Here is a 56,328-nt window from a genome sequence, read left to right as displayed (position 1 = left end):
GCTCGGCCGGGTGATCGAGGAGATCGAGAGGTTCACTTTCGGCGACGAGGAGCTGGGCTTCCTGCGCTCGGGCGGGGTCATCGACGACGACCTGGCGCACTGGCTCGCCGGCTACCGCTTCACCGGCGACATCTGGGGCTATCCCGAGGGGGAGGTCTACTTCCCCGGCTCCCCCGTCCTCTCGGTCGAGGGCACCTTCGCCGAGGCATGCATCCTCGAGACGGTCCTGCTCAGCGTCTACAACCACGACTCCGCCATCGCGGCGGCCGCGTCGCGCATGACGGCGATGGCGGGCAGCCGCTCCTGCGCCGAGATGGGGTCACGCCGCACGCACGAGGACGCCGCCGTCGCCGCCGCCCGCGCCTCATACCTCGCCGGCTTCGGGTCCACCTCCAACCTCGAGGCGGGTCGCCGCTACGGCATCCCGACCATCGGCACCGCCGCCCACTCCTTCACTCTGCTGTTCGACTCCGAGGAGGAGGCGTTCGCAGCCCAGCTTGAGGCGCTGGGCAACGACACCACCCTGCTGGTCGACACCTACGACGTCGAGACGGCCATCCGCACCGCCGTCCGGCTGACCGACGGCCGGCTCGGCGCGATCCGGCTCGACTCCGGCGACCTCGCCATCACCGCACGTCAGGCGCGCGACCTGCTCGACGACCTCGGCGCGACGCGGACCCGGATCATGGTGACCTCGGACCTCGACGAGTGGCAGATCGCGATGCTGCAGGGCGCCCCCGTCGACGGCTACGGCGTGGGCACGTCGCTCGTGACCGGGTCCGGGCACCCGACCTGCGGCTTCGTCTACAAGCTGGTGGCCCGCGCCGCCTCCGACGAGCCGGGCGCCGAGATGGTGCCGGTCGGGAAGAAGTCCAAGGGCAAGAACACGCTGGGCGGCCGCAAGTTCGCGATGCGCCGGCGGGGCGCCGACGGCCGGGCTGAGGCGGAGATCATCGGGCTGGGCGCCGCTCCCGTCAACGACGGCGACGACCGCGACCTGCTCGTGCCCGTCTACCGCGGGGGCGACCTGGTCTACACCGCGACGCTGGACGACGCGCGGGTGCGGCACGCCGAGTCGCTGGCGGAGCTGCCGCTCGCGGCCCGCCGCATCTCCCGCGGCGAGCCGGCGATCGAGACGATCATCCTGGACGCGGCCGGGGCCGAGACCACCAACCCGTACCAGGCGGCGCCGGTGGTCACGAACCTCTGAGCGTCAGCGGCGCTCCCACCGCGACGCCGGCTGCTCGGGTAGCCCGTTCATCACGGCGGCGAGCCTCTGGGGCAGCCGGGCGGAGAACACGTCCTCCAGTTCGATGCGGCGCCCCTCGGCGTCGTGCAGCGGCACGCGCCAGTTGGGGTACTCGTCGACCGTGCCGGGCATGTTCTGGGCGCGCCGCTCCCCCACCGCGTCGGTGAGGTTGGCGAGCAACACCTTCGACGGCGTGAGCAGCAGGTAGCGGTGCAGCGCGAGCATCACCTCGGTGCTGTCGTCGACCCTGTCGGGCGCGAGCACACGTGAGTCGACGAGCTTGCCCAGCCAGGCGGCGCGCTCCCGCCCGGCGACGCGCAGCTCGTCGTCGAGCGGCTCCGTCAGCAGCCCCAGGTCGTCGCGGATGCGGACGTGCTCGCCGTCGAGGTAGCCGAGCGTCGGGGGAAGATCGTGTGTCGTGACCGAGGCCATGCAGTATTCGCGCCACCACTGCGCGTCGAGCGGCTCGCCCTGCTGCCCCGCCTCGAACCACAGCACGGAGGTGCCGAGGATGCCGCGGCGTGCGAGGTAGTCGCGGACCCACGGCTCGACGGTGCCGAGGTCCTCTCCGACGACCAGGGCCTGGGCGCGCTGGGCCTCCAGCGCGAGGATGCCGACCAGCGCCTCGTGGTTGTTGCGGACGTAGGTCCCCTGCGTCGGGCCGCCGCCGCGCGGCACCCACCACAGGCGGAACAGGCCGATGATGTGATCCACGCGCAGGCCGCCGACGCGGCGCAGCGCGGCGGAGACCATCGCCCGGAAGGGCGCGTAGGCCAGTTCGGCGAGCCGGTCGGGGCGCCACGGCGGCTGGCCCCAGTCCTGGCCCGCCTGGTTGTACTGGTCGGGAGGTGCGCCGACGCTCATGCTGTTCGCGAAGACGTCTGGCATCATCCAGGTCTCGGCGCCCTCGCGGTTGATGCCGACGGCGAGGTCGGTCACGATGCCGACGGGCATGCCGACCTCGGCGGCGACCGCCTGCGCGGCGGAGATCTGCGTCTGGGCGACCCACTGCAGCCACTCGAAGAAGTCGATCTCCTCGGCGTTGTCCTCTGCGAACTCGACCACGGCGGGCGAGCTCGGCCGCTGCAGCTCCTCGGGCCACTCGCGCCAGCGCTGGCCGTGCTGCTCGCACAGCGCACTCCAGGTCGCGAAGTTGCGCAGCCCGACGCCCTCGCGGCGGCGGAAGTCGTCGTAGGCGATGCGGCGGGCGGCGCGCATGCCCTCGGCGTGAATCAGGCGCAGCGCCTCCAGCTTCAGCGGCCAGATGCCGTTGCGCTCGACGATGCCGGACTCGCGGCCGAGCGCGGCCGCCCGCTTGCGCAGCGCCTTGACCTGCTGCCGGGCGCCGCGACCCAGCGTGGCGTACTCGTCGATGGCCTCGGGCCGGATGTAGATCGGGTTGATGAAGCGGCGGCTGGCCGGCAGGTACGGCGACGGCTCGAGCGGGGTCACCGTCTCTGCGGCGTGCAGCGGGTTGATCAGCACGTAGCCGGCGAACTGGCGGGTGCCGGACCAGCTGATGAGGTCCGCGAGGTCCGCCAGGTCGCCGATGCCCCACGAGGAGCGCGACGCCACGGAGTACAGCTGGGTGCCGTAGCCCCAGATGCGCTGGTCGCGCATCGCGGGAGGGAAGCCCACGAACCCGGGGGTCACGATGACGGAGGCCCGGTGGACGCCGGTGGCGGTCGTGGCGACGACGTGGTGGTAGCCGGTGGGCAGGTCGGAGCCGAGCCAGAACGTGGCCTCGCCGATCGCCTCGCCGTCGACGACGCGGTCACCGGTGTCGTTGTCGCTCTGCCATGCTGGCCGGGTCTCGCCGCTCTCCAGCACGACATGCACCTCGAGGCCGGACCCGGCCGGCACGTGCACGTCGACGTGGATGCCGTGGCCCTCCTCCGCGACGGTGCAGGGCGGCAGGACGCGGCGCCAGGAGTCGTCGACCACGCGCTGCCAGGCGTCGTCGGCCGCCTGCGGGGTGCTCGCGTCGATGTCGAAGGCCGCGAGCACCTCGACGAGCGTGCTCACGGGGATGTCGACGTGGCGACCCTTCCAGTCCCAGAACTCACGGGCGATCCCGAAGTGGTCGGCCAGGCGCTGCAGGCCGGGGCTCAGGTCAGTCATCTCGCGCTCAGCGGACCTTGAGGACCTGCGTCTTCGACGCCATGTCGGAGAGGGTCTGCTTGTTGCGGGACGCGAGTGCGCAGATGCCCGTGACGATGGTCAGGATCCCGATGCCGTAGATGAAGGCGCCGAGGAACCCGCGCAGGATGGCGGTGCCCCAGCTGAGCTTCCCCGCCTGGTCGTCGCCCAGCCGCACCGTGCGCAGCCCGAGGGCCGCCTGACCGAGCGTCGCGCCGAGCGTGCCGAGCATCGCCGTGCGGTAGATGCCGTAGATGACCAGCGTCAGCAGCGCCGAGTACAGGATCGCCAGCCAGAACTCGTTGTCCGGCATCGGCAGCGGGCCCGTCGCAGGGCCCTCGGAGTAGAGGACGAACTCACGGGCCCACCGGTCGGTGGCCCCCGAGAGCATGGAGTTCACCCCCACAGCGCTCGCGATGAAGCTCACCACGATGTTGATCAGGATGTTGTCGAGCACGAATCCGAGGAGGCGCCAGCCGAAGCCCGCGACGCGCGGCAGGGCCGCAACCGCGTACGGCGAGGGCTGCTGTGTCGCGTAGCCGTAGCCCTGATTCTGCTGGCCGAAACCCTGCGGCCCCCAGCCCTGCTGGCCGTAGGTCTGCTGGCCGTAACCCGGCTGAGGCGGGGCGGGCGGCTGCTCCTCGTACCGGTCACGCGTTGCCTGCGACCAGGCGACGCCGTCCCAGAAGCGTTCCGCATCCGTCCCGGCAGGGTCCGGATACCATCCCGCGGGGGGCTGCTGAGGCGCGTTAGTCATGCCTACAAGGATGCCAGACAAGGCTGCGGCTTCCCTGTCGGGTGATTTTTGGGGACAATTGGCGGCGACATGGAGATGATTGGGCGTTACCGGATCACTGGCCGCATCGGCTCGGGGTCCTTCGCGACCGTTTACCGGGGCCAGGACGACACTCTCGACGTGCCGGTCGCGGTGAAGGTGCTCGCCGACAACTGGGCCACGAACGACGACGTACGGGCCCGCTTCCTCGCCGAGGCCCGACTGCTGCGGCGCATCTCCGACGAGCGCATCGTCCGCGTCTACGACATCGGCACCACCGACCGCGGGCAGCCGTACTTCGTGATGGATCTGGCCAACGGAGGCAGCCTCGATCAGCTCCGTAAGAGGCTCGTCGCCCCAGGGCTCGCCCTCAGGCTGTGCGCGGAGGCCGCGCGCGCACTGGAGGTGATGCACCGCCACCAGCTCGTGCACCGCGACATCACCCCCGGCAACATCCTGCTCACCAACACGCCGGGCGGCGTGCGGGTGATGCTGGCCGACCTCGGCGTCGCGAAATCGCTGCTGGACGACTACCGCGACACGATGACGGCGGGCACCCCCGCGTACATGGCGCTGGAGCAGGCGAACTCGACGGGCCTCGACCAACGCTCCGACATCTACTCGCTGGCCTGCGTCACCTACGCCCTGCTCACCGGACACCCACCCTTCCCTGTCAAGACGCTGGCCGAGCTGCTGAACCGGAACCACGCCATCGGCCCGGCCCCCATCGCAGCCCAGATCGGGGCCCCCCAGCAGCTCGACCAGGTACTGGCCTCCGCACTGTCCGCCGACCCGAACCGCCGTCCGCAGACCGCGTTGCAGTTCGCGGATGCCCTCGACACCCTGGCCGCAGCCCTCCCCGGCGGGGACGCGTACCGGCCCCGCCCGCTGTCCGCACCGAGCACGCCGACGGTGCCGCTGCCGGCGGCTCCCGCACCCATCGACACCCTGCCAGCGGGCCCCCGACACCCCGGCAGCCTCATGCCGCGCTCCGAGACCCCGACGTCGATGCTAGACAGCTACCTCGGGAAGGGTCGCTACCGGCCGGCGAAGACCAGGGAGACGCACTCGCTGTGGTTCCACGTGTGGGTCACGGCGTCGGCGATCCTGCTGCTCGCGCTGACTCTCTGGCTCACCGTGTACGTGCTGACGCGCTAGCCGGCGCGCAGTTCGTTGGCGATGTGCCCGATGCGTCGGCTGGCGAGGACCGAGGCGACGCTCAGAACCAGCACGGCCCCGAGCGCCGTGGTGTAGGCCAGCTGCAGCGGGTCGGCCAGCAGCAGCGCGGTGTAGATCGCCCCCGCGACGGCCGTGACGACCGAGTTGCCCACCGACTCCGCGACCTGCAGCGACGACTGGTTGCGGCCCTGCTCGAAGCTGCCGGACAGCGTCATGGTCGCCACGGCCGTGCTCGGCATCGTCAGACCCATGCCGATGCCGCCGACGACCCAGCCCAGCAGCCCCGCGACCAGCGGGATCTGCAGGTTCCACGCGAACACAGTGAGCCAGCCGATGCCGAGCGCCGAGAGCACGGCTCCGGCCGTCACGAACCCGTCACGGCTCAGCGGTACCCAGCCCTGGGCCTGCAGCCAGGAGCCGACGAACCAGCCGAGCGAGCCGACGGTGAGTGCGAAGCCAACTTCGAGCGGCGAGAGGCCGCGCAGGTCCTGCAGCACGACGAGCAGGATCGTCTCGGCCGCGAAGAACGAGCCGGCCTGCAGGGCCCTGGTCAGCACGACCGACGGCAGGCCTGCCCCGAACCCGCGTGCCGCAGGTGCCAGGATCCGGGGCAGCCCCCAGGCGAGCAGCCCCGCGCCGACCACGGCCGTGACAACGGACCAGACCCCGAGCCCCTGCCCGGCGAGCAGGATCAGCGACGGCGCCAGCGCGACCGACGCCAGCGGGCCGACGGCCACCGGTGGGACCTCCTCCTCGTCCGGCACGAAGGACGCCTGCACCGCCCGCACGCCCGGCAGCGTGCAGAGCACTGACACCAGCACGAGCGGGATCATGGCGGCGAAGACCAGCCGCCAGCTGTGGTGCGTCAGCCAGGCGGCGAACGGCGGGCCGACGAAGGCCGGCAGCAGCCAGCAGAACGACACGAGCGCCATCGCCCGCGGACGCTGCTCGGCCGGGAACCCGTGCGCGACCACCACCGACAGCGTCAGGTTCAGCGCGCCGGCGCCGAGGCCCTGCACCAGGCGCGCGAGCAGGATGAGCCACACGTTCGGGGCCGTCATCCCCAGCACCAGGCCGACGAGGAACATGGCGAAGCCGACGTACATCGGCCACGCCGGTCCTCGGGTGTCGGCGACCCTGCCCGCCACGACGGTGGCGACCAGCATCCCCGTGACGATCGTCGTGAACGCCCACGGATAGAGCTGCGCGGCGCCGAAGTGGTTCATGATCGTCGGCAGCGCCGTGGCCAGTCCGATGGTCTGGAACGCGGCGGCCAGCACGGCAAGCATGATGCCGACGATCAGCGCTGTGCGTTGCTGCATGAGCCAGCCTCCCTTTCCCGCCGCGGTACCTTCACCGCGCGTACACTTCGGTGCTATGAGTGAACTGGCCCCCGGCTCCCAGACAGTCCTCGACGAGCGCACTGAGCTGTTCGAGGACGGCGATCAGGATCGCTTCTCGCACTATGTCCCGAAGGACAAGCTCGTTGCCGCCATGGTCAACGGGACCCCCGTCGTCGCACTCTGCGGCAAGGTCTGGGTGCCGACGAAGAACCCGGAGAAGTACCCGGTCTGCCCGGAATGCAAGGAGATCTGGCAGTCCCTGCACCCCGGGAAGTGACCGGGCGCCTCGTCAGTAGCGGTAGCTGTCCGGCTTGAACGGCCCTTCGACGCTGACGCCGAGGTAGGCCGCCTGCTTCTGCGTGAGCGTGGACAGCTCGACGCCCAGCGACCCGAGGTGCAGCCGGGCGACCTCCTCGTCCAGGTGCTTCGGCAGCACGTACACGCCGACGGGGTACTCGTCGGGCCGGACGAACAGCTCGATCTGGGCGAGCGTCTGGTTCGTGAACGAGTTGCTCATCACGAACGACGGGTGGCCCGTGGCGTTGCCGAGGTTGAGCAGGCGCCCCTCGGACAGCACAAGGATCGAGTGTCCGTCGTCGAAGCGCCACTCGTGCACCTGCGGCTTGATCTCGACGCGCGTCACGTCGGTGCGCGCCTCCAGCCCCGCCATGTCGATCTCGTTGTCGAAGTGGCCGATGTTGCCGACGATCGCCTGGTGCTTCATCTTCGCCATCTGCTCGTGGGAGATGACGTCGCAGCAGCCGGTGCAGGTGACGAAGATGTCGCCGAGGCCGATGACGGAGTCGAGGGTGGCGACCTGGTATCCGTCCATGGCGGCCTGCAGCGCGCAGATCGGGTCGACCTCGGTCACGATGACGCGCGCACCCTGGCCCCGCAGCGACTCCGCGCAGCCCTTGCCGACGTCGCCGTAGCCGCAGACGACGGCGACCTTGCCGCCGATCAGCACGTCGGTGGCGCGGTTGATGCCGTCGATCAGCGAGTGCCGGCAGCCGTACTTGTTGTCGAACTTCGACTTGGTGACGGAGTCGTTGACGTTGATCGCGGGGAACAGCAGGGAGCCGTCGCGCTCCATCTCGTAGAGACGATGCACGCCGGTGGTGGTCTCCTCGGTCACGCCCTGGATCGAGTCGGCGATGGCGACCCAGTCGATGCTGCCGAAGGTGTCGCGCAGCAGCGCCTTGATGACCGTCACCTCGTGCGAGTCGCCGTCCGCGTCGGCGGCCGGCTCCCCGGCCTTCTGCGCCGCGACTCCCCAGTGGACGAGCAGGGTCGCGTCGCCACCGTCGTCGAGGATCATGTTCGGCATGCGGCCGTCGGGCCACACCAGGATCTCGCGGGCGCACTCCCAGTACTCCTCGAGGGTCTCGCCCTTCCACGCGAACACGGGAATGCCGGCGGCGGCGATGGCCGCGGCGGCGTGGTCCTGGGTCGAGAAGATGTTGCAGGAGGCCCAGCGCACCTCGGCGCCCAGCGCGACGAGGGTCTCGATGAGCACGGCCGTCTGCACGGTCATGTGCAGGGAACCTGCGATCCTGGCCCCCCGCAGGGGCTGTTCGGCGGCGAAGCGCTCCCGCATCGCCATCAGGCCGGGCATCTCGTGCTCGGCGAGCGTGATCTCCTTGCGGCCGAACTCGGCCAGCTCAATGTCAGCTACGCGATAATCCACGGCGCCACTCTATCCGGGCGACGCGGGTCTGCTCAGCCGTCGAGCGACGCCAGGTGCGCGAGCGCCAGGTCGTAGCCGCCGATGCCGCAGCCGATGATGACCCCGGCTGCCCTGGCCGACAGCACGGAATGCGAGCGGAACTCCTCGCGGGCGTGCACGTTGGAGATGTGGACCTCGACGTAGCGGCCGACCAGGGCCGCCGCGTCGGCGACGGCATAGGAGTAGTGGGTCCAGGCCCCGGCGTTCAGGACCACATCGGCGCCGGCGTCGGCGGCCTCGTGCAGCCAGCCGATGAACTCGCCCTCGTGGTCGCTCTGGCGGACCTCGACGTCCAGACCGAGGCGCGCCCCCGTCTCGACGAGGTGGTCGGCCAACTGGGCGTGCGTCGTGGCTCCGTAGACCTCCGGCTGCCGGTTGCCCAGCCTGCCGAGGTTCGGGCCGTTGAGGACGAGGACGCGGCGCATGGTCAGCTGAGTCCGATCTCGAGGTAGGCGGCGCCGTACAGGCCGCGCTGCAGGAGGGTGACGTAGCGCTCGATGGCCGTGGCCTCGAGCTCCTCGGGCCCGGAGCTGATCCGGGTGACGCGCACGCCGACGGACTCGGCCTGGCGGATCAGGCCGGCCGCCGTGTCCCGGAGCTTGCCGGGCAGCAGGTCGTCGTCGAGCATCACCAGCGCGGGGCGCACGTCGGCGTCGTCGTCGGGGTCGGCGAACAGGTCACGCTCGGGGATGGCGCGGAGCAGGCCGCTGAGCTCCGACGCGTCGGCGGCCAGGGCCGGGCGGCCGCTGGCACGCCGGAAGGCCTCGGCGATGCGCCGCGACGCGCGGGCCGCGAGCACCGTGCCGCCCCAGACCAGGGGCAGCGAGTCGGCCAGTTCGAGGGCGAGCCCCTTGCCGGGGTTCTCGGACAGGTCGCTGGAGGGGCCGCACACCTCGGCGACCAGGTCGGCGGCCTCCGCCACCTGCTCCGGATGCACGACGGGGCCGAGCCCGAGCCCGCCGAGCTGCGCGAGCACCGCGACGGCTGCCGCCATCGGGTCGGAGTCGAGGGTCGGGATGAGGGAGGCGCCGGAGAAGCCGGCGATCGCGCCGGCCAGCGCCGAGTCCTCGGGCGCGGCGACGATGAGGGACGCGCCGCGGCGGGCGGCCTCGCCCGCGCACTGCAGGACCCACTCGGGCGAGTCGTGGCCGCCGAGGACGACGGCGAGGTCGAGGGGGCCGACCCAGGCGGGCAGGCCGGGGCCGGGCCATGCCATGAACGGGACGGGGCAGGCCGGCTCGAGGACCGCGCGGACGAGGCGGGCCTCCGTGCCGAGCACGAGGATGCCGCGCGGCCGGTCGGCGCGGTCGAGATGGCCGATGGGCCGGGTCTGCGCGGCGCGGCGGATGCGCGCGCCGGCGGTGGCGAGCCAGCGCAGCGTCTCGCTGTCGGTCAGCTCGGTGGACTCAAGTCGGGAATCGTCGAACATCGGTGACGTCTTCAGAGCGTGGAGCGGGCCTGGTCGATCAGGAGCACGGGGATCTGGTCACGCACGGGGTACGCGAGGCCGCACGCCTGGTTGGTGCAGATCAGCTCTTTCGCGTCGTAGTCGACTGCGAACTTCGCGTGGCAGGACGGGCATGCCGCGATCGCAAGAAATTCGGGCGAGAGCTTGAGGGCTTCGTCGGCCATGGAAATGCTCCTTGAGAGAACTGATTGATTGACTCTACCGTGTCCGGCCGAGGCCGGGCTCAGGCCCTGACCAGCGTGAGGACCTCGTCACGCAGCGCGCCCATGGTGGCGTCGTTGCGTGCCTCGACGTTCAGTCTGAGCAGCGGTTCGGTGTTGCTGGGGCGCAGGTTGAGCCACCAGCCCTCGGCCCGGTTGCGGACCGTCAGCCCGTCACCCCACTCGACATCGCCGCGGCCGTCGAAGGCCCCCGCGACCCGCTCCTGGCAGGCCTGAGCGTCGTCGACGGTGGAGTTCAGCTCCCCCGAGCGGGAGTAGCCGTCGTAGACCGAGGCCAGCGTCGACAGTGGCTGATCGCTCTCACGGACCAGCTCGAGGACGTGCAGCGCGGCGAGCATGCCGGTGTCGGCGGACCAGAAGTCGCGGAAGTAGTAGTGGGCGGAGTGCTCGCCGCCGAAGATCGCGCCGGTGTCCGCCATCATCGCCTTGACATAGGTGTGGCCGACGCGCGAGGTGACCACGCGGCCGCCCCGCGCCTCGACGGCTTCGGGGACGCACCACGACGTGATGGTGTTCGTGACGATGGTCGCGCCCGGCTCCTTAGCCAGTTCCGCGACGGCGATCATGGCCGTGACGACTGACGGGTCGACGACCTCGCCGCGCTCGTCGATGATGAAGCAGCGGTCGGCGTCGCCGTCGAAGACCAGCGCGAGGTCGGCGCCGTGGCGGCGCACGGCCGCCTGCGCGTCGACGAGGTTCGCGGGCTCCAGCGGGTTCGCGGGATGGTTCGGGAACGTCCCGTCGAGGTCGAGGTAGAGGCCGATGATGTCAAGGTTCCGGCCGGACAGCACGGACAGCGCGGTGTGGCCGGCCATGCCGTTGCCTGCGTCGATGACGACCTTGAGCTCGCGGAGGCCGCGCTGGGGAACGAGGTCGCCGAGCTTGTCGGCGTAGGCGTCGAGCGCGTCGATCGTGCGGTAGCCGCCGGTGACCTCGGCGCCGACCTCGACGGTGGCGGCGCGGTCGCGGAGCCGCTCCATGAAGTCGCCTGGCACCGGACGGGCGTCGGCGAGGCAGAACTTGATGCCGTTGTACTGGGCGGGGTTGTGGCTGGCGGTGAACTGCACGCCGGGCAGCGACAACCAGCCGGAGGCGAACCACAGCTCGTCGGTGGAGGCGAGGTCGATGTCGATGACGTCGGCTCCCGCGCGGCGGGCGCCGTCGATGAAGGCGAGCGAGAGCTCCCGCCCGAAGGCACGCATGTCGCGGCTCAGCACGAACTGCGTCGCGGCGGTGAGGTCGACGTATGCGGCGCCGAGGGCACGGGCACCGTCGAGGTCCCACTGCGGCGCATCGCCGGAGACGATGCCGCGGATGTCGTTTGCCTTGAAGATTTCAGCGTCGAGCACGCGCCCAGCCTATCGCCTGGCTCTGGGGGCCGCCCCCTGCACGAGGCGGAGATGGCCGCCGCGGCCGCCGGGCTCCGGCAGCGGGGGCAGCGGCTCCGCCGGGGGCGCGGGTTCGTCGGCCCGCAGGCCGATGGCGCGCACCGCGTCGGCGAGCGCCATCAGGTCGTCCGTGACCGGCTCGGGGGCCGCGGGGGCACCGTCGAGGGGGAGGCGGAGCACCTGCCACCCCTGAGGCACGCTCGTGCGCTCCGCGTGGCGGGGGCACAGGTCGTAGGCGCCCGGCTCCGGCGTCAGGGACAGAGGCCCGAGCACCGCGGTCGAGTCGGCATACACGAAGGTCATCGTGGCCACGGCGGGCGCGGCACACGCGGTTCGGGAGCAGGTACGCACCCAGGCAACCTAACGGACGCCGCACTAGAGTGGCGGCATGCCACGCAGACGAGATCGACATGGACGCGGTCTACGCGGCCCACTCGCCGCTCCGAATCCCTTCTCCGGACGGCCCGTGCCGCTGCGGCGCCCCTCCCGCGTGGACTTCTTCAACGACTGCGTCACCGCCGCGATGTCCGACATCGCCGCCGTCTCGCCCGACGCCCTGACCGGCATCGTCGTGGGTGTCGAGGAGGTGCCCCACCTCAACACCGCGTGGTCGGGCAACCGGGTGCCCCTGTCCGCGGCGCTGGAGCCGAGCCGCGGCCGACGCGCGCAGATCGTGATCTTCGAGCGGCCACTCGAGCACCGCGCCACGTCCCGCTCCGACCTGAGGCGGCTGGTCCACCAGACGATCGTCGAGCAGCTGAGCGCCCTGACCGGCCGCAGCATCGAGGAACTCGGCGGCGAGCCGGAGTGGGACGACTAGTCCTTTCGCCTCGGAGCCGCACCACCCCAGTCGCGTCCGCCACCACCCCGGCCCTGCTCCGAAAACCCCAGCCGCGCTCCGAAAATCGACCAGTGCCCGATTCTCCCCGGTCTACCTCCGAAAAGCGCCCAATGCCTGGCGCCCCAAGTCCAGCGTGGTCGCCCGCGCGGCGTCAGCGCAGGTTGGTGTCGTAGGACGCGTCGCGGCCGGGTTCGTCGGCGACGCCGACGGTCAGCAGCGGCGCGACGATCAGCCCGTTCGACGTGCCGGACGCGATCGCGCCGACGAGTTCGCCGTCGGCCGTCACGCGCACGCGGTCCATCTCCTCGGCGACGGGGACCGTCACGGTCATGCCGGCGCGCACGATGATCTTCGCGTCCTCGGCGCCCTCGACGTTCGCCGTGACGGTGTCCACGCCGGGGTTGCTGAGCTGGATCATCCAGCCAGGCCTGGCCGCGGAGGCCAGCGTGGCCGACGCCTCGGTCGACACCAGCGTCACGGTCGGGCCCGGCTGGTCGTCGAGCACGACCGCCGCCCCGACCTCTCCCGGGGACGTGATGCGCAGCGCCGTCGCCTCCGACCCGAGGTCGGAGCCGAGGCCCACGACGACGGTGGACAGTGCCGGGACCGTCACGTCTGCAGTGGACGCCGGCGAGTAGGTGCCTGACTCCCCCAGCGCCTGCACGGTGACGTCGACGCGGTCCACTCCCGGGTTGCTGAGCAGGAGCTTCTGGTTCTTCCCGTCGGCAGGGATGCCCGCGATGACCTGCTCCGCCGCGACGGTCGTCGCCGTCGCGTAGTGCTGCTCCGAGCTGCCCTCGACCGCCCTGGCGAGCACCGCGACGCGGCCGGGCGTCGAGGTGAAGGCCACAGCCACCGGGTCCGTGCCCGCGTCGGCGGCCAGCACCGACAGCGCGACGCGCCGCGTCACGCCGGGGGCGATGGCGATGCCCCGGGCTCCGACGGAGCTGATCTCGCCGTCGGGCCCGTACAGCGTCAGGTCGACGGCGGCCTCCGTCGCGTCGGTGTTCACCAGGACGAGTTCCGTGGCGGATGGGTCGGCCACGAACAGCATCCCCGAGCTGACGGGCGTCTCGCACGGCACCCAGGTGCGCGCGCCGGACGTGATGAGCACGCCGGCCGCCGCGTCGCCGTCGCTGCGCACGACCGTCGGGCCGTCGGTGTCCTGCGACACGAACCCGTCGCTGGCCTCGCCCTCGGTGCCGCCGACCTCGGCCGTGTGCAGGTCGGAGTCCGCGACGGCGAGCAGCCCTCCCGCGGGGACACAGGTCACACGGCTGGTCTGCGGCAGTTGCACGACGTGCGTCTCCGGCCTCTGCAGCGGGGAGATGAACGACAGGCCGACGACGACGGCGACGAGCGCCACGAGGGCGAGACCGGTGAGCAGGATGCGGCGGATCATGACTGTCCCCTTCGTGCCACGGTGGCGCCGCCGAGCGTTGGCGCCGCCAGGGTGGCGACGACCAGCAGCACGACGACGTGCAGCGCGAGCTGCCACCAGCGCGGAGTCGGTTCGATGCTGAGCGTCCCGCCGTCCGCGGGCACGCCGGTGAGCGTCACGACGTCCTCCCGGCTGACGTCGGTGGTGGTGGTGCCCCGCGCCAGGCGCTGTCCGTCGACCGACGCAGTCCAGGACACGTCCGGCGAGTCGGCGACGCGCAGCTCGCGTCCCTCGTCCCCCGGCGGGACCTGGCCGTCCGCGATGGGCTCCGAGTCGATCGTGACGCGGGAGACCAGCCCGCCGACCGTCCACACGGCCGAGGAGTCGTCGGCCGCGGCGGAGACGAGCGACTCCAGGTTGTCGAGGGCCGCGCGATGGTCCTGGTCGAAGCCGCGCACCCACAGGTGCGAGACGCCGAGCTCGCGGAACCTGTCCGCCAGGTCGCTCGGCGGGTTGGCCCCGGCGATGGCCTCCGCGAGGGCTGCGAACTGGTCGGCGAAGGACCCGGTGGGGTTGCGCTCAGCGCTCCCCCAGCGCGGCTGGCGGGCGTCGACGACGCTCCAGGAGACGGCGGACGCGTCGCTCAGGTCGACGAGCAGCGCACGGGAGTCACGGCTGGACGAGATGACGTCTCGGACGTAGCCGGGCAGGACGCTGGTCGTCGACTGCACGGGTCCCGCGAAGCCGACCACGGCCCACACTCCGACCGCCAGCAGCCCCGCCAGCGACATCGACAGCACACCGCGGGAGCGGATCCTCGTCTCCTCGCGGTCACACCAGATGGCCGGCGCGAGCAGGGCCGCGACGACCAGCAGCGCCCAGGGCGACAGCAGCGGGCGCGCAACGCCCCCGTCGACCTCGACGATGAGGCGCGACAGCAGCGTGCCGACCAGCAGCGGAGCGGCGACGCCGACGACGGCCCTCGTCCAGGCCGGCCTGCGCAGCGTCGAGATGGCGAGCAGAGCCACGACGCCAAGTGCGGCGAAGAAGACGATGTTGGCCCACAGCGGGAGGCCGGACGGCAGGATCCGCCCGACGACGAGCGCGTAGGAGGCCGGCGGGAAGTCCGGCCACGCCAGCGGGTCGACGCCGGTCAGGAGCCGACCGGGGTGGCGCACCAGCGTGGGCAGCCAGGGGATGAACACGAGCCAGGCGGGCACGACCATGATCGCGACGGAGACGATGCGCTCGCGATCGCGTACGGCCCACACGACGGCGACGACGGTGAGCAGCGGCAGCGCCACAGGCCAGACGACCGAGACGACGATCAGCCAGAACGCGGCGCTGGCGGGGGCGCGCAGGCCCTCCGCTCCGGTGTCCTCGTCGATCACGACCGCATGGACGGCCCGGGCGAGGATGGGGGCAGCGACGGCGAGCACCATGCCCGACACGTCACCGGCGGTGACCAGCCCGAGCAGGATGGTGGCGCCGGCCCAGGCCCCGCCGGCGGCGACCGCGACGGGCAGCGCCACCCGCAGGTGCCGCAGCAGGGCGAGCGCGGAGATGCCGGAGAGCAGCGGGACCAGGATCACGGCCAGGAAGGTGAACCAGCCCGGGCTGCCGAAGCCGCCGAGCGAGGAGAAGGCCGCGAAACCGAGCCAGGGTGCGGTGCCGGTCAGGTAGGCCTGCCAGGCCGCGGCCAGCGACGCGGGGGCCGCCAGCAGCCCGCCGCCGGAGATCGGTCCACCGCCGAGCAGGCTGCGCGCCGCGACGCCCGCCGCGACGAGCAGCACGACGACAAGCACGGCGACCGGCGAGACGTGTAGGCCGCGCCCGACGCTGGCCGTGAGCTCATCGTCGCTGGTCAGCTCGTCGAGGGAGGTGTCGGCCTCCGTCGTGTCGGTGAGGTCCTTGTAGCGCTCGGACACCGCGCTGCCGAACCTGTCGAACGCGTGTTGCACCGGCCAGAAGCGACTGGGGAGCAGCTCCTCAGGCGTCAGGTCCTCCTCCGGCAGCCGGGCTGCGAGGGAGGCGGTCTCCTCGGCCGTGTCTCGGTAGCGTCGGAACGCACCCAGCTCGGCGCGGGCGAAGCCGGGCGCCTTGGCGAGCAGGAAACCCGCCGAGCGCAGCAGGCTGGCGGCGCCCAGCCCGAACGTCGAAGCCCCGCGCGAGCCGGCGATGCGCAGCGCGGCCAGGCGGTCGTCGAGGTGCGGATGCCGTGACTCGTGACGCAGCCCGGTGTGTCCGGCGCGCAGGTGGTGCAGCGACCCGGCAGGCCAGGTCAGGACGCGGAAGCCGACGGCATTGGCACGCCAGCAGAAGTCCACGCCGTCCCGGTGCCGCGCAACCTCGGGGGCGATGCCGCCGAGCTCGCGCCACGTCTCGCCGCGGACCAGCAGCCCGGCAGTGGAGGCGCCCAGCACGTCGCGGGCATCGGTCTGCCCCTGGTCGATGTCGCCTTCCTCGACGAGCGGGACGCGCTCGCCGCCTCGCGTGATGGCCTGGCCGACCTCGGAGAGGGTCTCTCGGTAGTTGCGGCGCTTGGGCTGCAGCAGCTTCGGCACGACGACGTCGGCCTGCTTCGCCCCCTCGAGGAGGCGGGTCAGTGTGCCGCGGCGGGGTGCGGAGTCGTCGTGCAGCAGCCAGACCCACTCAGGCTCGTCCTCGCCGAGGCCCAGCCTTACGGCCTCGCCGAAGGTCACGTCGCGGTCGGCGGTGAGGACATCGTCGAGGATCCCCTCGCCCAACGCCTTCCGCAGGAGGTCCCCGGACGAGTCCTGGGATCCGGTGTCGACGGCGACGAGGCGGCCGGGGCGGGGGTTGAGACCCGCGAGCGCGACGAGCTGGCGCGGGAGGAACTCGGCCGCGTCGTGCACCACCATGACGGCCGTCACGGCGGACGGGTCGATGTCGGGGGCGTCGTCGGCGGTGTCATCCTGGTCGATCCAGGACCAGAGGTCGTCCTCGAGATGCCCGTGCAGGGGTTCGTCGCTCACGTGTTCTCCAGCCTGAGTCGTCTCGTGCGCCCGGGGTTCACGGGTGGGTGGACGACCATATCAGCCCTGTCGGAGGTCGGCCCGCGACCGGCGCTCAGCCCGCGGCGCGCTTGAGCTTGCGGCGCTCCCGCTCGGAGAGACCACCCCAGATACCGAAGCGCTCGTCCTGTTGGAGGGCGTACTCCAGGCATTCGGTGCGCACGGTGCAGCTCTCGCACACTCGCTTGGCCTCTCGGGTCGAGCCACCCTTTTCAGGGAAGAACGCCTCGGGATCGGTCTGGGCGCACAGGGCGTCGGCCTGCCACGCAAAGGCGCCGTCGTCGTCGAGCAGAGAAATCAGACTCTCATCCATGCAACCCTCCCTTCTGCCCCGAATTACACCGGAGTGATTTAGGTGCGTCAAGTGTAGCGGCGCGCCCGGTTCAGCGACGTGGTGGTCTGATCAGCGTCGCATCCGGGTCATCCTCGTCGACCCGGGGCCAGGGCGTGGTCGCCCTGTCCCACCGCCCGGCCCCCGGCGCGGGCCGCGGGGCATGGACGGGGGTCGCCGCAGAGGCGGGGGGCACGGGACCTCGTGCGGGGGCCGTCGCCAGATCGCCCCGGGCCTGGACCTGCAGCAGCGCCAACGTCAGCAGAGCGCCGCCCAGCAGCAGCCCCGCCACGCTGCCGAGCATCGCCGCCGGAGTCGCGACGGCCACGGCCTGGACGACGATCAGCACGACCCGCAGGACCAGTGCCGCCGCGGCGGCGAAGAAGGTGGCGATGCGGGCCCCTCTTCCGACCGGCCCGGCGACGAGGGCTGCGACGGTCACGCCCAGCAACGCCGTCGGGCCGACGGCCTGGGTGCCGCCCAGCGCCAGGGCGACGGCCTCCACCGCCCCGGAGGAGAGTGCGCCCCACAGCAGCACCGCGTGTCCCGTCCGCATGAGGTTGTCGTCCACCTCGCTGTTTCCCTCCCCGTCGATGTCTACGCGAATTCTGCCCCCGCCCGGGTTCGCACCTCATCGACCAGCTGCTTGACCCGCTCCGCGTCCTCCAGGCGGGCTGCGAGAGTGGCGGTGGGCGTCGCGACGACCAGCGTGTCCGTCAAGCCGATGGTGGCGAGCACGTGGTCGCGGCCGGTGGTGTTGACCAGCACGCACCCGCTGGTGTCCATGGTGACGCTGCGCCCCTCGACGGCATTGCCGTGCTCGTCGTGCGCCAGCGTCTCTGCCAGCGACAGGTATCCGCCGACGTCGCGCCAGGCGATGGCCAGGCCGACGCTCACGACCTGCGCACCGGTCGCCCCGCGCGAGGCGGGTTCCATCAGCGCGTAGTCGACCGAGATCCTCTTCAGCGTCGGGAAGAGCTCGTCGAGCCGGTCGGGCTCGGCTGCGATGGCGCGGACGGTCGCCGCGACCTCAGGCTCGAGCCGGTCGAGCTGGTCGAGCAGCGTGGCCGCCCGCCACACGAACATGCCTGCGTTCCACCAGTACTCGCCGCTGGCCAGGTACTCCTCGGCCACGTCGCGGGCGGGCTTCTCCCGGAACTCCGCCACCTCGCAGACACCCGGGAACCCGTCGATGGGCGCCGCGCGGTGCAGGTAGCCGTAGCCCGTATGCGCGCTGGTGGGCACGACGCCCAGTGTGACGAGGGACTGCGGGCGGGACTCGGCGACCTCGAAGGCCGTGGTCAGGCTGCGCTGGAACTCCTCGACGGGTTCGATGATCTGATCGGCGGTCACCATCGCGACGACACCCTCGGGGTCCCGGCGTGCGATCTCGGCTGCTGACCAGGCGACCGCGCCGAGCGAGTCCCGGCCCTCCGGCTCACCCAGGATGTTCCCCGGAGCGAGCTCTGGAAGCTGCATCGCGACGTCGGCGGCGTACGCGCGGCCGGTGCACACGAGAATGTGCTCGGCATCGACCAGCCCGTCCAGCCGCTCAAAGGCCAGCCTGAGCAGCGAGCGCCCCTGGAAGATCTCCAGCAGCTGCTTCGGCCGCCCCTGCCTGGACAGCGGCCACAACCGGGTTCCCGAGCCGCCGGCCATGATCACCACGTAACGCATGGCCACAACCTAGCGTGCGGCAGCACGCCCCGTCAGGCGGAGACTACTGTCGGGTTCATGTTCATCCATGCCCTTGCCGACCGGGTGCGTCGGAGCGGCGGCTCGCCGCTGCTGACGTGCTACGACGCCGCCGACGACTCCCGCATCGAGCTGAGCGCCACGACGTTTGCGAACTGGGTGGACAAGACGGCGAATCTCATCGTCGACCTCGGCCACGAGGACGGCGAGCCGATCGACATCGCGCTGGCCACGACGCACCCCGGACACTGGGTGACGTACGTGTGGATCGCCGCCGCCTGGCAGCGCGGCTGCCCGGTCTTGGACGGCACAGGCGACACGGACCTGCTCGTCGTCGGCCCACACGACATCGGTCGGGCGCCCACGACCGTGATGTGCTCCCTGCACCCGTTGGGCCGCGCGCTGGCCGAGGCGCCGGCAGGTGTCGTCGACTACGTGGAGGTGTTCGGGCAGCCGGACCTGCACGACGAGGCGATCGGGCTCGGCGAGGCCATGTGGTCAGACAGACCGATCGGCCGCGTGACCCCCAGCGACGAGCGGCTGCTGATCGCCGACCCTGCACCGGGCTGGCAGACGGTGGCGACGGCGCTGGTCGCGCCGGTACTCGGCGGCGGGTCGACGGTACTCGCCTCCGGATACGACGCGGGCGCGCTCGACCTGATCTCCGTCAGTGAGCGCGCCCGCGTCCTGTAGACGTCAGTTACTGGGTTCCTCGGCCTGCTCCTCGGCGGCCTCGGCCGCATCCTCGGCGGGGGCCTCCTCGGCGGGTGTCCCCGCATCGGCCTGCTGCACCGCCGCGACGGGGTCGGCGATCAGCGCGGCGCCGCCACCCAGGGTCGCCAGCATCTGCCGGACGTTGCTGAGCTGGGCGGTGATGGAGTCGCGGCGGGCGGTCACGGCGGCGAGCTCGCGCTCGGAGTCGCGCCGGATCCGCTCGGCCTGGGCGCGTGCCTGACCGACGAGGTCGTCGGCCTCGCGCTGCGCGGTGACCTTCATGCTCTCGGCCTGGCTGCCGGCGTCGGAGACGATGCGCAGGGCCTCGTTCTCCGCGGCACGGAGGTTCTCCTCGGCGGCGCGCAGCTGGTCGTCGCGCTGACCCATCTGGGTGGCGAAGTCGGCGGCGGCGGCGTCCCTGCGCTCGGCCAGCGTGCGCTCGAAGTCGGCGGCGGCCTGCGCGGCGCGGGCCTGCTGGGACTCGTAGACGGCCTCTGCCTCCTCACGGCGGGTCGCGGCCTCGCGGTCGGCGTGGTCGATCATCTCGTCGGCCCGTCGCTGCGCCCCGGACAGCCGTGCCTCGGCGTCGGCATCGGCCGAGCTGCGGGTGTCGACGGCGTAGCGGTCGGCCTCGGCGGCGGCCTGCTGCGCCTTCGCGGTGGCCTCCTCCACGACGCGGGTCGCCTCATCCTTGGCGGCTCGGCGGAGCTCGGCCGCCTCCTCCTCGGCGAGGGTGAGCATCTGGCTGATGCGCTCGCCCAGGTCGGCGAAGGTCGGGCGCGACACGGTGGCCTTGGCCTTGGCTGCCTCCTCGGCGCGGGAGCGGGCGGCGGCGAGGTCGGACTCGAGCCCGGCCTGCCCCTGACGGGCCTCCTTCAGCTGCACGGTGAGCTCCCCCAGCTCGGCCCGTGCGGCCTCGAGTGCCTGCTGCAGGGTTCCCAGCTCTGCATCCACCTGTGCGGGCTCGTAGCCGCGCAGAACTGTCCTAAATGCGGGTGCCATCAATTGTCCTCATTCTGAGTGGGGGTTTCGTTCACGGCGAGCGCTTCGATCACGCCGGAGAGGTTGTTGAGTTGTGCGGTGATGGTGTCGCGGCGCTTCGCGAGCCCCGCGACCTCCTCCCTGGCCTCGGTCAGCATCGCCCTGGCCTGCGTCCGCAGGGCCTCCGCCTCGACGCGGGCGCCTGCGAGCAGCGCGATCGCCTCCTCGCGGGTGGCCCTCGTCCGTTCGAAGGACGCCTTCTGGGTGCGTTCGAGGTCGGCGCTCAGGCGTTCGCGCACGAGCGTGGCGTTGGCCTCTGCATCCGCGGTGCGCGCCTGCGCGCGCTCGGCGATGGCGGCGGCCTCCCGCTCAGCGCGGGCGACCACGTCGGCTGCCTGGGCCTCGGCCTGCTGCCGGGTGCGGGCGGCGTGCTGCGTGGCGGCTCGGAGCTCGGCGTCGGCGCGGCCGCGGATGTCGGCGGCCTCGACGTCGGCGCTGCGGACGCGGCGACGGGCGACGTCGACGCTCCTGGCGAGGGTCGCCGCGAGCTTGCCGCGCAGGTCGCGGGCCCGGGCCGCGGAGTCGGCGTGGGCCTCGCGGCGGGTGCGGGCCGTGTCTGCGGCGGCACCGTCGAGCAGCCCGGCCACGGTCGCCCGCGCCCACTCGAGCTGGCCGGCGGCGTCCGCGAGCTGCTCCTTGGCCTTCTCGTCCGCCTCGGCGAGCAGGCGGGCAGCCTCCTCGCGCGCCGCGGCGAGGTGTTCGGCCGCGCGACGCTCGGCAGCGTCGGACTCTGCGGCGATGCGGGTGCGGATCTGGGTCACCTGGTCGACGGTCGTGGCCTTCAACGAGGCGACGTACTCGTCCGCCTCCGCGCGCAGCCGCGCCGTCTGCGCCTCGGCCGCGGCGCGTTCGGAGGCCAGCTGTCCGTCGTGGACGGCGCGGGCTGCGGCCAGCTCGTCGGCCTGCCGCGCAACGTCGACCTCAGCCTCGGCGCGCAGGCGGGCAGCCTCCTCGGCGGCCTCCCCGACGACGCGCGCGGCCCTGGCGTCGGCGTCGGCGGCCCGTTGCTCAGCCTCGACGCGCGAGTCGGCGATCAGCTCGTCGGCATTGCGCTCCGCGACGCCGGTGAGCTCACCGGCCTGCCGCGCGGCGTCCTCCAGGATGTGGGCAGCGTCGGCGCGGGCCTCGTCGAGGCGGTGCCGCGAGAACTGCAGCTCCGCTGCCGCTTCGTCGCGTTCCCTCTTCACCTCGGCCGTCAGTGCCCGTACGGCGTCGGCCTCCGCCTCCGCCTCCTGCCGCAGGCGGTCGGCGAGCAACTGGGCCTGCCGCAGGACATCCACCGCCGAGCCGCTCACGGGTGTCGCCTCGTCGGCCGGTCGGGGATCCATGTGTTCCATCTTGTCACGGTTCTCGCAGCGTCTTCTCGGGGCTTCTCAGGCGCCGGTCGGCCGGCCATGGATGAACCCGGCCCCCCAGGCCAGGTGCATGATCGTCAGGACGAGCGGCATCCGCAGGCGCGCCGCAGGGCGGAGGTGCCCCAGGCTCGCCGTGGCGGCTCCGACGAAGGCGACATAGACGGCCGGCGCGATCAGCGCCGCGGTCAGCACCCGGCTGCGCAGCACCAGCCCGAGCAGGCCGAGCACCAGCCCCCCTCCCGTCCCGACGACCGTGAGCGGGGGCGCGAGGTAGCGCAGGGAGGCCGTGTCGGGATGGCGGCGGATGACCTCGCGGCGCCACTGGCCGGTCCGGTAGAACTGCCGCGCTAGTGCCGAAACACTGTCGCGCGGCCGGTAGACGACCTGCAGGTCCGGGGAGAAGTAGACGAGGTGACCGGCCCGACGCAGCCGGTAGTTGAGTTCCCAGTCCTGCGCCCTGTGCAGGGACTCGTCGAAGCCGCCGATCTCCCTGAGCACGTCGGCGCGGAACACGCCGAGGAAGACGGTGTCGGCCGGCCCGGCCGGGGTCTCGGCCAGGTGGAAGCCTCCGCCGCCGAGCCCGAGCGGCGAGTTGTACCCGGCCGCGATGGCCTCGGACAGCGGCGTGGTCCCCTGTGCGTCCATCAGCCCGCCGACGTTCGCCGCGCCGGTCTCCTCCAGCAGCGCGACGGCCCGGCCGATGTAGCCGGGGCTGAGCTCCCCGTGCCCGTCGACGCGGACGATCACGGGGTGGCGGGCCGCGGCGATCGCGACGTTCAGGCCCGCGGGGGTGACGCCGGCCGGGTTGTCGAGGACCACGACGCGGGAATCCTCGTCGGCCAGCCCCTCGGCGATCTCGCGGGTCAGGTCGGTGCTGGGCGCGACGGCGAGCAGGATCTCGAGGTCGCCCTCGTAGCGCTGGTCAAGGACCCGCTGCACGGCGGCCCGCAGGTGCTTCTCCTCGTTGCGAACCGGCATGATGACGCTGACTGCCGTGGACACGACACCTCCGTTGCTTCGCTGGGCCCCGGACAGCCTATCGGGTCACGAGGAGACCGAGCAGACGGCCTCCAGATCCTCGGTGTCTGTGAAGGTGTCCTTGTCCACTTCGGGCTCGGCCGACGCGCTCGCGGTCGCCTCGGGGGTCGACTCTGCCGTCTGAGTGCCCTCCGGCTCCGCCTCCGACGGCCCGGCCGTCGGGGATGGGCTGGTGCCGGCGGCGGCCTTGGCGGCCGCCTTCTCGTCGAGCTCCTCGGCGTGGGCGATCTTGTCTCGCACCGTCGAACGGATGAGGGCGAAGTCCGGGTCGGCCGTCGTGATGAGGGGCGGGGAGAAGTTGACCGAGGCGATCCTGGTGCCCTTGGCCGCCAGCGCCAGCTCCGCGAGCTGATACACCTGTCCGCGTCCCACGTCGGTCTTCAGCAGGTTCTTGCCGGCTTCGGAGAGCTCGGTGAACTTCGTGGCGACAGTCATCGGGTCGAGCTGCTGCACCATGGCCGACATGACGCACTTCTGCCGCGCCATCCGTTCGTAGTCGCTGCTCTCGGCGCGGGACCTCGCGAACCACAGGGCGTGGAAGCCGTCGAGATGCACGTCCTCGCCGGCCTTGATGTAGCCGTAGATCCTGGAGCCCACGCCGCCGACGGGGATGTCCTTGGAGATGTCGAGCGTGATGCCGCCCATCGCGTCGATCAGCGACTGGAAGCCTGCCATGTCGACGAGCGCGTAGTAGTTCAGGTCGAGGCCGAGCGTCTCGGCGACGGCCTCCTTCACGGCCTGGAGACCCGGGTCGCCGGCGTCGGGGTAGAGGTCCTTGTGCTCGACGCCCAGCGTGTAGACGCCGTTGAGCATGCACTCGCCGTCGTCGCACACGAACCCGTCCGGGTACAGCGCGTGGAGCGGGGAGGACTCCGGGAAGGGCACCCTCTGCATGTTGCGCGGCAGCCCGAACAGGACGGTGCGGCCCGTCTCGGCATCGACCGAGGCGACGTTGATCGAGTCGGGGCGCAGCCCGACGCGGTCGTCCGAGGCATCGGCGCCCAGCAGCAGCACGTTGTAGCGGCCCGCCTTCTGCTCGGCGTCGCCGCCGCCCGCCAGCAGGTCGCCGACGTTGGCGACCCCGGAGAAGGCGTTGGCCGCCACGGAGGTGGCGGCCCCGACGGCCAGCGCGAGGACCAGCGTCGTCACGGTGAGGCCGAGTCGTGGCCGGCGTAGCAGGTTGATGGGGCGGGCGAGCCGCCACGCGTCCAGCAGCAGCGCCGCCCAGCCGAGGAACAGCACCCACACAGCGATCCTGAAGAACACGGCGACGGCGGGCGTCAGGAGGAAGCCGACGGTGGCTCCCCGCAGCGCGACAAGGCCGACGGCGAGGACGACGATCACGGCCAAGGCGGCGGCGTAGACACGAGTTGCGATCCGGCCGACGCGCCGGGATCCGGCGAACAGCTGGACCGAGCCGGGCAGGACTGCGGACATGAGGACGTATCCGAAGGCGCGGCGGGTCTGCAGGCTCTGCGCCGCGGCGGGCTGAGCAGAAGGCACGTGAGGCTCCAATGGGGAAGGCAGCACCAGGTGCCATCACCTTTCCTCATCCGGGCCGAGGTATCCGGCCGCCACGCCGTTCGGCAGCCGTTTCCGCGCAAAGTACGCTGTTGAGTCGAAAGGGGTGCCGATGTCGAATCACAACGACGACATGGACTGGCTGTACCGCAAGGACGACGAGCCTGAGTCCACGCGTGTCCTGCGTCCGCCGCAGGAGTCAAGCCACCCCGTCGGCGGTTACCCACAGCCCGGCCGGCAGCCGGAGGCCGGCCCGCAGCAGCGCAGCCGTCGACGCGAGCAGCCGAGCGGCCGACAGCCGACGCCGGATGTCGAGGCTCCCCCGGTCCGGAAGCGCAAGCGCCATCCGCTGCGGATCATCGGCGTGCTTGCGCTGGCCTGGGTGGTCTTCCTGATCGGCACCCCCGTCTACGCCTTCACCGTCAGCAACCACGTCGACTCGGCCCCCGACGGCGACCGCCCCGCCGCGCAGCCGGGGACCACGATCCTGCTGGTCGGCTCCGACGCGCGCGACGACCTGACGGCAGAGGAGCGCAAGGAACTGGGCACCGGCAGCGTCGAGGGTCAGCGCACAGACACGATGATGCTGCTGCACCTGCCGGCCTCCGGCCCGGCCGTGCTGCTGTCGCTGCCCCGCGACTCGTACGTCTCGATCCCCGGCCGCTCGAAGAACAAGCTCAACGCCGCCTACGCCTTCGGGGGCGCCCCGCTGCTCGTCCAGACTGTCGAGTCGAACACCGGCATCCGCGTCGACGGGTACCTGGAGGTCGGCATGATGGCGATCGTCGACCTCGTCGACGCCGTGGGTGGCATCGAGGTGTGCCCCGACTTCGACATCGACGACAAGGACGCCCACCTCACGATGTCGAAGGGCTGCCAGGACGTCGACGGCGTGACCGCGCTGGGCTACGTCCGCATGCGCAAGTCGGACCCGCGGGGCGACCTTGGCCGCGTCGAGCGGCAGCGCGAGGTCATCTCCGCGATCATGAAGAAGGTCGCCACGCCGATGACTGTGGTCAATCCCGTGCGCTACTGGCAGCTGAACATGGCCGCCGCCGGCTCCCTCGCCCTGGGCGACGACACCGGCGTGGTGCAGGTGGGGCAGGCCGCGTTCGGCTTCCTCCAGGTGATGACGGGGGCGGGCATCTCCATGACCGTGCCCGTCTCCGACACCGACTACCGCACGTCCGCCGGATCGTCGGTGCTGTGGGACGCCGACGAGTCGGCCGCGGTGTTCGCCGCGATCGCTTCGGGCGACACGGAAGCCCTCGAGAAGTACCGGCAATGACGATCCCCGCCCAGCACACCCCCCAGCAACCAGATCAAGGAGACGCCGTGAGCCAGAGCACCCAGCCCATCCCCGCCGCCGAGGAGGCGCCGAAGAAGTCCAAGGCACCGGTCATCGTGGCCGTGGCCATCGCGGCCATCGTGGTGGTCGCGGGCGTCGCCGCGGCGTTCACGCTGCTGCGCGGAACGACACCCACCGCCTCCCAGGGCCTCCCGTCGACGGTGCTCGCCTCCGTCGAGGTGAACCTCAACCCGTCCGCTAGCGACAAGCTGGCGCTCAAGGGCATCGCCGATAAGCTGCCCGACCTCGGCCTCGGCGAGATCGGCGACGACTACAAGGCCGCCCTGTGGAGCCTCATCCCCGCGGACGAGGACCTGCCGGAGTACTCGGAGGTCGAGCCCTGGCTCGGTGACTCCGTCGCGATCGGCGCCCTCCCCGTCGGCGGCGACGCCACCGACGTGCAGGCCGTGATGTCGGTCCAGGTGACCGACAGGTCCGCAGCCCAGGCCTTCGCGGACGAGCACCTGGCCGGCACCACGGTGTTCTTCGTCGACGACCTCATGGTCGTCAGCGCCGAGGCGGCCGGCCTCGACCAGGCCGACATCACCTCGTCCCCGCTGGCCTCCGACGACACGTTCACGTCCGACGTGGCCAGGCTGAGCGGCAGCAGCCTCGCGACGGCGTGGGTCTCCCCCGCGGGCGCCGCCCTCGCGCTGCAGGAGGGCGAGGACAGCACGGGCATCACGGCCGACGCCGGGGACCTGACCCGCGACCTGCACGGTGCCGCGGGACTGCAGGTCTCCGACTCGATGCTGACGCTGCGCACCGTGCTCGAGGCACCCGGCATGGACACCGACGGCACCGCCGATGTCCGCGACATCGCCGGCAACCTGTCCGCGGACTCGCTGCTCGCCCTGGCGACCACCACCGACGACGACTCGATCTCCCGCATCTGGGAGGTCGTCTCCGCCGACGACACGGCCACGGCGTGGGCCCAGCAGTTCGGCCTGACGAGCCAGGAGGACCTCGGCGCGCTGATCGGCAGCAGCCTCGGGGTCACCCTCGGCATGGACGAGGCCGGCTCCCCCATCCTCGGCGCGGCGCTCGTCGGCGACGACGCCGCGCGTCAGAAGGAGATCCTCGACCAGCTCGACACCACGCTGCAGCAGAGCGGCGCCACGGGGCTCAGGATCGAGCAGGACGGCGACACGGGCGTGGTCGCGCTCGGCCAGGAGGTCTCCGACGTGACGGCCCCCGCATCGAAGCTGAGCGGCCTCGAGGGCTGGTCGAAGCTCGTCGACGGCCCCGCCCAGTCAGTGCTGTTCGTCAACGTGCCGGCGATCCTCGCGGACCAGAACATCGCTGCGCTGGTCCAGCAGTCCAGCGATCTGCAGGCCTGGCTGAAGCCGGTCTCGGGGATGGCTGTGACGTCGACGCAGGACGGCAGCACGGTCGAGGCCCTGGTCAGGGTCTCCTTCAGCTGAGCCGGGCGCGGACCGCCTCGCCCTTGGCGTGGGCGGCGTCGCGCAACTGCTCCTGGAAGTCCAGCATCCTGGCCTGCAACGCCTCATCGGAGGCGGCCAGGATGCGCACGGCCAGCAAGCCGGCATTGCGGGCGTTCCCGATCGCCACCGTGGCGACGGGGACGCCCGCCGGCATCTGCACGATCGACAGCAGCGAGTCCATGCCGTCGAGGTACTTCAGGGCCACTGGGACCCCGATGACGGGCAGCGGCGTCAGCGCGGCGAGCATGCCGGGCAGGTGGGCGGCGCCGCCGGCCCCGGCGATGATCACGCGGATGCCGCGGCTGTGGGCCTCGCGGCCGAAGCGGATCATGTCCTCCGGCATCCGGTGCGCCGAGACGACGTCGGCCTCGAAGGCGATGCCGAACTCGGAGCAGGCGTCGGCCGCGGCCTGCATGGTGGGCCAGTCGGAGTCCGATCCCATCACGATCGACACGAGCGGGGCATCAGGCATCTGCGTCTCCCATCAGGTAGCCGGCGGCGTGCCGGGCGCGGCGCCGCACGTCGTCGAGGTCTGTTCCGACACAGGTGACATGCCCGACCTTGCGCCCGGGCACGACCTCCTTGCCGTACAGGTGGACGTGCGCGGCCCGGTCGCGGGCGTACACGTGGACCAGCGCCCCCGTGAGGTCCTCCTCGGCCCCGCCCAGCACGTTGCGCATCACGACGACCTCGTCGGTCAGCTCGGGGGAGCCGAGCGGCAGGTCGAGGGCCGCGCGGAGGTGGTTCTCGAACTGGCTCGTGACGGCGCCGTCGATGCTCCAGTGCCCCGTGTTGTGCGGGCGCATGGCCAGCTCGTTGACGACGATCCGGCCGTCGCGGGCCTGCATCAGCTCGACAGCAAGCACCCCGACGACGCCGAGCTCACCGGCCAGCGAGATGGCCAGCTCCTGCAGCCGGGTGGCCTCCTCGGCCGGGAGGCCGGGTGCGGGGGTCACGGTCTCGACGCAGATGCCGTCGAGCTGCAGCGTCTCGCTGACGGGGTACGCGACGACCTGTCCGGAGGGCGAGCGGACGACCAGCGCCGACAGCTCGCGCGTGAAGTCGATGAAGTCCTCGGCGACGATGCGGACGCTCTCGCCCGCCGACTGGGAAGCGAGGCCGTCGAACGGGATGCCGACCTCGGCCGGCCCGTCGAGCTTCCAGACGCCCTTGCCGTCGTAGCCGCCGCGGGAGGTCTTCGCGATGATCGGCCAGCCCTGGCGCTCGCCGAAGGCCAGCAGCTCGTCGGAGGTGTCGCACACCGCGAACGCGGGGCACGGGGCCCCGAGGCCGGTCAGCCTCTCGCGCATCGCGGCCTTGTCCTGGGCGTAGACGAGCGCGCCCGGCCCCGGGCGGACAGCCACCTGCTCCTCGAGCACGGCCAGGTGCCGGGTCGGGACATGCTCGTGGTCGAAGGTCAGTGCGTCGGCGCCGTCGACAAAGTCCCGCAGGGTCTCCAGGTCGCGGTAGTCCCCGACGATGGTGTCCGGCACGACCTGCGCGGCGGAGACGCCGGGCCCCTCCGCGAGCAGGCGCACATCGATCCCGAGCGGGATCGCGGCCTGCTGCATCATGCGGGCGAGCTGCCCGCCCCCTGCGATGGCGAGACTGTAACGGCGGGTCACGCCGGGCAGCCTATCAACGCGCGTCGGCGTGCTCAGTCGTCCTCGTCGTCGCCGAACAGCAACTCGGTGATCTGGACATGGACCTTCTCGACCTCTGGCACGTCGGGCAGCCGGAGCGGCTGTCCCGCGGCGGTCTCGAAGATGAGCGTGCCGCAGCCGACCATGCGGTCGACGACCCCACGCTCATAGTTCACGTTGTTGATGCGCCTGAGCGGCAGGTCGTGGCCGACGCGGGTCAGCACTCCGTGGCGCGTGATGATCCGGCGGTTGGTGACGGTGTAGGTCGAGCTCCACCAGTGCAGCGCCGGCCGGACCACCAGCACCACGAACGCGATCAGGGCGGCGGCCACGGCGATCCAGGTGGCCCACGGCTGCCAGGCGGCGGGGAAGAGGGCTATCGCGACGCCGAGGACGATCGCGATGGCGAAGAGGAACACGACGGGGATGATGAGCTTCTTGACGTGCGTGCGCATCGTCGCGATGACGTACTCATCCTTGCCCAGCTGGTCTGCGGTGATGGCCATGGCTCAGTCTGGCACGGCTGGCCGCTCCACAGCCCGGTTGCGGCGCGTCAGGCCTGCGTGTCGCGGCCGGCCAGCCCGGGGGCAGGGCAGGACTCAGGGCTTCAGGCGGGCGTGGACGACGTCGCCGACGGCGAACGTCTCGACCCCGCGCGCAGTGGCGACCTCGAGGCGTCCGTACGCGTCGACTCCCCGGCCGATGCCGTGCACGCGACGGTGCTCGTCGACGACGATCGTCAGCTCGGCGCCGATGGAGGCGCAGCGCGCCTGGTACTCCTCGCGCAGCGATCCGCTGCGCGACCAGAGTCGGTAGTAGCGCGAGAAATGACCGAGGACCCCGGCGACGATCACGCTCTGGTCGGTGGGCAGGCCCGCGAGCGCCAGTGACGTCGCCGCGGGGACCGGCAGCTGGTCGCGGGTCAGGGACACGTTGATCCCGATACCGACGACGGCACGGGCCCCGTCGGCGTGCTCGATGCGCTCCGAGAGGATCCCGCACAGCTTGTCGCCGCGCAGCAGCACGTCGTTGGGCCACTTCAGCGTCACGTCGGTCGGGTCGGGCGCGAGGTCCTCGACGGCGGAGGCGACAGCCATGCCCGCGAGCAGCGACAGCCAGCCCCACTGGGGGAAGGGCGGCAGTGGCCTCAGGAGCAGCGACATCGAGATGGAGGCGCCGGGGGGGCTGACCCAGCTCCGGTCCAGCCGGCCCCGGCCGGCGGTCTGCTCGCCGGAGACCAGCACCAGCCCCTCCCCCACGCCGTCCCTGGCCAGGGCCGCGACGTCGTGATTCGTGGACCCCGTGGTGGCGACGACACGCACCTCGTCGAAGACCCCGGAAGGATCGAGGAGCGAGGAGATGCGGGCGGCGTCGGGCAGCAGGTCGGTCACCCGCCCATGCTATGCGGCGTTCATTTACGACGAACCCCCGGCAACTTCCTGGATCGCGGCTAGTGTGTGCGCCATGGAGATCGACGTCCACACCACCGCCGGTCGGATCGCGAATCTCGGAGTGCGCATCGATGAGGCCGTGCACGCCGGTTCAGCAGACGCCGTGGAGAAGCAGCATGCCAAGGGCAAGATGACCGCTCGCGAGCGGGTCATGGCCCTGCTCGACGAGGGGAGCTTCGCCGAGTTCGACCAGTTCTCGAGACACCGTTCCAGTTCCTTCGGCATGGACGCCCGCCGACCGTTCGGCGACGGCGTCATCACGGGCACCGGGTCCATCCACGGCCGCCCCGTGTGCGTCTTCTCACAGGACGTGACCATCTTCGGCGGCGCGCTCGGGCAGGTCTACGGCGAGAAGATCGTCAAGATCCAGGACTTCGCCCTCAAGACGGGCGTCCCACTGATCGGCATCAACGAGGGCGGCGGCGCCCGCATCCAGGAGGGTGTGGTCTCTCTCGCCCTCTACGGCGAGATCTTCAAGCGCAACACGCTCGCCTCCGGCGTCATCCCGCAGATCTCGCTGATCATGGGCGCCGCGGCCGGAGGGCACGTCTACGGGCCGGCACTGACCGACTTCGTCGTGATGGTCGACAAGACCTCGCAGATGTTCATCACCGGCCCGGAGGTCATCAAGACCGTCACCGGCGAGGACGTGTCGATGGAGGAGCTGGGCGGCGGGCGCACGCACAACACCAAGTCCGGCAACGCCCACTACCTCGCCGCCGACGAGAACGACGCGATCGAGTACGTCCGCGAGCTGCTGACCTACCTTCCGCAGAACAACCTGGAGGACCCGCCCGTCTTCGACGACGAGGAGGTGGACCTCACGATCACCGACCACGACCGCGAGCTCGACAGCCTGATCCCCGACGCGGCGAACCAGCCCTACGACATGCGCGACGTGATCCGCGGCGTCCTCGACGACGACGAGTTCCTCGAGGTGATGCCGCTGTTCGCCGGCTCGATCATCGTCGGGTTCGGCCGCATCGAGGGACGTTCCATCGGCATCGTCGCCAACCAGCCCACCGTCTTCGCGGGTTGTCTCGACATCGACTCCGCGGAGAAGGCCGCCCGCTTCGTGCGCACGTGTGACGCGTTCAACATCCCGGTGCTGACCTTCGTCGACGTGCCAGGCTTCCTCCCCGGCGTCGGCCAGGAGCACAACGGCATCATCCGTCGTGGCGCCAAGCTGATCTACGCCTACGCGGAGGCCACCGTGCCCCTCCTGACGGTCACGACGCGCAAGGCCTACGGCGGCGCGTACGTCGTGATGGGGTCGAAGCACCTCGGCGCCGACATCAACCTCGCGTGGCCGACCGCGCAGATCGCGGTGATGGGTGCTCAGGGCGCCGTCAACATCCTCTACCGCAAGCAGCTGGCCGCCTCGTCGGACCCCGAGGCGGAGCGCGCGCGGCTGATCCAGGAGTACGACGACGAGCTCACCAACCCGTACGTCGCGGCGGACCGCGGCTACATCGACCAGGTGATCTACCCGCACGAGACCCGGGCCCAGGTCATCCGGGCGCTCCGGCTGCTGCGCACCAAACGCGAGGCGCTGCCGCCCAAGAAGCACGGGAACATCCCGCTGTGACCGGCGCAGGCGACTCGGAGTCGATCTCGTTGACGAAGGCGAGTCTCTCGGATGAGGAGGTGGCGGCCGTCGTCGCGGTGCTGTCGGCCGCGGCACGGTCCGAGAGGCTGCGCTCAGCCGACGACCGGCCGCTGGCCGGCGGCTGGAAGTCGTACTACCGCACCCTGCGCCCGCCGCTGGTGAGCGGCCGCGACGCGTGGCGCACCTACCACCGGCTGTGACGACGATGCGGGTGGTCCTGGCCTCCAAGTCCCCCGCCCGCCTCGGCGTGCTCCGCGGCGCCGGGATCCAACCCGAGGTGATCGTCTCCGGCTTCGACGAGTCGCAGGTACTCGACCCGAACCCGGCGCGGCTGTCCGCGACGCTGGCCCGAGCGAAGGGCGAGATCGTCGCGCCCCTGGTCGACGGCGACGTGGTGCTCATCGCCTGCGACTCCGTGCTGGAGTTCGAGGGCCGCGCCCACGGCAAGCCCGGCACCCCCGAGGCCGCGGCCAGGCTGTGGCGACGGATGCGCGCCGGCGAGGGCCTCCTCCACACCGGCCACTACGTGCTCGTGCGCCGCGGCGGCGACGAGACCGTGCAGACCCGGGTGGGAACCACCCTCGTGCGGTTCGCGGACCTGGACGACGCCGAGATCGACGCCTATGTCGCCACGGGGGAACCGACGCGGGTGGCTGGCGGCTTCACGATCGACGGCATCGGCGGTGCCTTCGTCACCTCCATCGAGGGCGACCCGTACAACATCGTCGGCCTGTCGCTGCCGCTGGTGAGGCAGATGGTCCTCGACGCGGACGTGAAGTGGCCCGACCTCTGGGACCGGACCTAGAGTGGGCGGGTGCCCCGCCTCGCCCTGACCCTGCTGACTGTCCTCGCGCTGGCCGGCTGCTCAGCCTCCGACCCCGGCGCGACGAGCACGACGCCGCCCGTCACCACCCCCGCCCCGGCCGCCACGGCGACGCCGCCCGCCGGGGTGTCCCTGACCGCACTGGGGTTCACCCATGCCCCGGCCGGGCTCTCGCTGCCGGTCGGCGCGACGCTGACCGAGCGCACCGACGCGGCGAACAACATCACAGCGGTCCTCTCGGCCCCGTCCGGACTCGACGTGCTGGCGCACCTGCGCGCCACGCTCCCGGCGGCCGGATTCCAGATCACCGCCGACGAGGGCAACTCGCTGCTGTTCACCGACGGCACGTGGGACGGCGCCTTCACCGTCTCGGGGGCCCTGAGCGCCCTCACGCTGCGCACCGACCGCTGACACAGGTCCGGTTGGGTCGGTCAGGCTAGGCTCGCTGTCCATGGAAGCAGATGCCGCCATCTCCACCTTGACCATCGCGATGTGGGCGGGCATCGGCCTGGTGGCCGGCGCCCTCGCCTCTGTCCTGCTGTCGGTCGTGGGACGGGTGATCGTGCGCCGGCACCCCCGCATGGAGGGCCTGACCGGCAGCATGCGGCTGCCTCAGCGCGTGTTCTGCGTGCTGCTCGGCACCGGGCTGGGGGTGCTGATCCCGACCGCGCCCGCGCTGGGCTCCTCGGTTCCTGTGTGGCGTCAGTACTTCTCGCAGGGCTTCCTCATCGTCATGATCATGGCGATGGCCCTGCTGCTGACGGGCGTCATCCAGACCGCGGAGGACGCGATCGTCCACAAGCAGTCCAGCGAGGACGAGGAGACCCCCCACTACCGGCGCATCCGCACCCAGATGCAGATCATCTCCCGCGTCGCGATCGCGGTGGTGTGGGTCTGTGCCCTTGCCGGGGCGCTCCTGACCTTCGAGGCGTTCCGCGCCGTCGGGGCGTCGCTGATCGCGTCCGCCGGCGTGCTGTCGATCGTGGCCGGCCTCGCGGTCCAGTCGTCGCTGGCCAACGTGTTCGCCGGCATGCAGATCGCGTTCTCCGACGCGCTGCGCGTCGGTGACCTGATCGTGTTCGAGACGCAGCAGGGCTCGGTTGAGGAGATCACCCTGACCTACGTCGTGGTGCGCACCTGGGACGACCGCCGCTGGATCGTGCCGAGCAACTACTTCACCACCAAGGCCTTCGAGAACTGGACGCGTCGCGAGCCGCGGCTGCTCGGCGAGGTGGGCATGGACCTCGACTGGCTGGTCCCGATCGAGGCCATGCGCGTCGAACTGATGCGCATCGTCCGCTCCAGCGACCTGTGGGACGGCCGCTCCGCCTCGCTGCAGGTGACCGACGCCACCGGAGGGCCGGTCCGGGTCCGGGCGGTCGTGTCGGCCGCCACCTCCGGCGAGCTGTGGGACCTGCGCTGCTACGTGCGCGAGGAGCTGATCAGCTGGCTGCAGCACGACGCCGTCTACGCGCTGCCCCGCACCCGCCTCGAGCCGGAGACCACCACCGCCCCCACCGTCGAGGAGCGCGACGAGTTCGAGGCGAAGGCCGTCCAGGAGTTCCGGGCGGAGGAACTCAACGACGAGACACAGGTGATGGCCCCCGTCGAGGAGGTCGAGCCGCACCAGGCCGACGACGGCGCGCTGCCCAAGTGGCTCCAGTCGTGGCTGTCGAACCGGAAGCACGAGGAGGCCGCCGCGTTGCCGTTCCGCGTGGACTTCGAGGCGAAACCCGGAGAGGCGGAGACGCCTACCGAGACCACGCTCGGGTCCCGCAGCGCGCAGGCGAGGCTCTACTCGGGTTCCCCGGAGGCCGACGAGCGCAACCGGCAGATGTCGGGTCCCAGCGCCGCCGACATGGCCGAGCGGGAGCAGGCCGCCGAACGTAGGCAGCGGACCGGGGAGCAGGAGGCGGTCGGCCCCGACGGGCGGCCCCCCTCGAAGGCCGACACGGGCAGGCAGCAGGCGATCGAGACCCGCATCATGCCGCGCGTGGACCCGAAGGCACCCGCCCCGTCGGACGACGAGGACTGACTCAGAGCTCGAACACGACGTCGCGCGGGTCCTCCAGCGCGATCCGGACCATCGCGTCGAGCCGCGGCTGGCGCGGCGACGGGAGCGCGTCGAGGGGGAACCACGCCACGTCGCTCGACTCCTCGTCGCCCACGCGTGCCTCTCCGGATACCCAGCGGCACCTGAAGCCGTGGTCGAGGTACTGCGTCACGTCCCCGTTGGCGTAGGTGATGACGTCGGTGACGACGGTCCAGAGCAGCCTCTCCACCTCGATGACGACGCCGGCCTCCTCCATGGCCTCGCGTACGGCGGTGCTGGCCGGGTGCTCGGCCGGGTCGACGATCCCGCTGACGGGAGCCCACTCGCCCGTGTCGCAGCGGCGCACCAGCAGCACGTCGCGCCCGCGGAGGATCAGCGCGTTGGCTCCCATCAGCCACAGGGGCGCGTGCCCGATGCGGCTGCGCAGGTCGAGGATGAAGGGTGGGGTCGGCATGCGCCCAGCCTGTCACACGGGGAGCTTTCGGGCACCACCCACGCCCCCACGCAAACGCAGTTAGACTCCGCGTAGATCCGTTTTCAGTGAGGAACAGCCGTGGGCAATGACGCCATTTCGAAGGTCCTGATCGCCAACCGGGGAGAGATCGCCGTCCGCGTGATCCGAGCCGCCCGTGACGCCGGAATCAACTCCGTCGCCGTGTACGCCGACTCGGACGCCGACTCGCTATTCGTGAAGCTTGCCGACGAGGCCTTCGCGCTGAACGGCGCCACCCCGGCCGACACCTACCTGAACGTCGCGAAGCTGCTCGAGGTGGCCCGCCGCTCCGGCGCCGACGCGGTGCACCCCGGCTACGGCTTCCTGGCGGAGAACGCCGACTTCGCCCAGGCCGTCCTCGACGCGGGGCTGATCTGGATCGGCCCCCCGCCCGCCGCGATCGACTCGCTGGGCGACAAGGTCAAGGCCCGTCACATCGCGCAGAAGGTTGGCGCACCGCTGGTGCCCGGCACGGCCGACCCCGTCGCGGACGCAGACGAGGTGGTCGCCTTCGCGACCGAGTTCGGGCTGCCGATCGCCATCAAGGCGGCCTTCGGCGGCGGCGGCCGCGGCCTGAAGGTCGCACGCACGCTCGAGGAGATCCCCGACCTGTTCGAGTCGGCGACGCGCGAGGCCGTCACGGCCTTCGGGCGCGGCGAGTGCTTCGTCGAGCGCTACCTCGACAAGCCACGCCACGTGGAGACGCAGTGCCTGGCCGATCAGCACGGCAACGTGGTCGTCGTCTCGACGCGCGACTGCTCGCTGCAGCGCCGCCACCAGAAGCTCGTCGAGGAGGCCCCCGCCCCGTTCCTGAGCGACGAGCAGCTCGCCCGGCTCTACACGTCCAGCAAGGCCATCCTCAGGGAGGCCGGCTACGTCGGGGCGGGGACCTGCGAGTTCCTGGTCGGCCTCGACGGCACCATCTCGTTCCTCGAGGTCAACACGCGCCTGCAGGTGGAGCACCCGGTCTCGGAGGAGGTCACCGGGCTCGATCTGGTCCGCGAGATGTTCCGCATCGCCGCCGGTGAGGAGCTCGGCTACGACGATCCCCAGGTGCGCGGCCACTCGATCGAGTTCCGCATCAACGCCGAGGACGCCGGCCGCAACTTCATGCCCGCGCCCGGCACCCTGGTCAGGTGGCACGCCCCCTCCGGCCCCGGCATCCGCGTCGACGAGGGCTACCACGCCGGCATGACGGTCCCCGGCGCCTTCGATTCGCTGGTGGCGAAGGTCATCGTCACGGGCGCCGACCGCGCCCAGGCGATCGCCAGGTCGCGCCGCGCGCTGTCGGAGCTGGAGATCGAGGGCATGCCGACGGTGGTCCCCTTCCACCGCGTGGTGCTGGAGGACGACGCCTACACCGCCCCGGGCGGCGACTTCCTGGTCCACACCCGGTGGATCGAGACGGAGTTCACCGGCGATATCGCCCCCTACACCGGCGTGCTCGGCGAGGCCGAGGACGCCCCCGAGCCGGAGGTGGTCGTCGTCGAGGTCAACGGCCGACGCGTCGAGGTCAAGCTGCCCGGCACGTTCGCGGCCAGGCCCGCGGCCGCGACGAAGGTCGCGAAGAAGCCGACCCGTCGCGACCGCGGCGGCAGCAGGGTCTCGGCCCCCAGCGGGAACGCGCTGACCTCCCCGATGCAGGGCACGATCGTGAAGGTCGCCGTCGAGGAGGGACAGAGCGTCGCCGAAGGCGACACGATCGCGGTGATCGAGGCCATGAAGATGGAGCAGCCGCTCAAGGCGCACCGCGACGGGATCGTCGCCGCGCTCGCAGTGGCCGCCGCCGACACGGTGACGGCCGGGCAGGTCCTGTGCGAGATCGTCGATCCGGAGTGAGGCCCGCCAGGGAGTGACCGGGGTGGGGGTTGTCCCCGAGGCCTATCCTGGAGAGCAGTTCTCCTAATGTGAATGGTGGTCCACCATGAGCGGCTTCCTCGTGATGATCTTCATCTTCATCCTGGTGTCGATCGTGCTCGGGGTGACGCGCAGCAACCGTCCCAGCCTCGGCGACGGCGGTTATCCGCCCCAGCAGCTCGGCCCGCGCCCCGGCCAGCCCTACGGCATGCTCGGTGGGCCGGCGCAGTTCGCCGGGCAGCAGGGCTACGATCCGGCAGCGCAGCAGGCGATGACGCAGGCGTCCCGCGACGCGATCGACGCCGACATCACGACGTACGGCGAGGAGCTGCGCGACCTCGACCTCGACGTCGTCGGCCGCGAGCTCAGCGCCGAGGCCCGGGACGACTACTCCAGTGCACTCGACGCGTACGACGGATCCAAGCAGCAGCTGCTCACCGCCAGGTCCAACGCCGACGTGAAGCGCATCGCGCAGATCCTCGAGGAGGGCCGCTACAACATCGCCTGCGTCAAGGCGCGCGCCGAGGGACGGCCGGTCCCGGAGCACCGCGCTCCCTGTTTCTTCGACCCGGCGCACGGCGTCTCGGTCGAGGACGTGACCTGGGCGCCCGCCGGCGGCGCCGCCCGCCAGGTGCCCGCCTGCGCGGCGGACGCGCAGCGCATCCGCACGGGCAACGATCCGTCGATCCGCATGGTCAACGCAGGTCAGGGCATGGTGCCCTACTGGGACTCCCGTGAGTACGCGCCGTGGGTCCAGGGCTACTACGGCCGCCACGGCATGGATCCCGCGCTGCGGTCGGTCACGCAGGGGGCGCTGATGATCGGCGGCTTCTCGCTGCTGATGGGGCTGCTGGACGACTGATCCCCAACCACAGGGCATTCACAGTGCGCCCCGAGCCGGACCACCGGCTCGGGGCGCACTGTTGACGTGTGAGAGACGAACGACAGACACGGCCCCGCCGCACGAGGCGCGGCATCATCGCAGGCCTCGTGGCGACCCTCGTGCTCAGCCTGGGCGGGGCGACCGGCTGGGCGCTCGACCGCTTCGTCGTACGCCACGTCGAGATCGCCGACGTCGCGGCGTACGAGGCCTCGCAGGCCGCCTCCGCTGAGGCGACCGACGAGGCCACCGAGGGCACGGCACGGGCCGCCGAGGTCACCGACGACTCGTATACGAGCGACGACACCTCCATCTCCATCTCCCAGGTGACGCAGGGCTCCGGCGACGACACCGTGACGTACTACGTCGCCGACGTGACGATCGACGATGCGACGCAGCTGCGGTCGGCCTTCGCCGACAACCAGTTCGGCGAGAACATCACGGACCTGGTCAGCACCATCGCGACCGACAACGACGCCGTGCTGGCCATCAACGGCGACTACTACGGCTTCCGTGACTCCGGCATCGTGATCCGCAACGGCGTCGTCTACCGCGACGACCCGGCCCGCACGGGGCTGGCGATCTACACCGACGGCAGCATGCGGGTCTACGACGAGACCGCGACCACGGCCGACGAGCTCCTCACCGACGGCGTGTGGCAGACGCTCAGCTTCGGTCCGGCGCTCGTCACAGGCGGAGAGGTCGTCTCCGGCATCGACGACGTGGAGATCGACACCAACGTCGGCAACCATTCCATCCAGGGCGAGCAGCCCCGCACGGCCATCGGGATCATCGACGAGAACCACTTCGTGTTCGTGGTCGTCGACGGCCGCGAGACGGGTTACAGCCGCGGCGTCACCATGACGGAGCTCGCGGGGATCATGCAGGGCCTCGGCGCGACCGAGGCGTACAACCTCGACGGCGGCGGCTCCAGCGAGCTGTGGTTCAACGGCGAGGTCGTCAACCAACCCTCCAACGGCGGCGAGCGCGCCACCAGCGACATCCTCTACATCGGCTGAACGGAGCGTGCCATGTTCGCAGTACTCATCCCCGCCTACGAGCCTGACCTGCGCCTGGTCGCGCTCGTCACGCAGCTCGACGCCGCGCTGCCCGACGTTCCGGTGGTCATCGTCGACGACGGCTCCGGCCCCGACTACTGCGACGTCTTCGCCGCCGCGGCGGCGAGCGGGGCCGTGATCCTCACGCACGAGCACAACCGCGGCAAGGGCGCGGCCCTGCGGACCGGCTTCGCGGACATCGTGACGCGGCTGCCCGGCTTCGGGGTCGTGACCGCCGACTGCGACGGCCAGCACACGCCCACCGACATCGCCCGGGTGGCCGCCCGGCTCGACACACTCCCCCCGGGCCAGCGGTGCGTGGTGCTGGGCTGCCGCGAGTTCACCGGCGCCGTGCCGGCGCGCAGCCGCTTCGGCAACTCGGTCACCCGCGCGCTGTTCCGGTCCGTCACGCGGCAGGACGTCCCCGACACGCAGACCGGGCTGCGCGCCTTCCCCGCCATCACCCTGCCCTGGGCCCTCGGCATCCAGGGCGACCGCTTCGACTACGAGTTCCGCATGCTTCTCCTGGCCCGCCAGTCGGGCATCTCGCTCGTCACCATGCCGATCGAGACCGTCTACACCGACGGCAACGCGTCGAGCCACTTCCGCCCGCTCGTCGACTCGCTGCGCATCTATGCTCCCCTGGCCCGGTTCGCGGGGTCGAGCCTGCTGGCGTTCGCGGTCGACACCGGCGTGCTCCTGCTGCTGAACTGGTTCACGGGCCGGCTGCTGCTCGCCGTCGTGGGCGCCCGCCTGGTGAGCGCCGGGGTCAACTTCGCCGTGAACCGGAGGCTGGTCTTCCGGCGCGGCCGCGAGGTTCCGCTGCGCTCGGCGACCCTGCGCTATCTGTCGCTGGCCGCGCTGCTGCTGGCCGCCAACTACGGCGTGCTGACCGCCCTGACCGACGCCGGCACCCCACTGCTGCTCGCCAAGGTGGCCACGGAGGCGGCCCTCTTCCTGGCGAGCTACAGCATCCAGCGCACGGTCGTCTTCGACCCGTTGTCCGGCTCCCACAACTCCCGGGGGCAGATGTTGGCGCGGACTGCCTCCCAACCCGTCTGAACCGGGGCGTACCGTAACTTACGCAAACGTAGGTTACGCACCCGTAAGGACCACCGCATGAGCACACCGGCGCAGGCCATCCGCGAGGCCAGAGACCTCCTCCTCAGCCTCCGCGGCCAGGGCGACCGGGCCCGCGCCGAGTTCCGGTGGCCGGAGATCTCCGGGCCGTTCAACTGGGCCGTCGACTGGTTCGACGAGCTCGGCCGCGGCAACCAGTCGACCGCGCTGTGGCTCCGCGACGAGAGCGGCTCCGACGAGCGCTACAGCTACGACGAGATGGTGCACCGCTCCGACCGGCTCGCGGCGTGGCTCGAGGCGCAGGGGGTCGCCAAGGGCGACGTCGTGATGGTCATGCTCGGCAACCAGGTGGAGCTGTGGGACGCGATGCTCGCCGTCATGAAGCTCGGCGCCGTGATCCTGCCGACCACCGTCGCGCTCCAGCACGACGACCTCGCTGACCGGGTGCCGCGCGCCGGGGTGAGCGCTGTGGTCACGAGCCCCGACTGCGAGGCCAAGTTCGACGGCCTCGACTCGCTGCTGTGCGTCACCACCGGCAAGGGCCACGGCCGCTGGCGTCCGATGGCCGACGCGGCCGCCCTCCCCGCGGGCCCGCGCCCCGTCGTGACCGACGCCTCCGACCCCGTGCTGCTGTACTTCACCTCCGGGACGACCGAGCACCCGAAGCTCGTGGTGCACACGCACCTGAGCTACCCCGTCGGGCACCTGTCGACGATGTACTTCATCGGCGTGCGCCCCGGCGACGTGCACCTCAACATCTCGTCTCCTGGCTGGGGCAAGCACGCCTGGTCCAGCTTCTTCTCGCCGTGGATCGCGGGCGCCACCGTGTTCAGCTACACCTATCACCGCTTCGACCCCGCCCGGCTGCTGCGCGAGCTCGAGGACTGCGGGGTCACGACCTTCTGCGCCCCGCCGACGGTGTGGCGCATGATGATCAAGGCCGACCTGGGGGCCCGTCCCTCGGCGCTGCGCGAGGCCGTCGGCGCCGGCGAGCCCCTCAACCCGGAGGTCATCTCCGCGGTGCAGCGGGCGTGGGGCCTGACGATCCGCGACGGCTACGGCCAGACCGAGACCACCTGCACCGTCGGCAATGCGCCCGACGAGGACGTCCGGCCCGGCGCGATGGGCAAGCCGATGCCCGGCGCCCGGCTCGTGATCATCGACCCCGACACGGGCGAGGAGTCACGCCACGGCGAGATCTGCATCCCCGTCGACCCGTGGCCGCTGAACCTGACCACCGGCTACCTGGGCGACTTCCGCACCGTGCAGGCCGACGGCCGCTACCACTCCGGCGACCTCGTGTCGGTGGACGACGACGGCTACCTCACCTACGTCGGGCGGACCGACGACGTGTTCAAGGCATCCGACTACAAGGTCTCCCCCTTCGAGCTGGAGTCGGTGCTCATCGAGCATCCCGCCGTGCTGGAGGCCGCCGTGGTGCCGGCCCCCGACGAGCTGCGGCTCGCGGTCCCGAAGGCCTACGTCGCGCTGGCCGACGGCTTCCTCCCCGACGCGGACACCGCGCTGTCGATCCTGGCCCACGCCAAGGAGCGGCTGGCCCCGTACCTGAGGGTGCGTCGCGTGGAGTTCGCGGAGCTGCCCAAGACGATCAGCGGCAAGGTCCGCCGCGTCGAGCTGCGCGCCCGTGAGGTCGACCCGGCCGTGGTGATCGAGGACTTCCGCTACGAGGCGTTCCCGCAGCTGCGGGGCTGACTCAGTTCGTCAGGGTGTTCCAGGCACCGTCGCGCGTGTGGAGGCGGCGCGCCGCCTCCGCGACGGTGCCGGACATCGAGGGGTAGACCGTGAAGGCGTGGCTGAAGTCGTCGACAGTGACGCGCTGCGCGACCGCGAGCGAGACGGAGTGGATCAGCTCCGAGGCCCGCGGCGCCACCACGACGCCGCCGACGATGATGCCGGTGGTGGGCAGGCAGAACAGCTTCACGAACCCGTCGGTGAAGCTCATCATCTTGGCGCGCGCGTTCGACGCGATCGGCATCAGCAGCGACGCCACCCGCACCTCGCCGGAGTCGACCTCCTTCTGCGTGATCCCGACGGTGGCAACCTCGGGGGTCGTGAAGACGTTGGAGGAGACGCTGCGCAGGTCCAGCGGCTTGACGGCGTCACCGAGCGAGTGCCACATCGCGACCCTGCCCTGCATCGCGGCCACCGACGCCAGCGCGAAGACGCCGGTCACGTCGCCCGCCGCGTAGATGTCACGGTTGCTGGTGCGCGAGACGCGGTCGACGTGGATGTGTCCCGAAGCCGTCAGCTCGACGCCGGCGTCCTCCAGGCCGAGGCCCGCGGAGTTGGGGATCGCCCCGACCGCCATCAGGCAGTGTGAGCCCTCCACCTCGCGGCCGTCGGCCAGCGTCACGACCACCCCGTCGCCCCGGCGTCGCGCGGCGACGGCCCGGGCCCGGCTCATGATGGTCATGCCGCGGCGCTCGAACGCCTGCTGCAGGACCGCGGCCGCGTCCTGATCCTCGCCGGGCAGCACCTGGTCGCGGGAGCTGACCAGCACCACGTCGCAGCCGAGCGCGTCGTAGGCGGAGGCGAACTCCGCCCCCGTGACGCCGGAGCCGACCACGATCAACCGCTCGGGGAGATCGATCAGGTTGTAGACCTGCTTCCAGTTCAGGATCCGCTCGCCGTCGCAGGGGGCGTCGGGCAGCTCACGCGGGGTGGTGCCGGTGGCGACCAGCACCACGTCGGCGTCGAAGCTCGTCTCCCGCCCATCATGCGTCGCGATGACGCGGTGCGGCCCGTCGAGCCGCGCGGCGCCCGCCACGAGGTTGACGCCGTCCTCGGTGAGCCGGCGCTCGATGTCGGCGGACTGGGCGTGCGCCAGGTCGAGGACTCGCCGGTTCACCTCCGCCATGTCGACGTCGACCACGTCGGAGACGTCGTCGGCCTTCACGTGGAGGCCGAGCGCGTCCGCGGTCTCGATCCGGACCATGACCTCCGCGGTGGCGATCAGCGTCTTGGAGGGCACACAGTCGCTGAGCACCGCGGCCCCGCCCATCCCGTCGCGCTCGATGAGCGTGACCTCACCGCCCAGCTGATTCCCGACGAGGGCGGCCTCGTAGCCGCCGGGTCCACCACCGATGATCACAACCTTGGTCACGCGCCCATCGTTCCACAGCTTGGCCCTGCGCACCGGCCGTCGCCGCGACGGGGCCGCCACTATGCTGAGGAGATGCACACCACTGACGCTTTCGTGCTGGCCGACGAGGCCGCCACCTTCCTCAGTTCCCACTTCAGCCTCGACACGATCGACGTCGCGCTGGTGCTGGGCTCGGGCTGGTCCTCGGGCGCGGATGCCCTGGGCGAGCCGATCGGCGAGATCGCGCTGGGCGACGTGCCCGGGTTCAGCAAGCCCGTCGTCAGCGGCCACGGCGGCGCGCTCAAGCTGGTCCGCACCGCCGGGGGAAAGGCCGCAGCGGTCTTCACCGGCCGCACGCACTACTACGAGGGCCGCGGCGTCGCGCCCGTCGTGCACGGGGTGCGCACGGCGGCGAAGTGGGGCGCGTCCACCGTCGTGCTGACCAACGGCTGCGGCGGCCTCAACCCGGCGTGGGCCCCCGGCACCGTCGTGCTGCTGAAGGACCACATCAACTTCACCGGAGACACACCGCTGCTCGGCGCCACCTTCATCGACCTGTCCGAGGCCTACTCGCAGCGGCTGCGCGATCTGGCGCACCGCGTCGAAGAGTCGCTGCCCGAGGGCGTCTACATGCAGTTCCGCGGCCCGCAGTACGAGACCCCCGCCGAGGTGCGGATGGCCGGGATCCTCGGCGCCGACCTGGTGGGCATGTCCACCACGCTGGAGACCATCGCCGCCCGCGAGGCCGGCCTCGAGGTCCTCGGCCTGTCGCTGGTGACCAACGCCGCGGCGGGCCTCGGCGAGGACCACCTCGACCACACCGAGGTGCTGCAGGCCGGGGCCGACGCGGGCCCCCGACTCGCCGCGTTGCTCGGCGACATCTGCAAGGAGCTGTGACCATGACGGAGCTGCTGACCAGGGCCGCGCTGTGGCTCAAGCACGACCCCGACGCCGACACCCGCGCCGAGCTCGACCACCTGGTCGTCCAGGCGCAGGCCAACGACCCCGAACTGGCCCGCGCCGCCGAGCACGAGCTCGCCTCCGCGTTCGCGGGGCCGCTGCAGTTCGGCACCGCGGGCCTGCGCGGCGCCCTGGGCCCCGGCCCCGCCCGGATGAACCGCGTCGTCGTGACGCAGGCCGCCGCCGGCTTCGCCGCGTGGCTGGGCGAACGGGGGCTGCGCGGCGGGAAGGTGATCGTCGGCCACGACGCGCGCCACAAGTCGCAGGCCTTCGCCGAGGACACCGCCGAGATCTTCGCCGCCGCGGGATTCGAGGTCCTGTGGACCGACCACCCTGTCCCCACCCCCGTCGTAGCCTTCGGCATCCAGCACTTCGGCGCCGTCGCCGGCATCGTCGTGACCGCGTCGCACAACCCGCCGCAGGACAACGGCTACAAGGTCTACCTCGGCGACGGGTCGCAGATCGTGCCCCCGACGGACGCCGAGATCGCCGGCCACATCGCGGAGATCGCCGCGGGCGACTGGCCGAACCTGCCGCGCTCCACGGACCGCACCGACGTGACCGCCGAACTGCTCGACGCCTACGTCGCCCGCGCGGCCTCGCTGTTCCCGACTGAGGCGCCGCGCGAGCTGACCTGGGTGCACACCGCCATGCACGGAGTCGGCTCCGAGACCGTCCGCCGCGTCGCGACGAGGATCGGGCTGCCCGCCGCGCACGAGGTCGCCGAGCAGGCCGAGCCCAACCCCGACTTCCCCACCGTGTCGTTCCCGAACCCCGAGGAGAAGGGTGCGATCGACCTGTCGCTGGAGCTGGCCTCCCGGGTGGGCGCCGACGTGGTGATCGCCAACGACCCTGACGCCGACCGGTGCGCCGTCGCGGCCGTGGTCGACGGCTCGTGGCGGATGCTGACCGGCGATGAGCTCGGCGCGATCCTGGGCGACGACGCCATCCGCCGCGGGGTGCCGGGCGTGTTCGCGAACTCGGTCGTGTCGTCGACGCTGTTGGGCCGCATGGCGGAGGCGGCGGGTCGGCAGCACACGATCACGCTGACGGGGTTCAAGTGGATCGGCCGCGTGCCGGACCTCGCGTTCGGCTACGAGGAGGCCATCGGCTACTGCGTCGACTCGCGCGCCGTGCCCGACAAGGACGGCATCACCGCCGCCGTCACGGTGCTGCGCATCGTTGCCGAGCTCAGGGCGCAGGGCTGCACGCTCGCCGACCGGCTCGACGAGATCGCCCGCGTCCACGGGCTGACCGCGACGTCTCAGCTCGCGGTCCGCGTCGCGGATCTCGGCATCATCGCCGACGCCATGGCGAGGCTGCGCGGCAACCCCCCGACGCAGCTGCTCGGGGAACCCATCACCGTCGTCGATCTGGCGCACGGCAGCGAGACCCTCCCCCCGACCGACGGCATCGAGCTGACGGGGCCCCGGGTGCACGTCGTCGCCCGGCCGTCCGGCACCGAGCCGAAGCTCAAGTGCTACCTGGAGGTGCGCCTCGACCCGTCCGAGTCGCAGGACGTCGCCGCAGCGCGGACCGAGGCTGCCGGGCGCCTCGACCGGCTCCGGGCCGAGATGGCCGCCGCGCTGGGGGTCTGAGAACGGGCGATGCAGCCCGGGCCGCCGTCGACGGGGCCCGGGCTGCGGCTACCCTGGAACCCATGACGAAGCTGCGTGCCGTCCTGTCCACCCTGGCGTTGGCGCTGGTGTCCGCCTGGATGGTGGTGCTGCCCGCCGCCGCGGACGACTCGGCGCCCATCACCCGCTACGACGTCACGGCGAACCTGACGAGCGAGGGGGTGGCGCAGGTCACCATCGACTTCACGATGGACTTCTCGCAGGTCGACGGCCGCGGGCCGTACGTCATCCTGCCCACGCGCCAGGACAGCGCCGACCCGAACTGGCAGTACGCCTTCGACTACAGCAACATCCAGGTCACCTCGTCGACCGGCGCGCGCACGGACGTCAGCCGCGAGGACGACGACAAGACGATGTCGCTGCGGATCGGCGACGAGGACATCTGGAACTCCACGCCCCAGGACTACACGGTCTCCTACGACGTCACGGGGCTGATCGTCTCGGACCAGGAGACGTCCGGGCTCGACGAGCTCAACTGGGACGTGATCGGCACAGGCTGGCAGTCGGAGATCTCGAACGTCACGGTGCAGGTGACCGGCCCCGCGGCCGTGTCCAAGTCGGCGTGCTTCTACGGCCCCTACGAGGACCAGACGCCGTGCGACGCGACCAACTCCGGCCAGACGGCCAGCTTCGCCGTCGACCAGACCCTCGCCCCCGGCGACGCCGTCCAGATCGTCGCGGGCTTTCCCGCCGGCACGTTCGGTGGGGTCGAGCAGAAGCTCGTCAAGGCGCCGACGCTCGCCAACGCCTTCGAACTCAGCCCCGCCACCGGCGGCGTCGCCGGCGCCGGGCTCGTCGCCGCGATCGCCGGGCTGCTCGCCATCCGCAGGCGCCACGCCCGCGACGAGGTCTACCTCGGCCTGACACCCGGCATCGTGCCCGGCGCGGGCGAGAACGCGGCGGTGGGCACGCAGTCCGGGAAGTTCCCCGTCGCCGTGCAGTTCAACCCGCCGAAGGGCGCCCGCCCCGGCGAGATCGGCACGCTGATGGACACCACGGCCGACGACGTGGACGTCTCCGCGACCATGGTCGACCTCGCGGTGCGCGGATTCATGAAGATCGAGTCGAACGGCAAGAAGAAGTTCACGCTGTACGCCACGCAGGCCCCGGCCCGGGAGACGCTGGAGCCGTACGAGTCGAAGCTGCTCGCGGACCTGTTCCAGGGGGCGACGTCGCGCACGTCGAAGGAGCTGGAGAAGGAGAAGTTCGCGCAGGTGCTGCCGCACGCGCGAAGCGGCCTCTACGACTCCGTCGTCACGAAGGGCTGGTTCAAGTCCAACCCGACCATGGCCCAGACAGGCCCGCTGGTCCTCGGCGGCATCCTGGTCGCCGGCGGCGTGTTCGCGGCCATCATCCTGGCGGCGTTCGGCTGGGCCCTGATCGGCATCCCGCTGATCATCTTCGGCATCGGCCTGATGGCGATGTCGCGCAAGTTCCGCCGCCGCAGCGCCATGGGCTCGGCCTACCTCGCGCAGGCCAAGGGCTTCGAGCTGTACCTGCGCACCGCCGAGAAGGAGACGCTCAAGTTCGAGGAGGGCGAGGACATCTTCTCGAAGTACCTGCCCTACGCCATGGTGTACGGCGTCACGGACCGCTGGACCAAGCTGTTCGCCGACCTCGGCGCCCAGGGCCTGTACACGGCCGACACCTCCTGGTACATCGGCGCGGACCTGATGCGCGGCATGTACTTCGCGAGCGCCATGAGCAACCTGACCACGTCGATGTCGAGCGCGATGCACGCGGCCCAGCTGGACGGGGTCAGCAAGGCCACCGGCGGCTCCATGGGCGGCTCGGGCTTCTCCGGCGGCGGCGGCTTCGGCGGTGGTGGCGGCGGCTCCTGGTGAGCCCCGGTGTAATCTGCTCTGGTGCCCCGGACCCTGCTGCTCATCGCCGGCCCATCAGGATCGGGTAAGTCCCGCCTGACACGGCTCGCCACCGGCACCGGCCGTGCGGCCACCATCAGCCTCGACGACTTCTACCGCGACGTCGACGCGCCCGGCCTGCCCATGAGCCCGCTCGGCATCCCCGACTGGGACGACGTCGGCACGTGGGACCTCGCTCAGGCGGTCGACACCGTCGGCGCGCTGCTGCGCGACGGCCGGGCGGAGCTGCCGACCTACGACATCTCGAAGTCGCGGCGCGTCGGGGAGCACATCGTCGACATCGACGACGCCGAGACGGTGCTGGCCGAGGGGATCTTCGCGATCGACATGCTCGCCGCAGCCCGCGCCGCCGGTATGACCTGCGAGGGCTGGTGGCTCGACCGGCCCCGCACCGCCAACTTCACGCGCCGCCTGGCCAGGGATCTGCGCGAGCACCGCAAGACTCCCCCGGTGCTGCTGCGCCGGGGTGCGGCGCTCTACCGCGCCGAGCCGGCGCTGCGCCGGGCCGCCATCGAGGCGGGATTCACGCCGATGTCGATGCGCCGGGCGCTGACGAGGCTGGGTTGCGCCGCCCGCTCCTGAACCGGCCTCAGTGCACGAGCAGGGGCATCGCGACGCCCCACGCCGCGATGAGGAAGGCCCAGTACTGCATCGGCAGGAAGAACATCGTGTGCCAGTTGCGGCCGTGGTGCTGCCCGGAGATGAACTGCAGGTACCCCTCAGCCTGACCACGGGCCTGCTCCAGGCTCGTGGGAGGCGGCTGGTTCGCCAGCCGGAAGGTCCCGGCGGCCACCGAGGCCTCCAGCTGCTGACGAAGCGCAGGTAGTTCCTGCTCCACGACGCGGCGCGGTTTCACGACGTTGAAGTACCGGCCGGTGAACCAGCAGGCCACCGCCATCACCAGTGCCACGGGGAGCATGATCCACTTCAGTGACGCTCCCCCGACGCTCCACGGGATGCCGATCCCGAAGATGCCGGTGAGTGCGACGTAGCCCGCCGCCAGGATGCCCCAGCCCCGCCAGATGATCATGTCGGCGAGGATAGGGCATCGGTCGTTCTCGGATCAGTCCCCGATGGGCGCCCAGCTCGGGCCGGTCTGGCCGAGCTTCTCGTCGAGCTTCGCGAACAGCGGCGTCGGCTTGGCCAGCGGCGTCGAGGCGACGACCGGACGCGACTCCCAGACGGCCTGCTGCGAGGCGTAGTCGCCCTGCAGGGTCGGGTAGCTCCACTCGCCGTCGGTGACCTCGACGATGTCGGGCTGAGCGGCCCAGACGCCCTCGCCGCCGAGCGCCTCGAAGACCTTCTGCGCCGAGTGCGGCAGATACGGCGTCAGCAGCGTGTTGCAGTCGCTGACGACTTGCAGCGTGACGTGCAGGACGGTGTCGCGGCGGGCCGGGTCGTCCTTGAGCTTCCATGGCTCCATGTCGGAGACGTACTTGTTCGCCAGGCCGACGATGCGCATGGCCTCGGTGATGCCTGCCTTGAAGCGCCTGGCGGCGATGTGCTCGCCGACCGTCGCGAACGCCCCGGCGGATGCGGCCAGGAGCGCACGGTCCTCCTCGGTCAGCTCCCCGGCCTCGGGGATCGCGCCGACGTTCTTGTGCGCCATGGAGATCGACCGGTTCACGAGGTTGCCCCACTCGTTGGCGAGCTCGAAGTTCGTGCGCCGCACGAACTCCTCCCACGTGAAGTCGGTGTCCTGGTTCTCGGGGCCGGCCACCGCGATGTAGTAGCGCAGCGCGTCGGCGCCGAACTCCTCGAGGAACTGGCCGACGAAGATCGAGGCGCCCCGGGAGCTGGAGACCTTCGAGCCCTTCATGGTCATGAACTCGGAGCTGACGACCTCGGTCGGGAGCTGCAGGTCGCCCAGCGCGGGGTGGATCGTGCCGCCCTCGGTGCCGCGGCCGTCGGCGCCGAGCAGGATGCCGGGCCAGATGACGGAGTGGAAGACGATGTTGTCCTTGCCCATGAAGTAGTAGGACAGGGCCTCGGGGTTGTTCCACCAGGTGCGCCACGCCTCGGGGTCGCCCTGGCGCTTCGCCCACTCGACCGAGGCGCTCAGGTAGCCGATGACGGCGTCGAACCAGACGTAGATGCGCTTCATCGGGGCGTCGCGCCAGCCGTCGAGCGGGACGGGGACGCCCCAGTCGAGGTCGCGCGTGATGGCGCGCTCGTGGATCTCCCCCAGGAGGTTGTGCGAGAACTTCAGCACGTTGGGGCGCCAGTCCTCGCGGGAGTCCAGCCACTCGGCAAGCGCCGGGGCGAGCTTCGGGAGGTCGAGGAACAGGTGCTCGGTCTCGACGAAGTCGGGGGTCTCGCCGTTGATCTTCGACTTCGGGTTGATCAGGTCGGCGGGGTCGAGCTGGTTACCGCAGTTGTCGCACTGGTCGCCGCGGGCGTTGTCGTAGCCGCAGATGGGGCAGGTGCCCTCGATGAAGCGGTCGGGCAGCGTGCGGCCGGTCGACGGGGAGATGGCGCCCATCTGCGTCTTCGCGACGATGTAGCCGTTGTCATACAGCGCGGTGAAGACCTCCTGCACCACGGCGTAGTGGTTCGGGGTCGTCGTGCGCGTGTAGAGGTCGTAGCTGAGCCCGAGCCCCTTGAGGTCGGAGACGATCTGCGCGTGGTACTTGTCCGCGGTCTGACGCGGGGTCAGGCCCTCCGCGTCGGCCTTCACCTGGATGGCGGTGCCGTGCTCGTCGGAGCCGGAGACCATGAGCACGTCGTGACCGGCCATGCGCATGTACCGGGAGAAGACGTCCGAGGGGACTCCGAATCCGGACACGTGACCGATGTGGCGGGGGCCGTTGGCGTAGGGCCAGGCGACCGCGGCAAGAACATGACTCATGCGCGTCATCCTATCGGTCCCACGTCGGCCCCCGATCCTCTCCCTCCCGCGCATGGAGGGCGAGGAACGGCTACGCGCTGAGTGCCTCGCCGGGCCCGTCTGCCTCGCCAGGCCGGTCCGGCCCGTCGGTCGCCTCGAGGCGGCCGAGCGGCGTGGTCGGGTTCCCGCAGCCGGACCCGTCGCGGGTCACGCGGTACCGGTAGCCCAACGGGCTGGTCCACTCGGCGACGCCTGTCTCCGGCTGCGTCAGGCCCCACAGCTCGGCGGTCTTGCCGCGGTGGGGCCGCCGGGAGGCGGGCAGCAGGTTGCCGAGCCGGGTCTGCCCGGGTCCTCCGCAGGCGTCGAATGAGATGGTGTGGTCGATGTCGAGGTTCCTCGACGAGCGGCGGCTGTAGGGGAACATGTCGGTGGGCATGGCCAGCTGGATCGCGGTGCGCATCCGGCGGCTCGGCACGTAGCCGTCCTCGGCGGGGAGTTCGGGCAGGTCGATCACCGGCTGGACCCTGACCCGAAGGCCGTCCCCGGTCAGCCCCTCGCGCAGCAGCTCACCGAGCAGCGCGGTGGTGATATGCCCCGCCCGCTCGATCCTGGCAGCGCCGGTGAGCCCACCCAGCGCGTCGGCGTGGATGTGCACGGCGATCCCGAGTTCCGGGCGCAGCCGGGCTGCGGGCGTGACGATCCGTCCGCACAGGGGGTCGTGGGCACCTTCACCGCACGATCCCCGGGGAGAACCGTCACAGGGCGCACTCCACCCCGCCGGCTCCGGTGGGCATGGAGGCTCCTCGGCGGAGACGGGTCGGAAGTGGGCGGGTCGTCGGGTCCAGCCGGGTTCCGGAGGGTCGGGCTCCCAGCCGCGCTCCGGCTCGCTGCCTGGATCCCACTCGGGCGGCGGTTCCTCGATCGGACCTCGCCCACGTGCCCGCTCTGCTGCGGCCTTCCGCACACCCTCCGGCGTCTCCGGTGGTGGCGCCCACGCTTCACGGGCGTCGGGGTCCATCGGAAGAACCGTCTCCGGCACGCCGTCGAGGACCCCGATCCACCCGGGATCCTCCGCAGGCCCTGGCGCCGCTACCGGGCCCCCGGGGTCGGGCACGAGCTGGAGGACGGCGATCCCCTCGGGCGGCGCGTCATCGATCAGAGGCTGCTGCGCCGCCTCCTGCAGGAGCCGCAGCGCGTAGGCGGGATGGGCGAGGATGCCGGTGGCCCTGGCCCGCAGCTGGTCCCGGTTCAGGTGTGGCAGGCTGGGCGAGATGAGCTCGGCGATCCGCGCCACCTGGGCGTCGAGGAAGCGTCCGTCGAGCACGTCGAGCCGGCCCGTCAGGTTGGTGACGCCGTCCTGCGTGCCCCACAGCCACACTCCGCGCGACTCCCGCGCGAGGCGCTCCTGCTCGGCCGCCCACTCGGCGTCGACCTCGATCATGATCCGCTCGGCGAGCTCCAGCGCCCCGGCGAGGCTGGCGTAGCGGGACTGCCAGCGCAGCCAGCGCCGCGTGACCTCGGCGGCCGCCGCCTCGGACAGAGGGCGGCACTTCCTGGCGAAAGCCAGCGCCCGGAAGGCCTCCACCTCGAGGCCCATCACGGCCGCGTACAGCTCCGCGTGGCGGTACTTCAGGTCCAGCGCGTTCGCCAGCGCCGCAAGCGCGGATGCCTCGGAACAGCCCATCAGCGGCCCGACCTCGAGGCCGAGGAACTGGGACACCGCCGGCGTCCCGGACCCGCCGATCCGGCGCTCAGCGTCGACGAGCGCCTCGACCACATCGTCCTGGTTCACGTGATAGGACTCGGCCAGCTGGCACAGCCAGGCGACGCGCCGCGCCCGGACCTCCCGCTCGGCGCGCGCGCACCAGCGCAGCCCCTCGGCTGCCTCCAGTGCAATCGCTTCGTCCATATAACAAGGCTACGCACCCCCACCGACAAAAAAAGATTGACTGCGTGACGTGTGGATAACTCGCTGCGGTTTCTTCACCACGATTCCAGAGAATCATCGCCGAGGGGAACTGCGGCTCTCGGCCGACCATCACCCAAAGATGCGACGCCTATTTCGCGATCCTGATGCCCTGCGTTTCTGATCTTCTCAGATCTCGTTCGGGCCGGATCGACTCACGGCAAGGCGCCGGGCCCCACGCCCGTGGATGAAGCCGACGAAGGGCCTAGACTCCGCGGTCATGGACACTCCCGACTGCCCCTGCGGCTCAGGCCGCGCATACGTGGCGTGCTGCGGACGCTTCCACGCGGGGCGCCCGGCGCCGACCGCCGTCGCACTCATGCGGTCCCGGTACTCCGCGTTCGCGCTCGGGCTGCCCGACTACCTGCTGGTCACCTGGCATCCCGCGACGCGCCCCGCGGACCTCGACCTGGATCCGGCGACGACGTGGACCGGTCTGGAGATCCTCGGCACCGAGGCGGGAAAGGCGTGGGACCGGGCGGGGACGGTCACGTTCGCCGCCTCCTTCTCGTCGTCCGACGGGGAGGGCACCATGCGGGAGCGCAGCCGCTTCACGCTTGAGGGCGGCCGCTGGTACTACGTCGACGGCGCCCAGTTCTGAGGCCTACGACAGTGCACGAAGTGGATTCGGGCAACTCGCCATCGGCCTCAAGGCCGGGACCTCAATAGAGACTCAGTGACCAGACGGGTGTGGTGGACGTTCGCCGCGCAGGCTCCAATACCCGAAGATGGCCCCCTCTAAGGACTCACCTGTTTGGCGATATCCCGCATCGCTGCCAGCGTCTCAGCTGAGTGCATGATCGAACGCGCAATGAACGGTGATTCCTCAGCCACTGTTTCACCTCCACATCGCAGGGGAGGGCTTCAGGAGATGGCGGCGAAGCGGAGGCCCCAGGCGCCGGGGAGCTCGACCCATACCAGCGCGACGAGGCCGCCGGCCACCCTGGCCCGGACGAGCCCGCCCTCGGACCCCAGCGAGTCCACGGACAGCAGCTCGGCGTCGACGGGCTCCGCCCACGGCAGCGCGCGGGACTCCCCCGACGCGGTGTGCGTGACGAAGTCGGGGTGCAGTCGCGCCGTGGACGAGGCGTCGAACAGGCTCCGGGTGGCGCGGATCAGCGCCGCCTTCTGCCGGGGTCCGGCCGAGCCGGGCACCGGCTTCGGGGCATCCTCGGCCGGCCCGTCCCCGAAGAGGTCCGGCTGCTCGTCGACCTGCCCGACGGTGAACTCCGCAGCCCCGCGACCGGGCAGCGACGCGGGGAAGCCCGGACCGGTCTCCGCCTCTCGGCCCTGCTGGAAGGCGGTGGCCGCCGCCCGGGCCCGCTCGTCGGCCGCCTCGTTCATGGCGTGCCCGGCGTGGCCCTTGACCCACTCGAACTCGACCTCGCGACCCTTCAACGCCACGTCGAGCGCCTTCATCAACTCGACGTTCTGGACCGGCTTGCCGTCGCCCTTCTTCCAGCCGCGCCGCTTCCAACCGGGCAGCCACTTCGTCAGCGAGTTGATGACGTACTGCGAGTCACACAGGATGCGCAGCGGCTCATCGACGTGCGCCGTGGACTGGAGCAGGTCGAGCACCGCCATCAGCTCGCCCATGTTGTTGGTGCCGTGGTCCCAGCCACCGGCGGCCCAGATGTCGTCGGAGACGTACCAGGCCCAGCCCGCGGGGCCGGGGTTGGACAGGGAGGATCCGTCAGCTGCGGCAATGATCACAGCCCCCGACAATACCGGCGCGCGCCCGCGGGGCTAGATTGGCCGGGCTGGGAGGGGACACATGGAGACCATCTATCTCGCGGGCGGCTGCCTGTGGGGCGTCCAGGCGTTCGTGCGCACCCTGCCCGGCGTGGTCGCCACGGAGGCGGGGCGCGCCAACGGCACGTCCGCCGCACGCGGCGGCGAGTACGACGGGTTCGCCGAGTGCGTGCGCACCGTCTTCGACCCGGCACGTGTCACGGTCGCCGCGCTGGTCGGGCATCTGTTCGAGATCATCGACCCGTACAGCGTGAACCGGCAGGGCGACGACGTCGGTCCGCGCTACCGCACAGGCATCTACAGCGAGGACCCACGCCACCTGGCCGAGGCGCGCGCCGCCATCGACGCCCGCCCGGACCGCGACCGGATCGCGGTGGAGGTCACCCCGCTGACGAACTACGTCCGCAGCGCCGACGAGCACCAGGACCGGCTGGAGCGCTGCCCCGACGACTACTGCCACCTCCCGGCCGAGGTGCTGGCGCGGTACGCCTGACCCCAGGGACTGTCCGACGGCCGTGCCAGACTGTCCCAATGCAATCGCACGACGAGATCCGGGTCCGCGGCGCGCGGGTCAACAACCTCCGCGGCATCGACGTGGCAATCCCCAAGCGGCAGCTGACGGTCTTCACCGGCGTCTCCGGCTCGGGCAAGAGCTCCCTGGTGTTCGGCACGATCGCCGCGGAGTCGCAGCGGCTGATCAACGAGACGTACCCCGCCTTCGTGCAGTCGCTCATGGCCAGCCCCGCGCGACCCGATGTCGACGCGCTGGAGAACCTGTCGGCTGCCATCGTCGTCGACCAGGAGCGGATGGGCGCGAACGCCCGCTCCACCGTCGGGACCGCCACCGATGTCAACAACCTGATGCGCCTGCTCTGGTCCCGCCTCGGCACCCCCGAGGTAGGGCCGAGCTACCACTTCTCCTTCAACACGCCGCAGGGCATGTGCCCCGGCTGCGAGGGCACCGGCCGCGTCTCTGCGATCGACGAGTCGCTGATCGTCGACACCGACCTCTCCCTGTCGGAGGGGGCCATCACGGCCCCCAACTTCGGCGTCGGCACGTGGTACTGGAAGGGCTACGCGGAGCACCCGGACCTCGACCCCGACCTGCCGCTGAGGGACTTCTCCGCGGACCAGTGGCGGACCTTCATGTACCAGGAACCCACCAAGATCCACGTCTCCGGCATCAACATGACCTACGAGGGCCTCATCCCGCGCATCCGGCGCATGTTCCTGGCCCCTGACAAGGAGCCGGGCCAGAAGCACATCAAGGAGTTCGCCGAGCGGATCGCCACCTTCCGCGAGTGCCCGGAGTGCGGTGGCACCCGCCTCAACGAGCCCGCCAGGACCGCGCAGATCGACGGCGTCACGCTCCCGGAGGCGCTCGGCTGGCAGATCACGGACCTGCGTGCCTGGGCCGAGCGGCTCCGCGACTCCGCCACGAGCGTCGACGTCGCGCCGGTGATCGCATCCCTGGTCGACCTGCTCGGCTCGCTGGCCGAGGTCGGCCTCGGATACCTGTCGTTGGACCGCGAGTCGGGCACGCTGTCGGGCGGCGAGGCGCAGCGCGTCAAGATGGTGCGTCACCTGGGCTCGGCGCTCAGCGACGTCACCTACGTCTTCGACGAGCCGACGGTCGGCCTGCACCCCCACGACATAGACAGGATGGTCGACCTCCTGCAGCGGCTCCGCGACAAGGGCAACACGGTCCTGGTCGTCGAGCACAAGCCGCAGGTCATCGAGCGCGCGGACCACATCGTCGACATCGGCCCCGGCGCGGGCGCGCAGGGCGGCCGGGTGATGTTCACGGGCGACGTCGACGGGCTCCGCGCCTCCGGCACCATCACGGGCGACCACCTCTCCACCCGGCACGTCCGCCGCACGCCGCTGCGCACGCCCACCGGCGCGCTGGAGATCCGCGGCGCCACGACGCACAACCTGCGCGGCGTCGACGTCGACATCCCGCTGGGCGTGCTGACCGTGATCACCGGCGTGGCGGGATCCGGCAAGTCGAGCCTGATCC

The 56,328-nt window shown here is 71.4% G+C and carries 52 protein-coding genes (2 of these 52 cut by a window edge); 24 read left to right on the top strand and 28 right to left on the bottom strand.

Annotated features, from left to right (window positions below; translation table 11 throughout):
• A protein-coding gene (locus KDB89_RS04320) for a nicotinate phosphoribosyltransferase (protein WP_219083635.1) crosses the window boundary here: on the top strand, positions 1-1,210 show its 3' portion. It extends 143 nt beyond the left edge of the window; 1,210 of the gene's 1,353 nt are visible here — the last part of the coding sequence; its start codon lies off the left edge, out of view; its stop codon occupies positions 1,208-1,210.
• A 3-nt stretch (positions 1,211-1,213) separates the two neighbouring features.
• On the opposite strand, the gene malQ is transcribed toward KDB89_RS04320, so the two are convergent.
• Positions 1,214-3,370 (bottom strand): 4-alpha-glucanotransferase, encoded by a 2,157-nt coding sequence (malQ, locus tag KDB89_RS04315; protein ID WP_219083634.1) that lies wholly within the window; start codon positions 3,368-3,370, stop codon positions 1,214-1,216.
• A gap of 7 nt (positions 3,371-3,377) precedes the next feature.
• Positions 3,378-4,145, bottom strand: coding sequence for an RDD family protein (locus KDB89_RS04310; RefSeq protein ID WP_219083633.1), 768 nt, complete (start codon positions 4,143-4,145; stop codon positions 3,378-3,380).
• Between the two features lie 69 nt (positions 4,146-4,214).
• Between KDB89_RS04310 and KDB89_RS04305 the strand changes: the two genes are divergently transcribed.
• Positions 4,215-5,321: a serine/threonine-protein kinase gene (locus KDB89_RS04305; RefSeq protein ID WP_219083632.1), complete on the top strand. Its 1,107-nt coding sequence runs from the start codon at positions 4,215-4,217 to the stop codon at positions 5,319-5,321.
• On the opposite strand, the gene KDB89_RS04300 is transcribed toward KDB89_RS04305, so the two are convergent.
• Positions 5,318-6,664: an MFS transporter gene (locus tag KDB89_RS04300; RefSeq protein ID WP_219083631.1), complete on the bottom strand. Its 1,347-nt coding sequence runs from the start codon at positions 6,662-6,664 to the stop codon at positions 5,318-5,320. The two genes, KDB89_RS04305 and KDB89_RS04300, sit on opposite strands and share 4 nt — an antisense overlap.
• A gap of 55 nt (positions 6,665-6,719) precedes the next feature.
• On the opposite strand from KDB89_RS04300, the gene KDB89_RS04295 reads away from it, so the two are divergent.
• The gene (locus KDB89_RS04295) at positions 6,720-6,962 is read left to right on the top strand and encodes a DUF3039 domain-containing protein (RefSeq protein ID WP_219083630.1); all 243 of its coding nucleotides are present in this window, start codon (positions 6,720-6,722) and stop codon (positions 6,960-6,962) included.
• Positions 6,963-6,974: 12 nt separating this feature from the next.
• Here KDB89_RS04295 and ahcY read toward each other — a convergent pair whose 3' ends face one another.
• Genes ahcY through KDB89_RS04265 form a run of 6 tightly spaced genes read right to left on the bottom strand, consistent with a single transcriptional unit; the run spans position 6,975 to position 11,839 of the window.
• Complete coding sequence (ahcY, locus tag KDB89_RS04290) at positions 6,975-8,372, bottom strand: adenosylhomocysteinase (RefSeq protein WP_219083629.1); 1,398 nt, start codon at positions 8,370-8,372, stop codon at positions 6,975-6,977.
• A gap of 32 nt (positions 8,373-8,404) precedes the next feature.
• Positions 8,405-8,836, bottom strand: coding sequence for a type II 3-dehydroquinate dehydratase (locus KDB89_RS04285; RefSeq protein ID WP_219083628.1), 432 nt, complete (start codon positions 8,834-8,836; stop codon positions 8,405-8,407).
• A 2-nt stretch (positions 8,837-8,838) separates the two neighbouring features.
• Complete coding sequence (locus KDB89_RS04280; RefSeq protein WP_219083627.1) at positions 8,839-9,840, bottom strand: phosphoheptose isomerase family protein; 1,002 nt, start codon at positions 9,838-9,840, stop codon at positions 8,839-8,841.
• An 11-nt stretch (positions 9,841-9,851) separates the two neighbouring features.
• Positions 9,852-10,043, bottom strand: coding sequence for a Trm112 family protein (locus KDB89_RS04275; protein WP_219083626.1), 192 nt, complete (start codon positions 10,041-10,043; stop codon positions 9,852-9,854).
• Between the two features lie 59 nt (positions 10,044-10,102).
• Entirely contained in the window at positions 10,103-11,449 is a 1,347-nt protein-coding gene (locus KDB89_RS04270) for a phosphohexomutase domain-containing protein (RefSeq protein WP_219083625.1), read from the bottom strand.
• Between the two features lie 9 nt (positions 11,450-11,458).
• The gene (locus KDB89_RS04265; RefSeq protein WP_219083624.1) at positions 11,459-11,839 is read right to left on the bottom strand and encodes a DUF3499 domain-containing protein; all 381 of its coding nucleotides are present in this window, start codon (positions 11,837-11,839) and stop codon (positions 11,459-11,461) included.
• Between the two features lie 37 nt (positions 11,840-11,876).
• Between KDB89_RS04265 and KDB89_RS04260 the strand changes: the two genes are divergently transcribed.
• Positions 11,877-12,308, top strand: a complete 432-nt coding sequence (locus tag KDB89_RS04260; RefSeq protein WP_219083623.1) for a metallopeptidase family protein — start codon at positions 11,877-11,879, stop codon at positions 12,306-12,308.
• Between the two features lie 172 nt (positions 12,309-12,480).
• Here KDB89_RS04260 and KDB89_RS04255 read toward each other — a convergent pair whose 3' ends face one another.
• From KDB89_RS04255 to KDB89_RS04235, 5 genes are all read right to left on the bottom strand, one after another.
• Positions 12,481-13,731: a DUF5719 family protein gene (locus tag KDB89_RS04255; RefSeq protein WP_219083622.1), complete on the bottom strand. Its 1,251-nt coding sequence runs from the start codon at positions 13,729-13,731 to the stop codon at positions 12,481-12,483.
• Positions 13,728-16,706, bottom strand: coding sequence for a glycosyltransferase family 2 protein (locus tag KDB89_RS04250; protein ID WP_219083621.1), 2,979 nt, complete (start codon positions 16,704-16,706; stop codon positions 13,728-13,730). The genes KDB89_RS04255 and KDB89_RS04250 overlap by 4 nt, the downstream gene beginning before the upstream one ends.
• A 94-nt stretch (positions 16,707-16,800) precedes the next feature.
• The gene (locus KDB89_RS04245; protein ID WP_219083620.1) at positions 16,801-17,058 is read right to left on the bottom strand and encodes a WhiB family transcriptional regulator; all 258 of its coding nucleotides are present in this window, start codon (positions 17,056-17,058) and stop codon (positions 16,801-16,803) included.
• A 70-nt stretch (positions 17,059-17,128) separates the two neighbouring features.
• Positions 17,129-17,647: a hypothetical protein gene (locus tag KDB89_RS04240; protein WP_219083619.1), complete on the bottom strand. Its 519-nt coding sequence runs from the start codon at positions 17,645-17,647 to the stop codon at positions 17,129-17,131.
• A gap of 26 nt (positions 17,648-17,673) precedes the next feature.
• Positions 17,674-18,753, bottom strand: a complete 1,080-nt coding sequence (locus KDB89_RS04235) for a mannose-1-phosphate guanylyltransferase (protein ID WP_219083618.1) — start codon at positions 18,751-18,753, stop codon at positions 17,674-17,676.
• Between the two features lie 57 nt (positions 18,754-18,810).
• Here KDB89_RS04235 and KDB89_RS04230 point away from each other — a divergent pair, with 57 nt between their 5' ends.
• A complete protein-coding gene (locus KDB89_RS04230; protein ID WP_219083617.1) occupies positions 18,811-19,464 on the top strand; it encodes a TIGR03089 family protein in 654 nt (217 codons plus the stop codon).
• A 3-nt stretch (positions 19,465-19,467) separates the two neighbouring features.
• Here the strand turns inward: KDB89_RS04230 and KDB89_RS04225 are convergent, their stop codons facing one another.
• From KDB89_RS04225 to KDB89_RS04210, 4 genes are read right to left on the bottom strand one after another with little or no spacing between them, the layout of a single operon-like run.
• Positions 19,468-20,487 carry a coiled-coil domain-containing protein gene (locus tag KDB89_RS04225; protein WP_219083616.1) on the bottom strand — a complete coding sequence of 340 codons (1,020 nt, stop codon included), beginning with the start codon at positions 20,485-20,487 and terminating at the stop codon, positions 19,468-19,470.
• Entirely contained in the window at positions 20,487-21,854 is a 1,368-nt protein-coding gene (locus KDB89_RS04220) for a coiled-coil domain-containing protein (RefSeq protein WP_219083615.1), read from the bottom strand. Before KDB89_RS04220 ends, KDB89_RS04225 begins: the two co-directional genes overlap by 1 nt.
• A 45-nt stretch (positions 21,855-21,899) precedes the next feature.
• Entirely contained in the window at positions 21,900-22,883 is a 984-nt protein-coding gene (locus KDB89_RS04215) for a glycosyltransferase family 2 protein (protein ID WP_500809353.1), read from the bottom strand.
• A gap of 42 nt (positions 22,884-22,925) precedes the next feature.
• Positions 22,926-24,422, bottom strand: a complete 1,497-nt coding sequence (locus KDB89_RS04210) for an LCP family protein (protein WP_219083614.1) — start codon at positions 24,420-24,422, stop codon at positions 22,926-22,928.
• Positions 24,423-24,552: 130 nt separating this feature from the next.
• Here KDB89_RS04210 and KDB89_RS04205 point away from each other — a divergent pair, with 130 nt between their 5' ends.
• Complete coding sequence (locus tag KDB89_RS04205; protein WP_255556197.1) at positions 24,553-25,728, top strand: LCP family glycopolymer transferase; 1,176 nt, start codon at positions 24,553-24,555, stop codon at positions 25,726-25,728.
• A 47-nt stretch (positions 25,729-25,775) separates the two neighbouring features.
• On the top strand, positions 25,776-27,212 hold the full coding sequence (locus KDB89_RS04200; RefSeq protein ID WP_219083613.1) for a DUF3352 domain-containing protein: 1,437 nt from the start codon (positions 25,776-25,778) through the stop codon (positions 27,210-27,212).
• Here the strand turns inward: KDB89_RS04200 and purE are convergent.
• The 4 genes from purE to KDB89_RS04180 form a co-directional block, all read right to left on the bottom strand.
• Positions 27,205-27,705: a 5-(carboxyamino)imidazole ribonucleotide mutase gene (purE, locus tag KDB89_RS04195; RefSeq protein WP_219083612.1), complete on the bottom strand. Its 501-nt coding sequence runs from the start codon at positions 27,703-27,705 to the stop codon at positions 27,205-27,207. The genes KDB89_RS04200 and purE overlap by 8 nt on opposite strands.
• Positions 27,698-28,858 (bottom strand): 5-(carboxyamino)imidazole ribonucleotide synthase, encoded by a 1,161-nt coding sequence (locus tag KDB89_RS04190; RefSeq protein WP_219083611.1) that lies wholly within the window; start codon positions 28,856-28,858, stop codon positions 27,698-27,700. The genes purE and KDB89_RS04190 overlap by 8 nt, the downstream gene beginning before the upstream one ends.
• A gap of 32 nt (positions 28,859-28,890) precedes the next feature.
• Positions 28,891-29,382, bottom strand: a complete 492-nt coding sequence (locus tag KDB89_RS04185; RefSeq protein WP_219083610.1) for a PH domain-containing protein — start codon at positions 29,380-29,382, stop codon at positions 28,891-28,893.
• 93 nt (positions 29,383-29,475) lie between these two features.
• Entirely contained in the window at positions 29,476-30,267 is a 792-nt protein-coding gene (locus tag KDB89_RS04180; RefSeq protein WP_219083609.1) for a biotin--[acetyl-CoA-carboxylase] ligase, read from the bottom strand.
• Positions 30,268-30,340: 73 nt separating this feature from the next.
• Between KDB89_RS04180 and KDB89_RS04175 the strand changes: the two genes are divergently transcribed.
• Genes KDB89_RS04175 through KDB89_RS04155 form a run of 5 tightly spaced genes read left to right on the top strand, consistent with a single transcriptional unit; the run spans position 30,341 to position 34,794 of the window.
• Positions 30,341-31,915, top strand: coding sequence for an acyl-CoA carboxylase subunit beta (locus tag KDB89_RS04175; RefSeq protein WP_219083608.1), 1,575 nt, complete (start codon positions 30,341-30,343; stop codon positions 31,913-31,915).
• Positions 31,912-32,136, top strand: coding sequence for an acyl-CoA carboxylase epsilon subunit (locus tag KDB89_RS04170; RefSeq protein WP_255556196.1), 225 nt, complete (start codon positions 31,912-31,914; stop codon positions 32,134-32,136). Before KDB89_RS04175 ends, KDB89_RS04170 begins: the two co-directional genes overlap by 4 nt.
• 5 nt (positions 32,137-32,141) lie before the next feature.
• On the top strand, positions 32,142-32,741 hold the full coding sequence (locus KDB89_RS04165) for a Maf family protein (protein WP_219083607.1): 600 nt from the start codon (positions 32,142-32,144) through the stop codon (positions 32,739-32,741).
• Between the two features lie 9 nt (positions 32,742-32,750).
• The gene (locus tag KDB89_RS04160; RefSeq protein ID WP_219083606.1) at positions 32,751-33,170 is read left to right on the top strand and encodes a hypothetical protein; all 420 of its coding nucleotides are present in this window, start codon (positions 32,751-32,753) and stop codon (positions 33,168-33,170) included.
• A 40-nt stretch (positions 33,171-33,210) separates the two neighbouring features.
• Positions 33,211-34,794: a mechanosensitive ion channel family protein gene (locus tag KDB89_RS04155; protein WP_219083605.1), complete on the top strand. Its 1,584-nt coding sequence runs from the start codon at positions 33,211-33,213 to the stop codon at positions 34,792-34,794.
• Between the two features lies 1 nt (position 34,795).
• Here KDB89_RS04155 and KDB89_RS04150 read toward each other — a convergent pair whose 3' ends face one another.
• Complete coding sequence (locus KDB89_RS04150; RefSeq protein ID WP_219083604.1) at positions 34,796-35,266, bottom strand: NUDIX hydrolase; 471 nt, start codon at positions 35,264-35,266, stop codon at positions 34,796-34,798.
• 99 nt (positions 35,267-35,365) lie between these two features.
• On the opposite strand from KDB89_RS04150, the gene KDB89_RS04145 reads away from it, so the two are divergent.
• The 5 genes from KDB89_RS04145 (at position 35,366) to KDB89_RS04125 (ending at position 41,893) form a co-directional block, all read left to right on the top strand.
• Positions 35,366-37,144 (top strand): ATP-binding protein, encoded by a 1,779-nt coding sequence (locus KDB89_RS04145; RefSeq protein WP_219083603.1) that lies wholly within the window; start codon positions 35,366-35,368, stop codon positions 37,142-37,144.
• 85 nt (positions 37,145-37,229) lie between these two features.
• Positions 37,230-38,024: a hypothetical protein gene (locus tag KDB89_RS04140; RefSeq protein WP_219083602.1), complete on the top strand. Its 795-nt coding sequence runs from the start codon at positions 37,230-37,232 to the stop codon at positions 38,022-38,024.
• Positions 38,025-38,092: 68 nt separating this feature from the next.
• The gene (locus KDB89_RS04135) at positions 38,093-39,061 is read left to right on the top strand and encodes a phosphodiester glycosidase family protein (RefSeq protein ID WP_219083601.1); all 969 of its coding nucleotides are present in this window, start codon (positions 38,093-38,095) and stop codon (positions 39,059-39,061) included.
• A gap of 12 nt (positions 39,062-39,073) precedes the next feature.
• Positions 39,074-40,162, top strand: coding sequence for a bifunctional glycosyltransferase family 2/GtrA family protein (locus KDB89_RS04130; RefSeq protein WP_219083600.1), 1,089 nt, complete (start codon positions 39,074-39,076; stop codon positions 40,160-40,162).
• A gap of 57 nt (positions 40,163-40,219) precedes the next feature.
• Positions 40,220-41,893: an AMP-binding protein gene (locus tag KDB89_RS04125; RefSeq protein WP_219083599.1), complete on the top strand. Its 1,674-nt coding sequence runs from the start codon at positions 40,220-40,222 to the stop codon at positions 41,891-41,893.
• Between the two features lies 1 nt (position 41,894).
• Here the strand turns inward: KDB89_RS04125 and KDB89_RS04120 are convergent, their stop codons facing one another.
• Entirely contained in the window at positions 41,895-43,304 is a 1,410-nt protein-coding gene (locus KDB89_RS04120; RefSeq protein ID WP_219083598.1) for an NAD(P)H-quinone dehydrogenase, read from the bottom strand.
• 72 nt (positions 43,305-43,376) lie between these two features.
• On the opposite strand from KDB89_RS04120, the gene KDB89_RS04115 reads away from it, so the two are divergent.
• From KDB89_RS04115 to KDB89_RS04100, 4 genes are all read left to right on the top strand, one after another.
• Positions 43,377-44,180, top strand: coding sequence for a purine-nucleoside phosphorylase (locus tag KDB89_RS04115; protein ID WP_219083597.1), 804 nt, complete (start codon positions 43,377-43,379; stop codon positions 44,178-44,180).
• A gap of 2 nt (positions 44,181-44,182) precedes the next feature.
• On the top strand, positions 44,183-45,841 hold the full coding sequence (locus tag KDB89_RS04110) for a phospho-sugar mutase (RefSeq protein WP_219083596.1): 1,659 nt from the start codon (positions 44,183-44,185) through the stop codon (positions 45,839-45,841).
• A gap of 62 nt (positions 45,842-45,903) precedes the next feature.
• Positions 45,904-47,724 (top strand): DUF2207 domain-containing protein, encoded by a 1,821-nt coding sequence (locus KDB89_RS04105; protein WP_255556195.1) that lies wholly within the window; start codon positions 45,904-45,906, stop codon positions 47,722-47,724.
• Positions 47,725-47,745: 21 nt separating this feature from the next.
• Complete coding sequence (locus KDB89_RS04100) at positions 47,746-48,345, top strand: uridine kinase family protein (RefSeq protein WP_255556194.1); 600 nt, start codon at positions 47,746-47,748, stop codon at positions 48,343-48,345.
• Between the two features lie 7 nt (positions 48,346-48,352).
• Here the strand turns inward: KDB89_RS04100 and KDB89_RS04095 are convergent, their stop codons facing one another.
• The 3 genes from KDB89_RS04095 to KDB89_RS04085 all read right to left on the bottom strand — a co-directional run bounded on the left by KDB89_RS04095 (position 48,353) and on the right by KDB89_RS04085 (position 52,499).
• On the bottom strand, positions 48,353-48,793 hold the full coding sequence (locus KDB89_RS04095; RefSeq protein WP_219083595.1) for a hypothetical protein: 441 nt from the start codon (positions 48,791-48,793) through the stop codon (positions 48,353-48,355).
• A 33-nt stretch (positions 48,794-48,826) separates the two neighbouring features.
• Positions 48,827-50,611, bottom strand: a complete 1,785-nt coding sequence (gene metG / locus KDB89_RS04090; RefSeq protein ID WP_369408089.1) for a methionine--tRNA ligase — start codon at positions 50,609-50,611, stop codon at positions 48,827-48,829.
• A 70-nt stretch (positions 50,612-50,681) separates the two neighbouring features.
• Positions 50,682-52,499 carry a hypothetical protein gene (locus KDB89_RS04085; RefSeq protein ID WP_219083593.1) on the bottom strand — a complete coding sequence of 606 codons (1,818 nt, stop codon included), beginning with the start codon at positions 52,497-52,499 and terminating at the stop codon, positions 50,682-50,684.
• Positions 52,500-52,776: 277 nt separating this feature from the next.
• Between KDB89_RS04085 and KDB89_RS04080 the strand changes: the two genes are divergently transcribed.
• Complete coding sequence (locus KDB89_RS04080) at positions 52,777-53,157, top strand: YchJ family protein (protein ID WP_219083592.1); 381 nt, start codon at positions 52,777-52,779, stop codon at positions 53,155-53,157.
• Positions 53,158-53,420: 263 nt separating this feature from the next.
• Here KDB89_RS04080 and KDB89_RS04075 read toward each other — a convergent pair whose 3' ends face one another.
• Entirely contained in the window at positions 53,421-54,269 is an 849-nt protein-coding gene (locus tag KDB89_RS04075) for a ribonuclease H family protein (protein ID WP_219083591.1), read from the bottom strand.
• A gap of 61 nt (positions 54,270-54,330) precedes the next feature.
• On the opposite strand from KDB89_RS04075, the gene KDB89_RS04070 reads away from it, so the two are divergent.
• Positions 54,331-54,801 carry a peptide-methionine (S)-S-oxide reductase gene (locus KDB89_RS04070; protein ID WP_219083590.1) on the top strand — a complete coding sequence of 157 codons (471 nt, stop codon included), beginning with the start codon at positions 54,331-54,333 and terminating at the stop codon, positions 54,799-54,801.
• Positions 54,802-54,839: 38 nt separating this feature from the next.
• On the top strand, positions 54,840-56,328 hold the 5' portion of the coding sequence (locus KDB89_RS04065; protein ID WP_219083589.1) for an excinuclease ABC subunit UvrA. The gene runs 782 nt beyond the window's last position; 1,489 of the gene's 2,271 nt are visible here — the first part of the coding sequence; the start codon lies at positions 54,840-54,842; the stop codon falls past the right edge of the window.

Source organism: Tessaracoccus palaemonis (genome assembly GCF_019316905.1).
GTDB classification, from domain to species: domain Bacteria; phylum Actinomycetota; class Actinomycetes; order Propionibacteriales; family Propionibacteriaceae; genus Arachnia; species Arachnia palaemonis.
This window is presented reverse-complemented; position numbering and strand designations above follow the sequence as displayed.

Excerpts from the sequence above, each read along its gene's own strand:
- malQ (WP_219083634.1), bottom strand. The coding sequence starts at position 3,370 with ATGACTGACCTGAGCCCCGGCCTGCAGCGCCTGGCCGACCACTTCGGG.
- KDB89_RS04310 (WP_219083633.1), bottom strand. The coding sequence starts at position 4,145 with ATGACTAACGCGCCTCAGCAGCCCCCCGCGGGATGGTATCCGGACCCT.
- KDB89_RS04305 (WP_219083632.1), top strand. The coding sequence starts at position 4,215 with ATGGAGATGATTGGGCGTTACCGGATCACTGGCCGCATCGGCTCGGGG.
- KDB89_RS04300 (WP_219083631.1), bottom strand. The coding sequence starts at position 6,664 with ATGCAGCAACGCACAGCGCTGATCGTCGGCATCATGCTTGCCGTGCTG.
- KDB89_RS04295 (WP_219083630.1), top strand. The coding sequence starts at position 6,720 with ATGAGTGAACTGGCCCCCGGCTCCCAGACAGTCCTCGACGAGCGCACT.
- KDB89_RS04285 (WP_219083628.1), bottom strand. The coding sequence starts at position 8,836 with ATGCGCCGCGTCCTCGTCCTCAACGGCCCGAACCTCGGCAGGCTGGGC.
- KDB89_RS04280 (WP_219083627.1), bottom strand. The coding sequence starts at position 9,840 with ATGTTCGACGATTCCCGACTTGAGTCCACCGAGCTGACCGACAGCGAG.
- KDB89_RS04275 (WP_219083626.1), bottom strand. The coding sequence starts at position 10,043 with ATGGCCGACGAAGCCCTCAAGCTCTCGCCCGAATTTCTTGCGATCGCG.
- KDB89_RS04260 (WP_219083623.1), top strand. The coding sequence starts at position 11,877 with ATGCCACGCAGACGAGATCGACATGGACGCGGTCTACGCGGCCCACTC.
- KDB89_RS04255 (WP_219083622.1), bottom strand. The coding sequence starts at position 13,731 with ATGATCCGCCGCATCCTGCTCACCGGTCTCGCCCTCGTGGCGCTCGTC.
- KDB89_RS04245 (WP_219083620.1), bottom strand. The coding sequence starts at position 17,058 with ATGGATGAGAGTCTGATTTCTCTGCTCGACGACGACGGCGCCTTTGCG.
- KDB89_RS04235 (WP_219083618.1), bottom strand. The coding sequence starts at position 18,753 with ATGCGTTACGTGGTGATCATGGCCGGCGGCTCGGGAACCCGGTTGTGG.
- KDB89_RS04230 (WP_219083617.1), top strand. The coding sequence starts at position 18,811 with ATGTTCATCCATGCCCTTGCCGACCGGGTGCGTCGGAGCGGCGGCTCG.
- KDB89_RS04225 (WP_219083616.1), bottom strand. The coding sequence starts at position 20,487 with ATGGCACCCGCATTTAGGACAGTTCTGCGCGGCTACGAGCCCGCACAG.
- KDB89_RS04220 (WP_219083615.1), bottom strand. The coding sequence starts at position 21,854 with ATGGATCCCCGACCGGCCGACGAGGCGACACCCGTGAGCGGCTCGGCG.
- KDB89_RS04205 (WP_255556197.1), top strand. The coding sequence starts at position 24,553 with ATGTCGAATCACAACGACGACATGGACTGGCTGTACCGCAAGGACGAC.
- purE (WP_219083612.1), bottom strand. The coding sequence starts at position 27,705 with ATGCCTGATGCCCCGCTCGTGTCGATCGTGATGGGATCGGACTCCGAC.
- KDB89_RS04185 (WP_219083610.1), bottom strand. The coding sequence starts at position 29,382 with ATGGCCATCACCGCAGACCAGCTGGGCAAGGATGAGTACGTCATCGCG.
- KDB89_RS04175 (WP_219083608.1), top strand. The coding sequence starts at position 30,341 with ATGGAGATCGACGTCCACACCACCGCCGGTCGGATCGCGAATCTCGGA.
- KDB89_RS04165 (WP_219083607.1), top strand. The coding sequence starts at position 32,142 with ATGCGGGTGGTCCTGGCCTCCAAGTCCCCCGCCCGCCTCGGCGTGCTC.
- KDB89_RS04155 (WP_219083605.1), top strand. The coding sequence starts at position 33,211 with ATGGAAGCAGATGCCGCCATCTCCACCTTGACCATCGCGATGTGGGCG.
- KDB89_RS04150 (WP_219083604.1), bottom strand. The coding sequence starts at position 35,266 with ATGCCGACCCCACCCTTCATCCTCGACCTGCGCAGCCGCATCGGGCAC.
- KDB89_RS04140 (WP_219083602.1), top strand. The coding sequence starts at position 37,230 with ATGAGCGGCTTCCTCGTGATGATCTTCATCTTCATCCTGGTGTCGATC.
- KDB89_RS04130 (WP_219083600.1), top strand. The coding sequence starts at position 39,074 with ATGTTCGCAGTACTCATCCCCGCCTACGAGCCTGACCTGCGCCTGGTC.
- KDB89_RS04125 (WP_219083599.1), top strand. The coding sequence starts at position 40,220 with ATGAGCACACCGGCGCAGGCCATCCGCGAGGCCAGAGACCTCCTCCTC.
- KDB89_RS04115 (WP_219083597.1), top strand. The coding sequence starts at position 43,377 with ATGCACACCACTGACGCTTTCGTGCTGGCCGACGAGGCCGCCACCTTC.
- KDB89_RS04110 (WP_219083596.1), top strand. The coding sequence starts at position 44,183 with ATGACGGAGCTGCTGACCAGGGCCGCGCTGTGGCTCAAGCACGACCCC.
- KDB89_RS04105 (WP_255556195.1), top strand. The coding sequence starts at position 45,904 with ATGACGAAGCTGCGTGCCGTCCTGTCCACCCTGGCGTTGGCGCTGGTG.
- KDB89_RS04095 (WP_219083595.1), bottom strand. The coding sequence starts at position 48,793 with ATGATCATCTGGCGGGGCTGGGGCATCCTGGCGGCGGGCTACGTCGCA.
- metG (WP_369408089.1), bottom strand. The coding sequence starts at position 50,611 with ATGAGTCATGTTCTTGCCGCGGTCGCCTGGCCCTACGCCAACGGCCCC.
- KDB89_RS04085 (WP_219083593.1), bottom strand. The coding sequence starts at position 52,499 with ATGGACGAAGCGATTGCACTGGAGGCAGCCGAGGGGCTGCGCTGGTGC.
- KDB89_RS04080 (WP_219083592.1), top strand. The coding sequence starts at position 52,777 with ATGGACACTCCCGACTGCCCCTGCGGCTCAGGCCGCGCATACGTGGCG.
- KDB89_RS04070 (WP_219083590.1), top strand. The coding sequence starts at position 54,331 with ATGGAGACCATCTATCTCGCGGGCGGCTGCCTGTGGGGCGTCCAGGCG.